59 protein-coding genes, 3 tRNA genes, 3 rRNA genes and 1 riboswitch (1 of these 66 running past the window's edge) are annotated in these 56,450 nt (G+C 41.8%); of the genes, 41 read left to right on the top strand and 24 right to left on the bottom strand.

From position 1 onward, the window contains the following. On the top strand, positions 1–851 hold the 3' portion of the coding sequence (locus PVK79_RS23220) for an efflux RND transporter periplasmic adaptor subunit (RefSeq protein ID WP_257325024.1). 211 nt of this gene lie to the left of the window's left edge; only the last 851 of its 1,062 coding nucleotides appear in the window; its start codon lies beyond the left edge, outside the window; the stop codon is at positions 849–851. Here PVK79_RS23220 and PVK79_RS23215 read toward each other — a convergent pair. Continuing rightward, entirely contained in the window at positions 844–1,521 is a 678-nt protein-coding gene (locus PVK79_RS23215; RefSeq protein ID WP_145241949.1) for a nitroreductase family protein, read from the bottom strand. The two genes, PVK79_RS23220 and PVK79_RS23215, sit on opposite strands and share 8 nt — an antisense overlap. Before the next feature lie 432 nt (positions 1,522–1,953). After that, positions 1,954–2,328 (bottom strand): DUF5329 domain-containing protein, encoded by a 375-nt coding sequence (locus tag PVK79_RS23210; RefSeq protein ID WP_257325021.1) that lies wholly within the window; start codon positions 2,326–2,328, stop codon positions 1,954–1,956. A gap of 259 nt (positions 2,329–2,587) precedes the next feature. Here PVK79_RS23210 and PVK79_RS23205 point away from each other — a divergent pair, with 259 nt between their 5' ends. Further along, positions 2,588–3,481, top strand: a complete 894-nt coding sequence (locus tag PVK79_RS23205) for an aldo/keto reductase (RefSeq protein WP_257325020.1) — start codon at positions 2,588–2,590, stop codon at positions 3,479–3,481. Between the two features lie 134 nt (positions 3,482–3,615). Here PVK79_RS23205 and PVK79_RS23200 read toward each other — a convergent pair whose 3' ends face one another. From PVK79_RS23200 to PVK79_RS23190, 3 genes are all read right to left on the bottom strand, one after another. Further along, positions 3,616–4,293 carry a TorF family putative porin gene (locus PVK79_RS23200; RefSeq protein WP_145241933.1) on the bottom strand — a complete coding sequence of 226 codons (678 nt, stop codon included), beginning with the start codon at positions 4,291–4,293 and terminating at the stop codon, positions 3,616–3,618. 289 nt (positions 4,294–4,582) lie between these two features. Further along, entirely contained in the window at positions 4,583–5,746 is a 1,164-nt protein-coding gene (locus PVK79_RS23195; RefSeq protein ID WP_145241931.1) for a hypothetical protein, read from the bottom strand. A 157-nt stretch (positions 5,747–5,903) separates the two neighbouring features. Then, a complete protein-coding gene (locus PVK79_RS23190; RefSeq protein WP_257326414.1) occupies positions 5,904–6,095 on the bottom strand; it encodes a helix-turn-helix transcriptional regulator in 192 nt (63 codons plus the stop codon). A gap of 142 nt (positions 6,096–6,237) precedes the next feature. On the opposite strand from PVK79_RS23190, the gene PVK79_RS23185 reads away from it, so the two are divergent. The 23 genes from PVK79_RS23185 (at position 6,238) to tnpB (ending at position 23,943) form a co-directional block, all read left to right on the top strand. Continuing rightward, positions 6,238–8,178, top strand: a complete 1,941-nt coding sequence (locus PVK79_RS23185) for an AsmA family protein (RefSeq protein ID WP_257325019.1) — start codon at positions 6,238–6,240, stop codon at positions 8,176–8,178. Between the two features lie 277 nt (positions 8,179–8,455). Further along, complete coding sequence (gene rplN / locus PVK79_RS23180; protein ID WP_011329449.1) at positions 8,456–8,824, top strand: 50S ribosomal protein L14; 369 nt, start codon at positions 8,456–8,458, stop codon at positions 8,822–8,824. 10 nt (positions 8,825–8,834) lie between these two features. Then, positions 8,835–9,149, top strand: a complete 315-nt coding sequence (rplX, locus tag PVK79_RS23175) for a 50S ribosomal protein L24 (protein ID WP_016710194.1) — start codon at positions 8,835–8,837, stop codon at positions 9,147–9,149. Positions 9,150–9,165: 16 nt separating this feature from the next. Then, a complete protein-coding gene (gene rplE / locus PVK79_RS23170) occupies positions 9,166–9,705 on the top strand; it encodes a 50S ribosomal protein L5 (RefSeq protein WP_016710195.1) in 540 nt (179 codons plus the stop codon). Positions 9,706–9,715: 10 nt separating this feature from the next. Then, entirely contained in the window at positions 9,716–10,021 is a 306-nt protein-coding gene (gene rpsN / locus PVK79_RS23165; RefSeq protein ID WP_058562128.1) for a 30S ribosomal protein S14, read from the top strand. A gap of 21 nt (positions 10,022–10,042) precedes the next feature. Then, positions 10,043–10,435 (top strand): 30S ribosomal protein S8, encoded by a 393-nt coding sequence (rpsH, locus tag PVK79_RS23160; protein WP_145241923.1) that lies wholly within the window; start codon positions 10,043–10,045, stop codon positions 10,433–10,435. A gap of 13 nt (positions 10,436–10,448) precedes the next feature. After that, positions 10,449–10,982, top strand: coding sequence for a 50S ribosomal protein L6 (gene rplF, locus PVK79_RS23155; protein ID WP_145241920.1), 534 nt, complete (start codon positions 10,449–10,451; stop codon positions 10,980–10,982). A gap of 9 nt (positions 10,983–10,991) precedes the next feature. After that, positions 10,992–11,342, top strand: coding sequence for a 50S ribosomal protein L18 (gene rplR, locus PVK79_RS23150; RefSeq protein WP_008115388.1), 351 nt, complete (start codon positions 10,992–10,994; stop codon positions 11,340–11,342). A 9-nt stretch (positions 11,343–11,351) separates the two neighbouring features. Next, entirely contained in the window at positions 11,352–11,858 is a 507-nt protein-coding gene (gene rpsE, locus PVK79_RS23145; RefSeq protein ID WP_002959485.1) for a 30S ribosomal protein S5, read from the top strand. 3 nt (positions 11,859–11,861) lie between these two features. Beyond that, positions 11,862–12,044, top strand: coding sequence for a 50S ribosomal protein L30 (rpmD, locus tag PVK79_RS23140; RefSeq protein ID WP_016710201.1), 183 nt, complete (start codon positions 11,862–11,864; stop codon positions 12,042–12,044). A 5-nt stretch (positions 12,045–12,049) separates the two neighbouring features. Then, positions 12,050–12,484, top strand: a complete 435-nt coding sequence (gene rplO / locus PVK79_RS23135; protein WP_064668467.1) for a 50S ribosomal protein L15 — start codon at positions 12,050–12,052, stop codon at positions 12,482–12,484. Positions 12,485–12,494: 10 nt separating this feature from the next. Continuing rightward, positions 12,495–13,823 carry a preprotein translocase subunit SecY gene (gene secY / locus PVK79_RS23130; protein ID WP_145241918.1) on the top strand — a complete coding sequence of 443 codons (1,329 nt, stop codon included), beginning with the start codon at positions 12,495–12,497 and terminating at the stop codon, positions 13,821–13,823. Between the two features lie 22 nt (positions 13,824–13,845). Further along, positions 13,846–13,959: a 50S ribosomal protein L36 gene (gene rpmJ, locus PVK79_RS23125; RefSeq protein ID WP_002959476.1), complete on the top strand. Its 114-nt coding sequence runs from the start codon at positions 13,846–13,848 to the stop codon at positions 13,957–13,959. Between the two features lie 125 nt (positions 13,960–14,084). Next, on the top strand, positions 14,085–14,441 hold the full coding sequence (gene rpsM / locus PVK79_RS23120; protein ID WP_145241916.1) for a 30S ribosomal protein S13: 357 nt from the start codon (positions 14,085–14,087) through the stop codon (positions 14,439–14,441). A gap of 12 nt (positions 14,442–14,453) precedes the next feature. Next, positions 14,454–14,840: a 30S ribosomal protein S11 gene (gene rpsK / locus PVK79_RS23115; RefSeq protein WP_002959471.1), complete on the top strand. Its 387-nt coding sequence runs from the start codon at positions 14,454–14,456 to the stop codon at positions 14,838–14,840. Positions 14,841–14,861: 21 nt separating this feature from the next. Then, positions 14,862–15,482, top strand: a complete 621-nt coding sequence (gene rpsD / locus PVK79_RS23110; protein WP_016710205.1) for a 30S ribosomal protein S4 — start codon at positions 14,862–14,864, stop codon at positions 15,480–15,482. Between the two features lie 24 nt (positions 15,483–15,506). Then, positions 15,507–16,493 (top strand): DNA-directed RNA polymerase subunit alpha, encoded by a 987-nt coding sequence (locus PVK79_RS23105; protein ID WP_145241913.1) that lies wholly within the window; start codon positions 15,507–15,509, stop codon positions 16,491–16,493. A gap of 39 nt (positions 16,494–16,532) precedes the next feature. Beyond that, entirely contained in the window at positions 16,533–16,934 is a 402-nt protein-coding gene (rplQ, locus tag PVK79_RS23100; RefSeq protein WP_016710207.1) for a 50S ribosomal protein L17, read from the top strand. Positions 16,935–17,939: 1,005 nt separating this feature from the next. After that, a 16S ribosomal RNA gene (locus tag PVK79_RS23095) occupies positions 17,940–19,481 on the top strand. A 296-nt stretch (positions 19,482–19,777) separates the two neighbouring features. Further along, positions 19,778–22,664 (top strand): 23S ribosomal RNA (locus PVK79_RS23090). A gap of 197 nt (positions 22,665–22,861) precedes the next feature. Beyond that, positions 22,862–22,976: ribosomal RNA gene (rrf, locus tag PVK79_RS23085) — 5S ribosomal RNA — on the top strand. Together the 16S, 23S and 5S rRNA genes form the textbook arrangement of a ribosomal RNA operon. 323 nt (positions 22,977–23,299) lie before the next feature. Continuing rightward, entirely contained in the window at positions 23,300–23,596 is a 297-nt protein-coding gene (tnpA, locus tag PVK79_RS23080) for an IS66 family insertion sequence element accessory protein TnpA (RefSeq protein ID WP_182762792.1), read from the top strand. Next, positions 23,596–23,943 carry an IS66 family insertion sequence element accessory protein TnpB gene (gene tnpB / locus PVK79_RS23075; RefSeq protein WP_182740947.1) on the top strand — a complete coding sequence of 116 codons (348 nt, stop codon included), beginning with the start codon at positions 23,596–23,598 and terminating at the stop codon, positions 23,941–23,943. Before tnpA ends, tnpB begins: the two co-directional genes overlap by 1 nt. 172 nt (positions 23,944–24,115) lie before the next feature. On the opposite strand, the gene PVK79_RS23070 is transcribed toward tnpB, so the two are convergent. Beyond that, positions 24,116–25,275, bottom strand: a protein-coding gene (locus PVK79_RS23070; RefSeq protein WP_257324972.1) for an IS3 family transposase whose coding sequence is annotated in 2 segments (ribosomal slippage) — positions 24,116–25,002 and positions 25,002–25,275 — 1,161 coding nt in all. Because the reading frame shifts where the segments join, the coding sequence is not laid out codon by codon here. Positions 25,276–25,328: 53 nt separating this feature from the next. Then, a complete protein-coding gene (locus PVK79_RS23065; protein WP_274803996.1) occupies positions 25,329–25,736 on the bottom strand; it encodes a helix-turn-helix domain-containing protein in 408 nt (135 codons plus the stop codon). Between the two features lie 78 nt (positions 25,737–25,814). Here PVK79_RS23065 and PVK79_RS23060 point away from each other — a divergent pair. Further along, a protein-coding gene (locus tag PVK79_RS23060; protein ID WP_425607870.1) for an IS630 family transposase occupies positions 25,815–26,835 on the top strand; the annotation gives its coding sequence in 2 pieces (ribosomal slippage) (positions 25,815–26,261 and positions 26,263–26,835; 1,020 coding nt in all). A 235-nt stretch (positions 26,836–27,070) separates the two neighbouring features. On the opposite strand, the gene PVK79_RS23055 is transcribed toward PVK79_RS23060, so the two are convergent. The 4 genes from PVK79_RS23055 to uvrD all read right to left on the bottom strand — a co-directional run bounded on the left by PVK79_RS23055 (position 27,071) and on the right by uvrD (position 33,300). Next, positions 27,071–27,919, bottom strand: coding sequence for a chemotaxis protein (locus PVK79_RS23055; RefSeq protein ID WP_145242578.1), 849 nt, complete (start codon positions 27,917–27,919; stop codon positions 27,071–27,073). Between the two features lie 66 nt (positions 27,920–27,985). Further along, positions 27,986–28,990 (bottom strand): ABC transporter substrate-binding protein, encoded by a 1,005-nt coding sequence (locus tag PVK79_RS23050; protein ID WP_257324969.1) that lies wholly within the window; start codon positions 28,988–28,990, stop codon positions 27,986–27,988. Positions 28,991–29,063: 73 nt separating this feature from the next. After that, positions 29,064–31,157: a tRNA(Met) cytidine acetyltransferase TmcA domain-containing protein gene (locus PVK79_RS23045; protein WP_257324968.1), complete on the bottom strand. Its 2,094-nt coding sequence runs from the start codon at positions 31,155–31,157 to the stop codon at positions 29,064–29,066. Next, positions 31,135–33,300: a DNA helicase II gene (gene uvrD, locus PVK79_RS23040; RefSeq protein WP_145242582.1), complete on the bottom strand. Its 2,166-nt coding sequence runs from the start codon at positions 33,298–33,300 to the stop codon at positions 31,135–31,137. Before uvrD ends, PVK79_RS23045 begins: the two co-directional genes overlap by 23 nt. 327 nt (positions 33,301–33,627) lie before the next feature. Between uvrD and PVK79_RS23035 the strand changes: the two genes are divergently transcribed. After that, positions 33,628–33,852 (top strand): hypothetical protein, encoded by a 225-nt coding sequence (locus tag PVK79_RS23035; protein ID WP_145242571.1) that lies wholly within the window; start codon positions 33,628–33,630, stop codon positions 33,850–33,852. Between the two features lie 111 nt (positions 33,853–33,963). Further along, positions 33,964–34,332: a YacL family protein gene (locus PVK79_RS23030; protein ID WP_145242569.1), complete on the top strand. Its 369-nt coding sequence runs from the start codon at positions 33,964–33,966 to the stop codon at positions 34,330–34,332. Between the two features lie 30 nt (positions 34,333–34,362). On the opposite strand, the gene PVK79_RS23025 is transcribed toward PVK79_RS23030, so the two are convergent. Next, a complete protein-coding gene (locus PVK79_RS23025; protein WP_182760397.1) occupies positions 34,363–34,992 on the bottom strand; it encodes a peroxiredoxin-like family protein in 630 nt (209 codons plus the stop codon). A 383-nt stretch (positions 34,993–35,375) separates the two neighbouring features. Between PVK79_RS23025 and PVK79_RS23020 the strand changes: the two genes are divergently transcribed. After that, positions 35,376–35,999, top strand: a complete 624-nt coding sequence (locus PVK79_RS23020; protein ID WP_257324966.1) for a dUTP diphosphatase — start codon at positions 35,376–35,378, stop codon at positions 35,997–35,999. On the opposite strand, the gene yrfG is transcribed toward PVK79_RS23020, so the two are convergent. Beyond that, the gene (yrfG, locus tag PVK79_RS23015) at positions 35,996–36,646 is read right to left on the bottom strand and encodes a GMP/IMP nucleotidase (protein ID WP_145242565.1); all 651 of its coding nucleotides are present in this window, start codon (positions 36,644–36,646) and stop codon (positions 35,996–35,998) included. The two genes, PVK79_RS23020 and yrfG, sit on opposite strands and share 4 nt — an antisense overlap. Before the next feature lie 61 nt (positions 36,647–36,707). Here yrfG and nudE point away from each other — a divergent pair, with 61 nt between their 5' ends. From nudE to PVK79_RS22990, 5 genes are all read left to right on the top strand, one after another. Then, positions 36,708–37,280, top strand: a complete 573-nt coding sequence (gene nudE / locus PVK79_RS23010) for an ADP compounds hydrolase NudE (RefSeq protein ID WP_179959231.1) — start codon at positions 36,708–36,710, stop codon at positions 37,278–37,280. Then, the gene (cysQ, locus tag PVK79_RS23005; protein ID WP_145242561.1) at positions 37,273–38,070 is read left to right on the top strand and encodes a 3'(2'),5'-bisphosphate nucleotidase CysQ; all 798 of its coding nucleotides are present in this window, start codon (positions 37,273–37,275) and stop codon (positions 38,068–38,070) included. Before nudE ends, cysQ begins: the two co-directional genes overlap by 8 nt. 142 nt (positions 38,071–38,212) lie before the next feature. After that, positions 38,213–38,289: transfer RNA gene (locus PVK79_RS23000), tRNA-Met, on the top strand. Between the two features lie 78 nt (positions 38,290–38,367). Then, positions 38,368–38,444 (top strand) — tRNA-Met (locus PVK79_RS22995). A gap of 60 nt (positions 38,445–38,504) precedes the next feature. Next, positions 38,505–38,581, top strand: a tRNA-Met gene (locus PVK79_RS22990). A gap of 240 nt (positions 38,582–38,821) precedes the next feature. Here the strand turns inward: PVK79_RS22990 and PVK79_RS22985 are convergent. From PVK79_RS22985 to PVK79_RS22975, 3 genes are all read right to left on the bottom strand, one after another. Then, positions 38,822–39,981 (bottom strand): IS3 family transposase gene (locus PVK79_RS22985; protein WP_257324959.1). Its coding sequence is split into 2 segments (ribosomal slippage): positions 38,822–39,708 and positions 39,708–39,981, totalling 1,161 coding nucleotides; the frame shifts between segments, so codons are not numbered across the junction. 61 nt (positions 39,982–40,042) lie between these two features. After that, entirely contained in the window at positions 40,043–40,246 is a 204-nt protein-coding gene (locus PVK79_RS22980; RefSeq protein ID WP_274803995.1) for a winged helix-turn-helix domain-containing protein, read from the bottom strand. A 624-nt stretch (positions 40,247–40,870) separates the two neighbouring features. Then, positions 40,871–41,599 (bottom strand): CBM9 family sugar-binding protein, encoded by a 729-nt coding sequence (locus tag PVK79_RS22975; protein WP_182732346.1) that lies wholly within the window; start codon positions 41,597–41,599, stop codon positions 40,871–40,873. Positions 41,600–41,793: 194 nt separating this feature from the next. Here PVK79_RS22975 and PVK79_RS22970 point away from each other — a divergent pair, with 194 nt between their 5' ends. Beyond that, positions 41,794–42,069, top strand: a complete 276-nt coding sequence (locus PVK79_RS22970) for a hypothetical protein (RefSeq protein WP_257324957.1) — start codon at positions 41,794–41,796, stop codon at positions 42,067–42,069. On the opposite strand, the gene PVK79_RS22965 is transcribed toward PVK79_RS22970, so the two are convergent. Together PVK79_RS22965 and PVK79_RS22960 are read right to left on the bottom strand one after the other, a co-directional pair. Continuing rightward, the gene (locus PVK79_RS22965) at positions 42,064–43,155 is read right to left on the bottom strand and encodes an MBL fold metallo-hydrolase (RefSeq protein ID WP_182735689.1); all 1,092 of its coding nucleotides are present in this window, start codon (positions 43,153–43,155) and stop codon (positions 42,064–42,066) included. The two genes, PVK79_RS22970 and PVK79_RS22965, sit on opposite strands and share 6 nt — an antisense overlap. A gap of 178 nt (positions 43,156–43,333) precedes the next feature. Further along, positions 43,334–43,990, bottom strand: a complete 657-nt coding sequence (locus PVK79_RS22960) for a DUF2959 domain-containing protein (protein WP_145237960.1) — start codon at positions 43,988–43,990, stop codon at positions 43,334–43,336. 88 nt (positions 43,991–44,078) lie between these two features. Here PVK79_RS22960 and PVK79_RS22955 point away from each other — a divergent pair, with 88 nt between their 5' ends. Genes PVK79_RS22955 through dtd form a run of 3 tightly spaced genes read left to right on the top strand, consistent with a single transcriptional unit; the run spans position 44,079 to position 46,383 of the window. Then, the gene (locus PVK79_RS22955) at positions 44,079–44,972 is read left to right on the top strand and encodes a virulence factor BrkB family protein (RefSeq protein ID WP_182735690.1); all 894 of its coding nucleotides are present in this window, start codon (positions 44,079–44,081) and stop codon (positions 44,970–44,972) included. A gap of 32 nt (positions 44,973–45,004) precedes the next feature. Then, positions 45,005–45,958 carry an alpha/beta fold hydrolase gene (locus PVK79_RS22950; RefSeq protein WP_182735691.1) on the top strand — a complete coding sequence of 318 codons (954 nt, stop codon included), beginning with the start codon at positions 45,005–45,007 and terminating at the stop codon, positions 45,956–45,958. Then, positions 45,946–46,383: a D-aminoacyl-tRNA deacylase gene (gene dtd / locus PVK79_RS22945; RefSeq protein WP_182732350.1), complete on the top strand. Its 438-nt coding sequence runs from the start codon at positions 45,946–45,948 to the stop codon at positions 46,381–46,383. The genes PVK79_RS22950 and dtd overlap by 13 nt, the downstream gene beginning before the upstream one ends. A 13-nt stretch (positions 46,384–46,396) precedes the next feature. Here the strand turns inward: dtd and PVK79_RS22940 are convergent, their stop codons facing one another. After that, positions 46,397–47,086 carry a spermidine synthase gene (locus tag PVK79_RS22940; protein WP_182732351.1) on the bottom strand — a complete coding sequence of 230 codons (690 nt, stop codon included), beginning with the start codon at positions 47,084–47,086 and terminating at the stop codon, positions 46,397–46,399. Positions 47,087–47,303: 217 nt separating this feature from the next. On the opposite strand from PVK79_RS22940, the gene PVK79_RS22935 reads away from it, so the two are divergent. Continuing rightward, entirely contained in the window at positions 47,304–48,197 is an 894-nt protein-coding gene (locus PVK79_RS22935) for a bifunctional GNAT family N-acetyltransferase/hotdog fold thioesterase (RefSeq protein ID WP_182732352.1), read from the top strand. A 54-nt stretch (positions 48,198–48,251) separates the two neighbouring features. Here PVK79_RS22935 and PVK79_RS22930 read toward each other — a convergent pair whose 3' ends face one another. The 5 genes from PVK79_RS22930 to dapA form a co-directional block, all read right to left on the bottom strand. After that, positions 48,252–49,292 (bottom strand): phospholipase A, encoded by a 1,041-nt coding sequence (locus tag PVK79_RS22930; protein WP_182778665.1) that lies wholly within the window; start codon positions 49,290–49,292, stop codon positions 48,252–48,254. 290 nt (positions 49,293–49,582) lie between these two features. Further along, complete coding sequence (locus PVK79_RS22925) at positions 49,583–50,704, bottom strand: succinylglutamate desuccinylase/aspartoacylase family protein (protein ID WP_257324950.1); 1,122 nt, start codon at positions 50,702–50,704, stop codon at positions 49,583–49,585. 5 nt (positions 50,705–50,709) lie between these two features. Next, on the bottom strand, positions 50,710–51,915 hold the full coding sequence (locus PVK79_RS22920) for a PLP-dependent decarboxylase (protein WP_182732355.1): 1,206 nt from the start codon (positions 51,913–51,915) through the stop codon (positions 50,710–50,712). Continuing rightward, the gene (locus PVK79_RS22915) at positions 51,915–52,655 is read right to left on the bottom strand and encodes a 2,3,4,5-tetrahydropyridine-2,6-dicarboxylate N-succinyltransferase (protein WP_257324946.1); all 741 of its coding nucleotides are present in this window, start codon (positions 52,653–52,655) and stop codon (positions 51,915–51,917) included. Before PVK79_RS22915 ends, PVK79_RS22920 begins: the two co-directional genes overlap by 1 nt. 15 nt (positions 52,656–52,670) lie before the next feature. Further along, positions 52,671–53,555, bottom strand: coding sequence for a 4-hydroxy-tetrahydrodipicolinate synthase (dapA, locus tag PVK79_RS22910; RefSeq protein ID WP_145237988.1), 885 nt, complete (start codon positions 53,553–53,555; stop codon positions 52,671–52,673). A gap of 132 nt (positions 53,556–53,687) precedes the next feature. Further along, positions 53,688–53,881, bottom strand: a riboswitch (Lysine riboswitch). A 190-nt stretch (positions 53,882–54,071) separates the two neighbouring features. Here dapA and PVK79_RS22905 point away from each other — a divergent pair. Together PVK79_RS22905 and PVK79_RS22900 are read left to right on the top strand one after the other, a co-directional pair. After that, complete coding sequence (locus PVK79_RS22905; protein ID WP_257324944.1) at positions 54,072–54,773, top strand: DNA-3-methyladenine glycosylase I; 702 nt, start codon at positions 54,072–54,074, stop codon at positions 54,771–54,773. Positions 54,774–54,781: 8 nt separating this feature from the next. Further along, positions 54,782–56,197, top strand: coding sequence for a protein adenylyltransferase SelO (locus PVK79_RS22900; RefSeq protein WP_257324942.1), 1,416 nt, complete (start codon positions 54,782–54,784; stop codon positions 56,195–56,197). Positions 56,198–56,450 lie beyond the last annotated feature (253 nt).

The following is a 56,450-nucleotide window of genomic DNA, read 5'->3' as shown; positions in this document are numbered from 1 at the left end:
ACACGCAAATTTCGTCACGAGTGATGGCACAAGTGGAACGTTTAAATGTACGTGCTGGTGATAGTGTTGTGCAAGGCGATGTTCTCATTACTTTGCAGCAAGACGATTTTAAAGCGCAATTGGCACAAAGTGATGCGCAAATAAAAGCCATTCAAGCGTCACTTACACAAGCTGATAAACAGCTTAAGCGCGTAACTGACTTATATTCACAAGGGTTGGTATCGGTTAGTGATAATGATGAGGCAAAAGCGAAATTTGATAACTTAACCGCAAGCTTAGCTGTTGCCAAGCAACAGCAAACCCAAGCACAAGTCGCACTTGAATTTACCCGTATAAAAGCGCCCATTTCTGGAGTTGTTGTAGAGCGGTTAGTTGAACCAGGTGATACCGCAGTGCCTGGTTCACCTTTATTGGCACTTTATAATCCACAACAATTACAGCTTGAATTTAATGTGCGAGAACGTCAGGCAATTAGCCTCACACTGGGTCAAAGCTTAACGGTCAGTTTGCCTTCACTTAATATAACCGCTGTTGCGGTGGTGAGTGAAATTGTTCCGATTGCCGATAGTGCTGCACGTAGTATGTTAATTCGTTTAGAGTTGCCAACACAATCAAACTTGATGCCTGGTTTATATGCACAGCTTCACTTGCCACTGGATACCGAGCAAGGAATTTTAATTGAGCCAAGTTGGGTGCATGAGTACGGTCAATTAGCCATGGTATATGTTATTAACGAGCAAAAGATTGAGCGCCGCTTTGTTCGTTTAGGGGAGGTGATTAATGCTAAACAGCATATTATCGCCGGGCTTAACGCCGGCGACACATTAGCGGTGGATTTTAAACCTAAATGAAGGTCGCAACTTCATCGAGTGATTTTTTCACCAAGGCATGATTAGGAACAGTAGCATCATCACTTGGGTAACCGGCAATGAGCAGCATATAGGGGCGTTCGTTGTCTTTGTCGCGGCCACAAATGTCGGTTAAAAAGCTCATTGGTTTAGGTGTGTGAGTTAGTGTTGCAAGCCCTGCGCGATGTAATGCTTGAATTAAAAAGCCGGTGGCAATACCGACTGACTCATGCACATAGTAGTTGGTGTTTTTATCATCAGTATTTAAGCCGCCTTTCTTTTGGCTGAATACGGCAATTAGCCAAGGTGCATGCTCTAAATAAGGTTTGCTGGCATCAGTGCCTAATGGCTTTAGAGCATCTAACCACTCTTCACCAGCGCGGCCTTCATAAAATGAGCGTTCTAATTTCTCGGCTGCTTCACGAATTTGCTTTTTCACATCACTACTATTAATTGCTACAAAATGCCACGGTTGGTGGTTTGCACCACTTGGTGCTGTAGCTGCGGCTTTAATGCAGGTTTGAATAATATCTTTTGGCACCGGTCGGTCGCTAAAACTACGAATTGTATGACGACGCTGGCTTGTCGTTAAAAACTCATTAGCGCGTTCAAGCATCTGTTCATGTGGATATTCAATAAAGTCTGTAAGTGGTTGGTGGTCATGTTGCTGCATGGCTTTTCGCTTCTTATTAAATGTTGATAACTATTTTTATACCCAGTAGCGAGATTAGGTGCAAGTAATATCTACTTTACAGTTATGTTATTTCCTAAAATAATGATTATTAATTGCACGTTGTGTTCACAGATTGTTCAGCTATATTTTCATACAGTATAGTTCGAAATTAAGAATGCATGGGTAGCTAAAAACAAAGCAACATTATTACAAGCACATGCTTTGAATACTCAGCCGAGCATACCGGCAGTCATTATTTAGACATTCAAAAATCATTAGTGCAGGCAGATTTTGTCGATAACTTAGTTATATAAAGTTATCGCTAGTGCAAACTGATGATGAAAATAACTACCGCAGTATTAAATACAGCTTTGAGTTAGTGTTACTTCAGAATTTAAGTTCACCTCTCCTAAGAGTGAAACCAAGCCGCACTTATTGCGGCTTTTCTGTGGTTCTAAAATGAGCTAACTCGTTTGCAAGCCATTTTTTACTGATTATTTTTGTACCATCTTTGAGAATTACGGTATAAGGTTTGCCACTCCATGAGCTTTTACTGGCAAGATTTTCAATAAACTCATCAGCAGTTTTAGCGTAGCGTTTGCCTTTGTGGTATTTCATAGCAAGATGATCAGCGGCTTCGGTGCTGGTGTGTTGATCACCGTTACGAATGAAAGTCGCGTTGCTTTGCGCGATAAAGCTGAGCAAATGAGTGACTTCTTGTTCAGTGGTTGCTGCAAAGCTCAACTGACTAACCGTGAGTAAAAGGCAAGCCATCAGCCTGTATATAGTGTGGGTTAAGTCTTTCATCTGTAGCCTCATTTAATCCAAAAAATTTATTACGTTACCTGTGCCATCAAAAAAAGGTAAAGCTCTGAATAAAACTGATGTGCTAATGCATGTGCTGGTATAACTTTCAGCTATTAATACCTTATTTATTATGTAGAATAATACATCAATAAGGTCAATTAAATTATCATGACTTATTAATTATCTGATAGGGATACTGTTTTGGTACTTGCATTGAACTTGCCGGGACAATATTTTTTACAAAAATAAAGGTGGAATTATGAACAGCTCAGATCGCGCTATTGACGAACTAGTACTTGGGTTTTGGCGATTATTAGATTGGCAAATTACTCCACAACAGTGTTTAACTTTTCTCGAGCAAGCAATTGAAGCTGGCGTAAGGCACACCGATCACGCTGACATTTACGGTGGATATGGCTGTGAAGCAGAGTTTGGTAAAACCTTGGCTTTAAAGCCAAGTATTCGAGATGAGATTAGAATTATTACCAAGTGTGGTATTAAACCTGCTTTTGCAAGCTTAGGATTAGCAGGCCAAGCTAATCATTACGATTCGAGTGCCGCACATATTATTAGCTCAGCACAGCAATCGTTAAAGCATTTTAATACCGATAGATTAGATGCATTACTTATTCATCGCCCTGATTATTTGATGAATGCAGACGAAGTAGCTGAGGCATTCACTACTCTTAAGCAAAATGGTGATGTACTCGATTTTGGTGTATCAAACTTTACGCCATCACAACTAAGTTTATTGCAGTCGCGTCTTGATTTTGAATTGGTGACCAATCAAATTGAATTTTCACCGTATGAAATGCAAGCACTTGATGATGGTAGTTTAGACCAATGTCAGTTACTTGATATTAAACCTATGTGTTGGTCACCTTTGGCTGGCGGTCGCATTTTTGCAGAAAATGATGAAAAAGCGATTCGCCTGCGTCATGTACTCGAACAAGTCGGCAGCGAAATTGGTGCAAGTTCTATTGATCAAGTGGTTTACGGGTGGTTATTAATGCACCCAAGTTCCCCATCAGTGGTACTGGGCACTGGCAACATTGAGCGTGTTAAATCGGCTGTTGCTGCTAAGCAGTTAAAACTCAGTCGCGAACAATGGTATCGTATTTGGCAAGGTTCAACAGGGCACAGTGTGCCATAGGAGTTGTAAGTTTTAAGCAGTCTGAGTTTAGGGTAAGTATTGACATAAAATCTGAACTTAGTCGCTTTTACCGCTTACCAAGATCGAGAAAGGGCCTTACGGCCCTTAGTGTTGCAGCAAGTAACACATTCTTTTTATAGGCTAAAGTCCATTGAAAAAGCAACGTAAGCCTTAATATCACTGTCATCCATATCGGTATCAGATAGACCAAAAGTGAAGCCATCTTTAGAGATAGATACGCCGTAGTCGATGATGTCGTCATCACCAATAAAGTCGCCTGAGTAATGGCCTAAGTGTAAGGCCATTTCAGTGCCATTAGTACCAACTGCGAAACCGTAATCTGCAGTCAGGTATAACGAATCACCAAAGTCTGTGCCATCACCGCTTGCGGCTGAAGTTGCAAGAACTGATGCGCCAAAGCTAAAGCCACCCATACTGATGCTACCGTAAATTTCAGAAAAATCAGCGTCTGCGCCAGAAGCTGCATCAGGGTAAGCGTAATAGATGTAGCCAACGTCGTAGCTCATATTTTCATTAATATCGCCACCAAAACCAGCATAGAGATCAAGCTCGTAGGTCATTTCATCGGCCCAGCTTGCATTTGAAGCCCAAGTACCAGCATAAAAACCTGATTCGTTGGCATAATCAATACCACCTGAAATTGCAGCATCACCACCGGTTTGTTCTTGACCACGCCATAAGTAGTTTGAAGTTGCTGCGGCATTGGCTGTTACTTCTGCATATGCTGCTGTAGATGTTGCACCCATGAGTACAAGTGTGCTGATCGCAATTGCTGATTTTAGTTTTAACATGTTTGGTATCCTGTTGTTATGCTGATTTTTTGGCTCGCAATTATTAATTAGATTGCAGTCTATAATTGCGGATCCTATTTTTAGTTGTCTACCAGGATAATTGCACTGCTTGTGCCAAGTTAAATGAAAAGCAATAATTTATATTTAAATTACTTTATAAACAACGGTATAAATATTTATAGTGAAAGGAGGAGATTGTTTTTTACGAAGCTTGCGCACTTTATTGGTGCGTAAAAAAACCCGCATGCACAACTCAGTTGCAGCGGGTTTTTGTATTTTTTACTGTGGTTTAACCAAAAATAGTACGCATTAGGCTGATTGTTTCGTTCACGCCACGGCCTTTTTGTACTTCGCTGATAATTGAATCACGCTTTGCGCGAATATGCTCAGGCATATCGTCAGCAGCAAGTGCGCGATCTACAAGTATTTCAGCAGACTCTTTACCACGACGCACTTTTCTAGTGCCAGTGGTTGTTGTACGCTTTGGCTTGCTCAATAACTTGATGTAGTTAGAGTTTTCAGGCGTGTTTTTGTCCGCGTGATAGAAAAAGCACGGAATTAACGCTTTGATTGCAACAAGTTGTTGATCCAGCTCGCTGTCACCACTTGCCATTTTAAACCAAGACATACCATGAACTGCTTGAACAATATCCTGCCAATAACGCGCAAAGTCACGATTATTTAATTTAGTAATAGCCAATGCTGAACAAAGTGCATCTAAACGGGTGTTATTAATTGGTGTAAAAACATCTGGGCGGCGCATTGCTAATAGACGAGTTGCCGGTGCAAGCGTTGGCTTTTCATTGCTATCAGTAAAGGCTTTTAAATATTTGACCACAAATTCTTGGTAATCAGCTTCAGTTACTTCACCTTCTAAAGGTATATGTGCTAATGCTTCATCAAATAATGCCGGCAGGTCGGCAAGCATTTGATGAAAAGCTTTGGCGCTTTTAGTAGAGCTAAACCATTCGACATCAAAATTATAACTACTTGGATCCAGTGCAGAAGTATGTTTACCACTAAATGCTAATAAATCTTCAGGGATCATCTCTTTCAGTGATTGCTCGCGAATACCAGCTATATAGTTGGCAAGGCGTAACTGTTCATCAAGGGCTAGCACATCTTTATGTTGCTCTATAAATACACTAACTACAGGCCAAGGTGCTACGCGTAATGTTTTCAATTGTAAGAAGCTAATTGCTGAAACTAATAAGTCATTAAGCTTTTTTAAAATTGGTAATTGATTGGTTTCGAGTAAATCATGATTAATACGGTCACGGCTAGCATTAAGTAGTTCATAGCACCAACCTAAGAAGTCTTCAGGATGATTTTCTATTTTCACCGCCATCAGGTTTAAGCTGATTTCAGAAGCCTGCTTTAGAATATTTTGATAAATATGGCCTTCTTGTTCGCCTAATGCCATTTGTGAAGGTGAAATGAGCAATTTTTTCATGCCTGATGGTACTCCGGTTAAATACATTTTTCAGTTGTTTAATTTTAGCGCAAAACGTCTTAAAACAACAGGGCTGTGCATCATACCGAAGAATACAGGGGATGCAATCTTGATAAGTTAAATCTGCACAAGATTGCATTTAAAGGGTTTAATCTGCTTATTCAAGTGAAAATAACTGCTCCACAGTAGTTTCAAACTGCCGAGCTATCTTCAATGTAATGATCACTGAAGGTATAAAACGTGATGTTTCGACCGTGCTGATTGTTTTGCGTGAAACGGCGCTAGCATCGGCTAGCTCTTGCTGTGAAAGCCCGGCGGCTTTGCGAAATTCAGCTATATGGTTTTGCAGCTAAAGGTATCAAAATGTTTCAGTAACAATTCATATATTCACTGTAGAATGCAGGAAATTGCATTTTTCTTCGTTGCACAATGATTTTAATGCTAACTCCCGCTATGATAAGAACATTATTTGCACATTTGAAAGGACCATCATGAAGACCTTATTTAAAGTTATTGGTGTCATATTATTATTGCTTGTTGCTTTAATTATTGCTGCACCGTTTTTAATTCCAACCGATGCCATTTTTAATAAAGTCTCTGAGCAGGTTGAGCAAACCACAGGGCGTACTTTAACTATTAAAGGCGATAAAACATTATCCGTTTTTCCTTCTTTGAAGCTTGAACTTGAAGATGTGCATTTTGCCAATATGAAAACTGGCTCACGTGCAGACATGGCAAGCATGCAGCAACTTGCAGTTCATATTCCTTGGTTTTCGCTATTTGGTGGTGAACTTAAACTAGAAAAGTTTGTGATCAATGAACCCAATATTCTGCTTGAAACAGATAAAAATGGTAAAGCTAACTGGCAGTTATTTGATGCAGTAGCTGCGAAACCTGAGCAGCAAAATCAAGCAGGTGAGGCAGTCAAACTACCTGAAAACTTTGATATTCAATTAGGTGAAGTGGCTATATATGGTGGGTCGTTTACTTATTTAGATGGTCAAACGGGAGCTAAACAGCAAATTAGCGATTTAGAATTGGCTATCTTACTGCCTTCACTGCATAAATCACTCGAAGTCAAAGGTGGGATCACTTATATGCAAGAGCGCTTTGAGCTTGATGTAACAGTTGATAACCCAGCTAAAGCAATAGAAGGTGATACATTTAATGTGACAACTGATGTCACTTCAAAGTTAGTTGATGTTGAGTTTAAAGGCTTAATAGCCGGTCAAGGTAAAGATATTCAAGGTCAATTAGCGCTCAGTGGTGATTCAGTCAAAGACATTGCTAAATGGCAGGGAGTCGAGCTGAACGCGAAAAAAAGCGCCTTTAATGCATTTAGTGTTAGCGGCAAAATGCGTATGCAAGGTGATAAGTTCAACCTAGCTGAATTAGTCGCCACTCTTGATGCATTAGAGATCAAAGGAAAAAGCGAGCTTAATTTAGGCAAGCGTTTAGCCGTTAATGCTGACATCGATTTAGGTATGCTGGACTTAAATCCTTACTTACCTGAGGTGGTAGCGCCAGCAGATAAACCAGAACCTAAAAGTGACGAGCCAGCCAAACCAATTGTATGGGATGACACAAAAATGGATTTAAGTGGCTTAAATGCCTTAGATGCGAATGTGGTGATCCGTTCAAGTGGCTTAAAAGCAAATGAAATCAAACTTGGTGCTAATCAATTCACTGTAAACCTTAACAAAGGCGTAGCAAAAATCAGCCTAGATAAGTTTGCCGCCTACGAAGGTAATGGTAAAGGCACAGTAACGGTTAATGCGAAACAAGCTCCTTACAAAATCAGCACCAACTTCTCGTTAGATAAAATAGATGCACAACCATTGCTAACAGATGCCGCAGGCTTTGATAAGCTAATGGGCAAAGGCTCACTCAATTGGGACTTAGCAACATCAGGTCAGAGCCAAAAAGACTTTATGAGTGCCCTACAGGGTAAACTAGCATTTGAATTTGCCGATGGTGCAGTAAAAGGCGCCAACATTGCTGAAATGGTTCGCAAAGGCAAAGAGCTAATTAAGGGTAACTTTGGTGCAATATCACAAGGACTAGATACTGGCTTTGATAATTCCCAGCAAACCGATTTCTCTGCGCTAACGGGTAGCTTTAACTTTACCAATGGCGTAGGTAAAAACACAGATCTGAGTTTGTTAAGTCCATTAGTACGTATTAGTGGTGAAGGGGATGTTAATCTACCTGCAACGACAGTTAACTACCGCTTAGTGACAGGCATAGTCGATTCACTCGAAGGACAGGGTACCCAAGATGACAGTACCGGCTTTAAAATTCCAGTGCGAATCAAAGGACCATTTCATGATGTTGGCATCAGCTTAGATGTAAGCAAAGCGGCAGAAGATGAAGTAAAAGAAAAAGCGAAAGATAAAATTAAAGATAAGTTAAAAGGTTTGTTTGGCAAATAATGCCGATTTTATTCGGTGATAAAACAATCAGGGCATAAAATTGCCCTGATTGTTTTATAATCAATGCTAAAATAGCAAAATATGTTTCATCGACAAAACAACCATCCTCGTTATTCTAAATTAATTAAAAAATAACCTACCACTACCCCCGCAATGCTGATACAATTGCCCGCCCTTGGGAGACAACTAGATTGTTTTTTGAGTGGTTTTTAACCTAAATGTCTTGATTTTAAACAAATTTAAGACAGTTGTAATAACTACACCGGAGGTCATTAACATGATCCAAATGCAAACTCAGCTGGAAGTTGCTGATAACAGCGGCGCTCGCAAAGTGCAGTGTATTAAAGTCTTAGGCGGTTCGCACCGTCGTTATGCAGCGATTGGTGACATCATTAAAGTTTCTGTTAAAGAAGCGATTCCTCGCGGTAAAGTGAAGAAAGGTGATGTTAAAAACGCGGTAGTTGTGCGTACTAAGAAAGGCGTTCGTCGTCCAGATGGTTCTTTGATCCGTTTTGACAGCAATGCGGCTGTTATCTTAAATGATAACTTGCAGCCAATTGGTACACGTATTTTCGGCCCTGTGACTCGCGAACTTCGTAATGATAAGTTCATGAAAATCGTTTCACTAGCCCCAGAAGTACTGTAAGGAGTCAATCATGGCAGCAAAAATCCGTCGTGATGACGAAGTAATCGTTCTAGCAGGTAAAGACAAAGGTAAGCGCGGCAAAGTGCTTTCAGTTGTTACCGAGTCTGGTCGAGTATTTGTCGAAGGCATTAACTTAATCAAGAAGCACCAAAAGCCGGTTCCACAATTGAACCAGCCAGGTGGTATTGTTGAGAAAGAAGCGTCTATTGACGTATCAAACGTTGCGATCTTCAACTCGGAAACGAGTAAAGCAGATCGTGTAGGTTTCAAGATTGAAGATGGTAAGAAATTACGTATCTTTAAATCTACTGGTAAAACTATCTAATAGTTGGAGTAGAATGATGGCGAAACTGCATGAAGTATATAAAGACAAAGTAGTTGCTGAACTTCAAGAGAAGTTTGGTTTCAGCTCTGTCATGCAAGTCCCTCAGATCGAAAAGATCACATTGAATATGGGCGTGGGCGAAGCCCTAGCTGACAAGAAAATTCTAGACAACGCTGTTGCGGATCTAGAAGCAATCGCTGGTCAGAAGCCACTCATTACTAAAGCACGCAAATCTGTTGCTGGCTTTAAAGTACGTGAAGGCTACCCAATTGGTTGTAAAGTAACCCTACGCGGCGAGCGTATGTGGGACTTTTTTGAGCGTTTGGTTTCAATCGCTATCCCACGTATCCGTGACTTCCGTGGTGTAAGTGCTAAGTCTTTTGATGGACGTGGTAACTACAGCATGGGCGTACGTGAACAAATCATCTTCCCAGAAATTGATTATGATAAAGTAGACCGCGTACGCGGTATGGATATCACAATCACTACATCTGCGAAAACAGATGAGGAAGGCCGTGCGTTGTTAGAAGCGTTTAACTTCCCATTCAAGAAATAAGGGTAGGGTTATGGCAAAGAATTCTATGAAAGCGCGCGAAGCAAAGCGCACGAAATTAGTTGCTCAGTTCGCTGAAAAGCGCGCAGCACTAAAAGCTATCATCAGTGATGTGAAAACATCTGACGATGATCGTTGGGACGCGGTACTTAAGCTACAAGCTTTACCACGTGATTCTAGCCCTGCACGTCAACGTAATCGTTGTAACATTACGGGCCGCCCACATGGTTACCTTCGCAAATTCGGCATGAGCCGTATTAAAGTTCGCGAAGCAGCTATGCGCGGTGAAATTCCTGGCCTTAAAAAGGCTAGCTGGTAATAGAATCACGGGAGTAAGACTATGAGCTTGCAAGATCCTATCGCGGATTTGTTTACACGAATTCGTAACGGTCAGTCAGCGAAAAAAGTATCTGTAACGATGCCTAATTCAAAGCTGAAAGTAGCATTAGCTAAAGTATTAAAAGATGAAGGTTATATCGTTGATTTCACAATCAGCGGTGATGTTAAACCTGAGCTTTCTATCGAGTTGAAATACTTCGAAGGCAAAGCTGTTATTGAAAATATCCAGCGTGTTAGCCGCCCTGGTTTACGTATCTATAAGAGACGTGACGAATTACCAAAGGTAATGGGTGGTCTAGGTATCGCTATCGTATCAACTTCTAAAGGCCTAATGACAGACCGCGCCGCACGTAGTGCTGGTGTTGGTGGTGAAATCATTGGTTTTGTAGCTTAATCGGAGGGGAACTATGTCTCGCATAGCAAAGGCACCAATTAATGTTCCTGCCGGTGTAGAAGTTACATTAAAAGGCCAGGACATCACAGTTAAAGGCAAAAACGGCGAATTAACGCGTACTATCAACTCTGCAGTTGAAGTACAACTTAACGACAACGTTATTACAACTTTACCTCGTGAAGGCGTAGCCAATGCATGGGCACAAGCAGGTACTGCTCGCGCTCTAATCAACAATATGATTGTTGGTACGCATGAAGGTTACGAGAAGAAACTTCAGTTAGTAGGCGTTGGTTACCGTGCTGCAGCTAAGGGTAAAACATTAGATTTAACTCTTGGTTTCTCACACCCAGTTAATTTCGCAGTTCCTGAAGGAATTACGATTGAAACTCCAAGCCAAACAGAAGTTCTAGTTAAGGGCGTAGATAAGCAGTTAGTTGGTCAAACAGCTGCTAACATTCGTGCATACCGTAAACCTGAGCCTTATAAAGGTAAAGGTGTTCGTTATTCAGATGAGAATGTACGCCGTAAAGAGGCTAAGAAGAAGTAAGGTAAGACGATGGATAAAAAAACAGCTCGTCTACGTCGTGCTAAACGCACTCGTAGAAATTATATTGAACAAGGCACAACGCGTCTTGTTATCCACCGCACGCCACGTCACATTTACGCTCAAGTTGTAAACGCTGAGGGTAATGTACTGGCTGCTGCTTCTACTGTTGAGAAAGCTATTAGCGAAACAGTTAAAGGCACAGGCAACGTTGCAGCTGCGCAAGCAGTTGGTAAAGCGGTTGCTGAACGTGCGGCTGACAAAGGCATCGAAAAGATTGCTTTTGATCGCAGTGGCTTTAAATATCACGGCCGTGTGAAGGCGCTAGCAGATGCTGCGCGTGAAGCCGGTTTGCAATTCTAGGAGTAGACAATGGCTAACGTAGAAGCAAAGCAACAACAGCCTGATCTAGCTGAAAAGCTAATCGCGGTGAACCGTGTGTCTAAAGTAGTTAAAGGTGGTCGTATCTTTAGCTTCACTGCACTAACTGTAGTTGGTGACGGCGCAGGTAAAGTAGGTTTCGGTTATGGTAAAGCACGTGAAGTTCCAGCTGCTATTCAAAAAGCAATGGAAAAAGCACGTCGTAACATGATCAACGTAGACCTAAATGGCAACACATTACAGCATCCTGTTAAAGGACGTCATGCTGGCTCTCTTGTGTTTATGAAACCAGCATCTGAAGGTACTGGTATCATCGCAGGTGGTGCTATGCGTGCAGTACTAGAAGTTACTGGTGTGCAGAACGTACTTTCTAAATGTTACGGTTCTACTAACCCGATCAACGTTGTACGTGCAACGATCTCAGCTCTTGAGAATATGAATTCTCCTCAGTCGATCGCTGCAAAACGTGGTCTTCGAGTAGACGAGATTCTGGGGTAAACCATGGCTAATAAAACTGTAAAAGTAACACAAGTAAAGAGCTCTATCGGTCGTTTACCGAAACATAAAGCTACATTACGCGGTCTTGGTTTACGTCGTATCAATCACACTGTTGAGTTAGAAGACACAGCATGTGTACGTGGTATGATCAACCAAGTTTCATACATGGTTAAGGTTGAGGGGTAATTCGAATGCATTTGAATACACTTTCTCCTGCTGCAGGTTCTAAATCTGCTGGTAAACGTGTTGGTCGTGGTATCGGTTCTGGTCTAGGTAAGACTGGTGGCCGTGGTCACAAAGGTCAAAAGTCACGTTCTGGCGGTAAAGTACGCGTTGGTTTTGAAGGCGGTCAAATGCCTATGCAACGTCGTCTACCTAAGTTTGGTTTCACTTCTCGCAAATCTTTAGTATCTGCAGAAATAAACCTATACGAGATCGCTAAAGTTGAAGGCGATGTGGTAGACCTAGGTACGCTACAGGCAGCTGGTCTAGTTAAAAAGAACGTTCTGTTCGTTAAAGTTGTTAAATCTGGCGAAGTTTCACGCGCTGTTACCGTTAAAGGCCTTAAAGCCTCTAAAGGTGCTCGCGAAGCTATCGAAGCCGCCGGAGGCAAGGTAGAAGACTAAGGAAGTACTAATGGCTAAACCAGGTCAAGATACACAAAGTGCACAAAGTGGGCTTTCGGAATTGAAACGTCGATTACTATTCGTATTGGGCGCTATCATTATTTACCGTCTAGGTTCATTTGTGCCAATCCCTGGGATTGACGCCGCTGTACTTGCCGATTTCTTCGAGCAACAAAAGGGCACCATTGTTGAAATGTTCAACATGTTCAGCGGTGGTGCGCTTGAGCGCGCTTCGGTGTTAGCACTGGGTATAATGCCTTACATCACAGCTTCAATTATTACGCAACTATTAACGCATATGTATCCTCCGTTTATAGAGCTTAAGAAAGAAGGTGAACAAGGTCGTAAGAAAATTAGCCAGTACACACGCTACGGCACGCTCTTGCTTGCTACTATCCAATCGATCGGTATTGCCACAAGCTTACCGGGTATGATGGACGGGTTAGTTGTTAACCCAGGTCTCGGTTTCTACTTCACCGCAGTGGTGAGTTTAGTAACTGGTACTATGTTCCTGATGTGGTTGGGCGAGCAAATAACTGAACGTGGTATCGGTAACGGTATCTCAGTTCTAATATTTGTTGGTATTGTAGCTAACCTGCCGTCTGCTATTGGTTCGACAGCCGAAATGGCGCGCCAAGGTGATTTACATGTTTTAGCACTGTTATTGATTGCGGTAATCGTATTCGCTGTTACTTATCTTGTAGTGTTCTTTGAACGTGGACAACGTCGTATCGTCGTTAACTACGCAAAGCGCCAACAAGGTCGTCAAGTATTTGCTGCCCAAAGCACGCATTTACCACTAAAAGTAAACATGGCGGGTGTTATTCCACCAATCTTTGCTAGCAGTATAATTCTGTTCCCTGGTACTATTGCCAGCTGGTTCGGCCAGGGGGAAGGTCCTGTCGCTGATGTGCTACAAGCGATTGCTACAACGTTGACTCCAGGTCAGCCTTTGTATGCAATAGTTTTAGCTGCGGCTATTATCTTCTTCTGCTTTTTCTACACAGCGTTGGTTTTTAACCCACGTGAAACAGCAGATAACCTGAAAAAATCTGGCGCATTTATCCCAGGTATTCGTCCAGGCGAGCAGACATCGAAATACATTGATAAAGTGATGACACGCCTGACATTGGCAGGTGCTTTGTATATAACCTTTATCTGTCTGGTGCCCGAATTCATGACCATGGCATGGCAAACGCCATTCTACTTCGGCGGTACATCAATTTTGATTATCGTTGTTGTGATCATGGACTTTATGGCACAAGTACAGACTCATATGATGTCTCATCAATATGATTCTGTGCTGAAAAAAGCGAACCTTAAAGGCTACGGTCGATAAGGTCAGTTTACGGAGTTGAGCAATGAAAGTACGTGCTTCCGTTAAGAAAATATGCCGTAACTGTAAAGTTATTAAACGTGCCGGTGTTGTACGTGTAATTTGCAGTGAGCCTAAGCATAAGCAAAGGCAAGGTTAATTTATAAGTCGTGCAGGCTGAGGTTTCTCGGCCTGTGTTTTCAGTTGTGATTTGGTCTTCGTTTGAGTATCCTTACGGGCTCTTCAAACAGATGATAACCGAATTCAAATATAGGAGATGTGTTAGTGGCCCGTATCGCTGGCATTAACGTCCCTGATCATAAACATGCAGTTATTGGTTTAACAGCTATTTATGGCATAGGTAAGACTCGCTCTAAGGCTATCTTAGTAGCGACTGGTATCGCCGAAACCACAAAAATCGGTGAACTTTCAGACGAAACACTTGACGTATTGCGTGAAGCAGTTGGCAAGTACACTGTAGAAGGTGATCTTCGTCGTGAAGTTACTTTGAATATCAAGCGCCTTATGGACCTTGGTTGTTACCGTGGCCTACGTCACCGTCGCTCTTTACCACTACGTGGTCAAAGAACAAAGACTAACGCGCGTACCCGTAAGGGTCCTCGTAAGCCTATTAAGCGATAAGGGGATAGTATTATGGCTAAGACACCAATTCGTCGTAAAAAGGTTAAAAAGCAAGTTGCTGATGGTATGGCTCATGTTCATGCTTCTTTCAACAACACTATTGTTACAATTACCGACCGTCAAGGTAATGCACTATCATGGGCTACTGCCGGTGGTTCAGGTTTCCGTGGTTCACGTAAATCTACACCATTCGCTGCTCAGGTTGCTGCAGAGCGTGCAGGTACTGCTGCTCAAGAATACGGTTTAAAAAATCTAGAAGTTTTCATCAAAGGTCCAGGTCCAGGTCGTGAATCTGCTGTACGTGCTTTGAATGCTGCTGGTTACCGTATCACCAACATTACTGACGTGACGCCAATACCACACAATGGTTGTCGTCCACCGAAGAAACGTCGCGTTTAACAATAGGTTAGGAGAAATAACATGGCAAGATATTTGGGCCCTAAGCTCAAGCTGAGTCGTCGTGAAGGTACTGACCTGTTCCTTAAGAGCGGCGTAAGAGCTATCGACTCTAAGTGTAAACTTGAGACTGCACCTGGTCAGCACGGCGCTCGTAAAGGTCGCTTATCTGATTACGGTTTACAATTACGTGAAAAGCAAAAAGTACGTCGTATCTACGGTGTATTAGAAAAGCAATTCCGTAACTACTACAAAGAAGCTGCTCGCCTTAAGGGCAACACAGGTGAAAACTTGTTACAGCTTTTAGAGCAACGTTTAGACAATGTTGTATACCGCATGGGTTTTGCAAGCACACGTGCTGAAGCACGTCAGTTAGTAAGCCACAAAGCGGTTTTAGTTAATGGTCGTGTAGTGAACATTCCTTCATTCGTAATTACTCCAGAAGATGTAGTAGTTATCCGTGAAAAGTCTAAGACACAAGCTCGTATCATCGCTGCTCTAGAACTAGCCGAGCAACGTGAAAAACCGACTTGGGTTGAAGTTGACGGTAAGAAAATGGAAGGTAATTTCAAACGCCTACCAGAGCGTTCAGACCTGTCTGCGGACATCAATGAACAACTAATCGTCGAACTTTACTCTAAGTAAAGTTAAGAGTTAAGAGAGGATAAAATGCAGGGTTCTGTTACAGAATTTCTAAAACCAAGGTTAGTCGATATCGACGCTATTAACCCAACTCGTTCTAAAGTAGTTTTAGAGCCATTAGAGCGTGGCTTCGGTCATACTCTTGGGAATGCCTTACGCCGTATACTTCTTTCGTCAATGCCAGGATGTGCAGTAACCGAAGTTGAAATCGACGGTGTGTTGCACGAATACAGCGCGAAAGAAGGCGTACAAGAAGACATCATTGAAATTCTGTTAAATCTTAAAGGTCTAGCAGTTACTTTGGAAGGTAAAGATGAAGTTTTTCTTACCCTGACTAAGTCTGGTGTAGGCCCTGTGACTGCGGCTGATATTCAGCACGACGGCGATGTAACCATTGCCAACCCAGATCATATTATTTGTCATTTAACGGCAGATAATAGTGCGATCAGCATGCGAATTCGTGTTGAACGTGGTCGTGGGTATGTGCCGGCATCTAGCCGTTTATCCTCTGATGACGATGAGCGTCCAATTGGTAGATTGTTGCTTGATGCATCATTTAGCCCAGTTGAACGTATTGCGTACTCGGTTGAATCAGCACGTGTTGAACAACGTACAGACTTAGACAAGTTAATCATTGATATGGAAACAAACGGCACTATAGATCCAGAAGAAGCGATCCGCCGTGCGTCGACTATCTTAGCTGAGCAGCTAGAAGCATTCGTAGACTTACGTGATGTTACTGAGCCAGAAGAGAAAGAAGAGAAGCCAGAATTCGATCCTATTCTACTTCGTCCAGTTGATGATCTTGAACTAACAGTGCGTTCAGCAAACTGTTTGAAAGCCGAGCAAATTCAATATATCGGTGATTTAGTTCAGCGCACAGAAGTCGAGCTTCTTAAAACGCCTAACTTAGGCAAGAAGTCTCTGACTGAAATTAAAGACGTGCTAGCTTCACGTGGTCTATCTCTAGGTATGCGCCTAGAAAATTGGCCACCTGCAAGCCTAGCTGAATAATCTAAATCACTATATTAGTTTAGTTAGAAGGATAGGGTCATGCGCCATCGTAAGAGTGGTCGTCAATTAAACCGTAACAGCAGCCATCGTAAAGCGATGTTCAGCAATATGGCAGGTTCTTTGGTGAAACATGAAATCATCAAAACTACTTTGCCAAAAGCGAAAGAGTTACGTCGTGTAATTGAACCTTTAATCACACTGGCTAAGACTGACAGTGTAGCAAATCGCCGTTTAGCGTTTGCTCGCACGCGTGATAAAGAAGTAGTTGGTAAGTTGTTCAGTGAAATCGGTCCTCGCAATACAGACCGTCCAGGTGGTTACACTCGTATTATTAAGTGTGGCTTCCGTGCTGGTGACAATGCACCAATGGCTTATATTGAACTAGTAGGTCGCACATCTGCGAACGAAGAAGTTCAAGAAGACGCGCAGTCTGCTGAGTAAGTCTTAAAGACACCAAAAAGCCGAGCATAAGCTCGGCTTTTTAATATCTAAAATTTGGCAAAAAATAATATCGCTATCAGTATCCCTGTATATAGTGCAAGATCTCAACTATACCATTATCAAACCAACATCTTTGTAAGCCACTAAGCGTCACTAGAATCTACTTCCCTTAATAACCATTTGTTATTCAACTAGCTTGTTAATTTAAATTTCATGGTCGGTAATAACATTTATAGCTTTGAAAGTTATCTTGCTACTGAATATGTAGCTGTATAAATCTATAGAGTCTACTTTTATCTATGATTTAAATGCGTGATAACTGCGACTGTCAGTGTTTGACCCTCATAAGTTATTAACAATATACATAGGTAAAGATTATAAACTTAGGTCATTTGATCAAAATATTGATCATTTCAGTAGTGGATCGTTTTTTCGATTAAAGATTGAATCTGGGTTTCTTCATTTAACTTACACTTATATAGTTAAAAACAGTCTAGTTTAGTGTTGTTTTTGAGCGTTTAGCTTAAATACTCAGCGAACAGTGTTTTATTTTAAGTTTTCTTCAAAAAAAGGTTGATCTGTTTTTGGATCTCCCTATAATGCGACCCCACTGAGACGGGAAACGCCAACGCATAGCGAGGCACGAACAACTCAGAGAGTTAAATAAAACTTCGGTTTTAAATATTCGCAAGAAAATTTAAAACTAAGTGTTGACTCGAAAAATAAAGGATGTATTATACGCATCCCTAGCGACAATGTCGCGACGTTCTTTAACAATATAAAGCAATCATCTGTGTGGGCACTCGTACAGATTGAGTTCTAACAGCCAAGCTTAGTTCGCTAAGCAATGCAAAAAATTTAGAGTCTCAATTGAAACTGAGTGACCAAAAGCAATAACTTACTTAGGTTTTACTTAAGAAAAGAATTGCAGCACAGTCAATTCGTTTTTGGTAACAAAAACAAATAATTCAGAATTCATTGAGCTGTCGAAAGACAAAAAACTTTTAATTGAAGAGTTTGATCATGGCTCAGATTGAACGCTGGCGGCAGGCCTAACACATGCAAGTCGAGCGGTAACAGAAAGTAGCTTGCTACTTTGCTGACGAGCGGCGGACGGGTGAGTAATGCTTGGGAATATGCCTTTTGGTGGGGGACAACAGTTGGAAACGACTGCTAATACCGCATAATGTCTACGGACCAAAGTGGGGGACCTTCGGGCCTCACGCCAAAAGATTAGCCCAAGTGGGATTAGCTAGTTGGTAAGGTAATGGCTTACCAAGGCAACGATCCCTAGCTGGTTTGAGAGGATGATCAGCCACACTGGGACTGAGACACGGCCCAGACTCCTACGGGAGGCAGCAGTGGGGAATATTGCACAATGGGCGCAAGCCTGATGCAGCCATGCCGCGTGTGTGAAGAAGGCCTTCGGGTTGTAAAGCACTTTCAGTAAGGAGGAAAGGGTAGTCTTTAATAGAGGCTATCTGTGACGTTACTTACAGAAGAAGCACCGGCTAACTCCGTGCCAGCAGCCGCGGTAATACGGAGGGTGCGAGCGTTAATCGGAATTACTGGGCGTAAAGCGTACGCAGGCGGTTTGTTAAGCGAGATGTGAAAGCCCCGGGCTCAACCTGGGAACTGCATTTCGAACTGGCAAACTAGAGTGTGATAGAGGGTGGTAGAATTTCAGGTGTAGCGGTGAAATGCGTAGAGATCTGAAGGAATACCGATGGCGAAGGCAGCCACCTGGGTCAACACTGACGCTCATGTACGAAAGCGTGGGGAGCAAACAGGATTAGATACCCTGGTAGTCCACGCCGTAAACGATGTCTACTAGAAGCTCGGAACCTCGGTTCTGTTTTTCAAAGCTAACGCATTAAGTAGACCGCCTGGGGAGTACGGCCGCAAGGTTAAAACTCAAATGAATTGACGGGGGCCCGCACAAGCGGTGGAGCATGTGGTTTAATTCGATGCAACGCGAAGAACCTTACCTACACTTGACATACAGAGAACTTACTAGAGATAGTTTGGTGCCTTCGGGAACTCTGATACAGGTGCTGCATGGCTGTCGTCAGCTCGTGTTGTGAGATGTTGGGTTAAGTCCCGCAACGAGCGCAACCCCTATCCTTAGTTGCTAGCAGGTAATGCTGAGAACTCTAAGGAGACTGCCGGTGATAAACCGGAGGAAGGTGGGGACGACGTCAAGTCATCATGGCCCTTACGTGTAGGGCTACACACGTGCTACAATGGCGCATACAGAGTGCTGCGAACTCGCGAGAGTAAGCGAATCACTTAAAGTGCGTCGTAGTCCGGATTGGAGTCTGCAACTCGACTCCATGAAGTCGGAATCGCTAGTAATCGCGTATCAGAATGACGCGGTGAATACGTTCCCGGGCCTTGTACACACCGCCCGTCACACCATGGGAGTGGGTTGCTCCAGAAGTAGATAGTCTAACCCTCGGGAGGACGTTTACCACGGAGTGATTCATGACTGGGGTGAAGTCGTAACAAGGTAGCCCTAGGGGAACCTGGGGCTGGATCACCTCCTTATACGATTTAGAACTTATTTGTTCGTAGTGTCCACACAGATGATTGTTAATTAGTGCGTATCCCTTTGGGATAACTAATTAATATGCTCTTTAAAAATTTGGAAAAGCTGATAATAAAATTCGTATGAATACAGTGTATTTGTACAGAGTTTTCAAAAGTAAAAAAGAATGATAGCAGTATCATTCAGTGCCATTTAATGAACGTTTACGTTTGTTGATTGGTATCTACTTTAGTATTCAATATTAACTTCTGGCGAAGTTAAACTGTCACGAAACAAAGACCCGTTTGGGTTGTATGGTTAAGTGACTAAGCGTACACGGTGGATGCCTTGGCAGTTGGAGGCGATGAAGGACGTATTAACTTGCGATAAGCCTAGTCAAGCTAGTAAAAAGCACTTGAGACTAGGATTTCCGAATGGGGAAACCCACCTGCTTGCAGGTATCGTTAACTGAATACATAGGTTAACGAGGCGAACGCGGAGAACTGAAACATCTAAGTACCCGTAGGAAAAGAAATCAACCGAGATTCCGAAAGTAGCGGCGAGCGAAATCGGAACAGCCCTTAAGCTTAATTGGTGTTAATGGAAGGCTCTGGAAAGTGCCACGATACAGGGTGATAGTCCCGTACATGAAAACGCATTTTAAGTGAAATCGAGTAGGTCGGAGCACGTGAAACTTTGACTGAATATAGGTGGACCATCATCTAAGGCTAAATACTCCCAACTGACCGATAGTGAACCAGTACCGTGAGGGAAAGGCGAAAAGAACCCCTGTGAGGGGAGTGAAATAGAACCTGAAACCGTGTACGTACAAGCAGTAGGAGCCCACTTGTTGGGTGACTGCGTACCTTTTGTATAATGGGTCAGCGACTTATATTTTGTAGCGAGGTTAACCGATTAGGGTAGCCGTAGGGAAACCGAGTCTTAACTGGGCGAATAGTTGCAAGGTATAGACCCGAAACCCGGTGATCTAGCCATGGGCAGGTTGAAGGTTGAGTAACATCAACTGGAGGACCGAACCCACTAACGTTGAAAAGTTAGGGGATGACCTGTGGTTAGGAGTGAAAGGCTAATCAAACCGGGAGATAGCTGGTTCTCCCCGAAATCTATTTAGGTAGAGCCTCGGACGAATACTTACGGGGGTAGAGCACTGTTAAGGCTAGGGGGTCATCCCGACTTACCAACCCTTTGCAAACTCCGAATACCGTAAAGTAATATCCGGGAGACACACGGCGGGTGCTAACGTCCGTCGTGAAGAGGGAAACAACCCAGACCGCCAGCTAAGGTCCCAAAGTCATAGTTAAGTGGGAAACGATGTGGAAAGGCCCAGACAGCCAGGAGGTTGGCTTAGAAGCAGCCATCCTTTAAAGAAAGCGTAATAGCTCACTGGTCGAGTCGGTCTGCGCGGAAGATGTAACGGGGCTAAACTATGCACCGAAGCTGCGGATTCAGAATTTATTCTGAGTGGTAGGGGAGCGTTCTGTAAGCGGTTGAAGGTGTACCGGGAGGTATGCTGGACGTATCAGAAGTGCGAATGCTGACATGAGTAACGATAATGCGGGTGAAAAACCCGCACGCCGGAAGACCAAGGGTTCCTATCCCATGTTAATCAGGGTAGGGTAAGTCGACCCCTAAGGCGAGGCCGAAAGGCGTAGTCGATGGGAAACGGATTAATATTTCCGTACTTGGTATAATTGCGATGGGGGGACGGAGCAGGCTAAGCAAGCATGGCGATGGTAGTCCATGTGAAAGTGTGTAGGCTAGCGACTTAGGTAAATCCGGGTTGCTGTTAGGCTGAGACACGAGACGAGTCACTAAGGTGATGAAGTTGCTGATGCCATACTTCCAGGAAAAGCCTCTAAGCTTCAGATTATACCGAATCGTACCCCAAACCGACACAGGTGGTCAGGTAGAGAATACTAAGGCGCTTGAGAGAACTCGGGTGAAGGAACTAGGCAAAATCGTACCGTAACTTCGGGAGAAGGTACGCTCCGATTGGTGATGAGACTTGCTCTCTAAGCTGATTGGAGCCGCAGTGACCAGGTGGCTGGGACTGTTTATTAAAAACACAGCACTGTGCAAAATCGCAAGATGACGTATACGGTGTGACACCTGCCCGGTGCCGGAAGGTTAATTGATGGGGTTATCTTCGGAGAAGCTCTTGATCGAAGCCCCGGTAAACGGCGGCCGTAACTATAACGGTCCTAAGGTAGCGAAATTCCTTGTCGGGTAAGTTCCGACCTGCACGAATGGTGTAACCATGGCCACGCTGTCTCCACCCGAGACTCAGTGAAATTGAAATCGCAGTGAAGATGCTGTGTACCCGCGGCTAGACGGAAAGACCCCGTGAACCTTTACTACAGCTTGGCACTGAACATTGAACCTACATGTGTAGGATAGGTGGGAGACTTAGAAGCAGAGACGCTAGTTTTTGTGGAGTCAACCTTGAAATACCACCCTTGTAGTTTTGATGTTCTAACGTTGGCCCCTGAATCGGGGTTACGGACAGTGCCTGGTGGGTAGTTTGACTGGGGCGGTCTCCTCCCAAAGAGTAACGGAGGAGCACGAAGGTTGGCTAAGTACGGTCGGACATCGTACGGTTAGTGTAATGGTAGAAGCCAGCTTAACTGCGAGACAGACACGTCGAGCAGGTACGAAAGTAGGTCATAGTGATCCGGTGGTTCTGAATGGAAGGGCCATCGCTCAACGGATAAAAGGTACTCCGGGGATAACAGGCTGATACCGCCCAAGAGTTCATATCGACGGCGGTGTTTGGCACCTCGATGTCGGCTCATCACATCCTGGGGCTGAAGTCGGTCCCAAGGGTATGGCTGTTCGCCATTTAAAGTGGTACGCGAGCTGGGTTTAGAACGTCGTGAGACAGTTCGGTCCCTATCTGCCGTGGGCGTTTGAGAATTGAGAGGGGTTGCTCCTAGTACGAGAGGACCGGAGTGAACGAACCGCTGGTGTTCGGGTTGTCATGCCAATGGCATTGCCCGGTAGCTACGTTCGGAACTGATAAGCGCTGAAAGCATCTAAGCGCGAAGCAGGCCTCGAGATGAGTTCTCACTAGACTTTTAAAGTCTCTGAAGGGCCGTTGAAGACTACAACGTTGATAGGCAAGATGTGGAAGCATAGTGATATGTTAAGCTAACTTGTACTAATTACCCGTGAGGCTTAACCATACAACGCCAAACGCGTTTTATGTGATAGTTGATAGCGCAAGAAGTTAATAGACTAAAGTAGATTTACTGAAAACTTTATTATCAGAATTCCAAATTTATGAGGTGACTCTTAGCGCGTAGCGTTAAAGTTGAGGCACCTTGCGCAAAGGAAATGTAAGCACTACGTGCTTTGTCATTACTCCTTTGCACCCTATTTGCTTGGTAACAATAGCGTTTTGGACCCACCTGACCCCATGCCGAACTCAGTAGTGAAACGAAACAGCGCCGATGATAGTGTAGCATTTGCTATGTGAAAGTAGGACATTGCCAGGCGCCAAATAAGAGAAAGCCCGATTAGCAATAGTCGGGCTTTTTTACGTCTGGAATAAAGTAAAAAATAAAGGTGCGAGGTGAAAGGTAATAGGTTAAAGGAAAAGAATAAGAGCCTAAAGCCTACTCTATACACTTGCTATGTGATACCAATCTGCCAAATTATGTGATCTAATTAGCACACTGATACTTATCTACTTTTACTAAATTGAACTTAGAAAAATCCAAGCAACTTTTAGCTTTATCGTAAGCGTCTAGCAAAGTGCACCTGCCAGTAACTCGTCAAACCGATTAAACTATTTCTGAATTTCAATTAGGAGATAGCCATGAGAAAAATGCGTAGCCTTGAGCAGTGGCGCAACATTATCGAAGAACAACAAGCCAGCGATTTAACTATTACTGAGTTTTGCCAGCAACATGCCTTATCAAAAACAAGCTTTTATGCGGCACGAAGTAAGCTTACTGCTGCATCTGGTAGTTTTGTTCGCGCAAAAGTCACTAAACACGTTGATCCCACTGAACAGCAACAGCCGATCATTCTTGCTATCGGTAACGTGAAAGTCAGCTTGCCATCCACAATGCCTGCCACTTATCTGAGTCAACTGTTACGCGAGCTTGCCTAATGAAAATGTTCGTTGAACCTGCACATATTTACCTCTATCGCGATGCCGTGGATTTTCGAAAATCCATTGATGGTCTGGTCGCAATCGTTGAGGGTGAGCTTGAACGTGATGCCTATACTGGCGCTTTATTTTTATTTTGCAACAAAGCGAAGGATAAACTCAAGCTGGTTTACTGGGATAAAACGGGGTTTGCTTTGTGGTACAAGCGATTAGAAAAGCAAAAGTTCAAATGGCCAAACAAAGCCAGTCTGCAAGAATTTGAGCTCAGTCCAGAGCAACTGAATTGGTTGTTGTCGGGATATGATGTGCTTGGTCATGAAGAGTTGCGGTATAAATCGATGATCTAATCGATCATATTGGCAGTAAATGATCGTTGCCACACCGTCTGTTTTATCTTTGCGTCAAGCAAGAAAACACCGTCAAATTCTGTTAAATTGCGAACATGAAAATTGATGCACACTCACTTCCTGACGACCCTGAACAACTCAAGTGTAATGGTCAACAAATTCTGTAGAGATTCTAAGCGGCATTTTTTAATTCATTATATTTCTGATGTGGCGTCATATAATTAAGCGTAGAATGCCTACGTTTGTAATTGTAAAACTGAATATAACTGTCCACCTCACTTATAACTGAATGATGATTTATAAATGACAGGCGATTCAGTCGCTCTGTTTTTAAACTTCTAAAAAATCGCTCCATTACTGCATTATCCCAACAATTACCTCGACGACTCATACTTTGTGTTATAGTTAGTTGTGATAACCGAGCTCTAAACGAGGCCGCAGAATACTGACACCCTTGATCGGAATGAAACATCAGTTGATTAAAAACCGGCTGTTGACGCTTAATAGCATTATTCAATGCTGCTATAGCCAATTCAGCATTTGGGCTTGTTGATAAGGCATACCCTACAACTTCCCTCGTTGATAAATCTAACACACAGGCCAAGTAACTCCACCCTTGGTGATTCCTAATATAGGTAATATCACCGACCCAATGCGTGTTATGTGAATCAGGGTTAAACTCTCGTTTTAAGAGGTTCTGTGCGTACTTATGTTCATCACCTGAATTAGGGTAGTAATGTTTTTTCTTCGGCCTGATGGCTTTTATATTCAACTTTTTCATCAGTGCCGCTGTTTTATATATTCCAATCGTATGATTTAACGCATTCAATTCAACGTGCACTCTGCGTCTACCATACGTATAACCGGAATCGTCAGCGATAGATTCAATTAACGCCAGCAGTGCCTGCTCTGACTTATTTGGCGTGACTGGCGCATAGTAATAACTACTTGTACTGACTTCTAAAGCACGACACAACTCAGATACCGTATAGCTTGGGGTCGCTTTCTTCAACGCTTTAATTACTTTAAATTTTGATTGTCGCGAATGAAGAAAGCGGTGGCTTTTTTTAATATATCATTATCCCTTAAAGCGCGCTGTAGCTGCTTCTCTAGCAATTGAATACGTTGCTGCTCAGGTGTTAGTGCTTGTACATTTCCCGGGCTCTTACCATCTAGCTCAGATAGATATTGTTGCTTCCAACGTGATACTGCTGACTTTCCTGCGCCAGACATCTCTTCAATTTGCTTATTGGTATAACCTTCTTCTACCATTAATTTGGCATATTCAAGTTTTTGTTGTGCACTGAGTGTTACTTTTGATTTTCTGGTCATAGTGATACCTTTTTGGTTTAGCTCATTTTACGCTATAAACCTCTCCAGTTTCATTAGACCATTACATGCAGTGGTGATTTCCCACCTCGCATTTGGCCCCAATCAACTTGCATTTGTTTGCCCGCTTCTGTTTCAAAGCGAATAATGGGTTGGGGTTCAACGCTACCTCGATATTGATACAAGTACTGGCGTAGTAACGATATTTCTCCGGTATAGCCTTGCTCTTTAATTTCTCTGAGTAAAACAACGGCTGATAAATGTATTGGAGCGGCTTTAGCTAATCGAGAATGTAAATACGGTTTAAATGCCTCTAATTTTGAAATACCCGTTTTACGAGTAGCATAATGCGGCTCGTCAAAGTCACCTTGAAGGTATTTTTTAACGGTGTTGCGCGATATGCCCAATTGTTTAGCGATGGCTCGTTGAGACATGCCTTGCATGGCTAAGACTTTTATTTTCATGAACTCTTCTTTTGAAATCATGGTGCTTATCCAAAAGCACCAGTGTTAAGTTAACTGGATCAGATTTCAATTGTTGAAGTGGATCATTTTTGCATTGCTGGTAACAGTAAAGAGCCTAATGCGAGAAAGCGAATACGCCTGCTTGCTGTTTCATTATTCTTTGAGGGTGAAAACAGAACGAATATTGCTAAGCGGCTAAATACAGCGCGCGGCAGTGTCAATAAATGGGTTTCAAACTACCTTAATAATGGCGTTACTGGCTTGAACAACAAACCGATTAAAGGTCGTCCAGCTAAATTAACCTTACAACAACTAAACACACTGTCAGATTATGTAAAACAGTCAGCAAGTTCTTCAGAAGGCGGCAGACTAATGGGGGAAGATATTGCTCAGTATATTTATGACCAGTTCAACATAAGATATCACACCGATCATATTTACAAACTGCTCAAGAAGCGTGGGTTTAGCTGGATCACAAGCCGTTCTAAGCACCCAAAGCAGTCAAAAGAAAGCCAAGAGGCTTTTAAAAAAGTTCCAAGTGGAAACGATCCTTCACACCCCAGGACATCTCCCTTTAGAGCGCATTGATGTTTGGTTTCAAGATGAAGCACGGTTTGGACAACAGAATCAAACAACACGCTTATGGGCTGAAACAGGCACGAGACCCCGTGCAATAAAACAACAGCAGTTTGAGTATGGATACTTATTTGGTGCAGTCTGCCCAAGTAATGGTAAAACAGAAGCGCTGATCAGCCCTATCGTCAATAAAGAGGTCATGACGCAACACATGGAATTAATATCAAAAGCCACGGAGGCAGGACGTCATGCGGTCGTGATCGTTGATGGCGCTGGTTGGCATACTATTGATACGGTACAACCATTCAATAATGTCACGCTAATAAAACTTCCGCCTTACTCCCCGGAGTTAAATCCAATAGAGCAAGTATGGAGTTGGATACGGCAACACTGTCTATCTAATCGTGTGTTTAGTGGTTATGAAGAAATAGTCGAACAGGTTTCGCAAGCGTGGAATAAATTCATTTCTGTTCCTGATACGGTTAAAAGCATATGCTCTAGAGACTGGATAAAATTGACTTAATCTTTATGCAGATTGGTATGACTTTTTACCGCCGTGGGCACTACGACATCCTACAGCGCAGCACACCATGGCTTCAAATTGAGAAAGCCCGACTAGTAATAGTCGGGCTTTTTTACGTCTGTAGGAAAGCTAATGGCTTCGAGCCGTCAGTGTTAACCTTTGACATGTGTGCGCCATTTTTAATCTTGAGAAACTAGCGCCCTTTAAAAGGAACTGCTATCTAGAAAATGCACTTCTAAAACAACCCATATTCTGCTGTTTCTTCAGCATGTTGATGCATTAAGTGATCAGGTCTAAAGATTGCACTTGGGTCTATGAGTACGCTATGTTTATGCTCAAGTTTTATTAATCCTCGCATCATATTTTTGGTCTGCGGGTCAATGTCAAAACCTACATCTGTTAGCTTATCTAAAGGCTTGATATCTTCTTTTTTATAACTGATATTATCCTCGACTTTATCAACAAGTAGTCCTATATGTGGGTTTCTACCATCTTTAGTTGTGAAAATGATGATTGGTTTATAATCTAAAATAATTTGTTCTTTGGCTGATTCGAACAGTCTAATTAATTGCATAAAATTGCTGTTTCGCTCAATATTTAGGTCAATAAGAGCTTGCTTTGGATTGCCTTTTTTTACTAGTTCAATTAGCTTATTAGCACGACTATACAAGCGTGCATGAGGGATCTTAAATCGTTCTATAATTGCTTTAAGATCTTCATTTTCGGTTTTAAAGCTGCTGTACCATTTTGCAAAGTTAGATTGCTGAATGTCAGTGTTGTGGTTAAAAGGTTGATTTTGGTTAATGCTATTTTCAAGTGCGAAAAACCATTCGTGTTGTTTTTGTTCCCACTCACTAAATAAATTCACTAATGATAAGTTGGTATCTTGTGTTGATTGTTTGTTGAGAATAATACCTAGATCAAATATTGGAGTGGGGGTTTCCATATAGTCTTTAACACCAATAAAACTTTTATTGTCGTTAGGTAATGAGGTTAAATTATCTTCAAAGCGTTCAGTTAAAAGTATGTCGAGAATTTTTAATGAAATTGTTTTCTGGCCTACTCTAAAATTAATTAAGTCCATAGTGTCCTCACCTCCTAAATATATAGCTTAATAATAGAACATTATTTAGAAAGCGCAGCTATTTTGTTAAAACACAGAGCGATAGACAGTATGCTTATTCTTATCAGTTTTATTGACGAATAACGCGTTTATTTGTTTATCTTCACTAAAAATAATATTTAGGCGCTGCATTAAACAATTATGTTGCAGTGGTTGCGGGCAGCGTTGTGCTGCGGCGCTAAACACCATTGCATTGAGATAGCCTTCAAAGTGCAGACGACTAGGTGTGCTAACTTGCGCTGCAGCCATATCTTTGAAGAATTCAGTGCACCAATAAGCGTTACATTTATTAGGGTTAGGAATTACTTCGGTCGCCATAAGTTTACTGGGGTATTTTAGGCGAGCAAATAAGTCATTGCTTGAGGCAAAAGATATACTGGTGTAGTCAGGCATAAACTGTTGTTCATATGCGCTATTTATAAATTCAGATAATGGTTTGTATGTGCCGACTAAGCAAATGGCAGTAGCACCGCTGGCTTTTAGTGCTTTGAGAGCATCCTTAATATCATTACTATTTCGTTGATAGCGAGCGACTTTAACTGGCTTTAGATTGTGTTTGGCGAGCGATTCTCGCAATCCAGATTCTACTACAAGACCAAATTCATCTGCTTGAATTAAAAACCCAATACGTGTGTGATTGTTTTCTTCGACTAGGTATTTTATTTGCTCGTCAGCTTCATCATCGTAGCTAGCTCTTATGTTGAATACATTAATTGTTGGCTGATAATGCAAAAATTTAGCGCCGCTGTAAGGCATTAAATATGGAATTTGCAGTTGTTCAAGGATTGGTAAAACAGCAAAGCTTGTTGGAGTTCCCATTGCACCGAATAGCGCATCTACTTTGTCTTGATAAATAAAGCGACGAGTATTACTTACTGCGCGTTTTGGTTCATAACCATCGTCGGCGACTATTAATTCTACGTGTGCTCCGTTGATACCTCCGTTTTTATTTAGCTTGTTAAAATAGATATTACTACCTAGGTAAAGTTGTTCACCAATTTGTTTGGCAGGTCCTGTTAACGCGGTAGACATGCCTAATTTTATCGCTGGCTTGTTCTCGGCATAGGCGAAATTGCTATGTGAAAATGAAAAGAAGAAAAGAACGCTAAGGTAATTTTTTAAGTAAGTATTGTTCATACCAATTAGTAACAGCCTGTTTGAATAGTTTATCGAGTGATTTTTTACCACGGATCTGTAAAACTATTTGTGCCTTTTGTGATGACCAGTTTTGTAATATTAGTCTAATAAAAAGACATTTGGTATTTTCATCGCAATTAGATAAGCTGCTTGGTGTGCACCAAAGTGTCCGCCACAATAAAGGTTTGATGGTAAAAATTTTGTAATCTGTTGTTAGTAATGCAGCTAGACGTGTATCTTGGATGTTATCAGCGTTATGTTGAGCACAGTCACGCAGTACTTGTTCGACTAATTGTTGATCTAACTGATTGAAATGATCAAGTAGTTGCAATGCAAAGTCTGATTGAAAATCAGTTTTCAGATTTTTAATTAGCGAGCTGCGATCAGTTAAACTTTTAGCCACAAGAGCTGCATGTTCTGCAGTCGCTTTATCTTGCATAAAGCCTAGTTTAACTAAACTAAACCCCGCCATTTGCCAAAACTTGAGTAGGCTCGCATTAGCGCCAAAACTGGCTCCAAACCAGTGACAGCTTGATGCTAGTTGCTGTTCACAATGAGCAATAAGTTGTGAACCAATACATTTACTATGCTGTGATGGAGCTACAGCAATGCGCACAACACGAGCACACAACCTTGTTAGTACGTCAGCATTAGCACTTAACTGTGCTAATGTTTGCGCCATCAAATGCCCCTGTGGGCGACGTTGACCACTAACAACCTGTTGACTCAAGTCTGCGGTTAAACCGCCTTCAATCGCAATTAGGCATACTGCAATAATAACGCCTTGTTGCTGACATACAAAGATGCGTTGCTCTGTCGCGTCGAGTAAGTGGCGCAAGTCATTCACGCTAGTTTGATAATGCGCTAATGCTAATAGCCCAATGACTTGACGCAGTAGTGCTTCATTTTCAGCAAGGTGTTGGGGAGTCAGTTCAGAATAGAGCAGAGCGCTGGTGTCTAGCGTAATATCTTGATAATCGGCGTCAAGTGCTAACAAATTACAAATATGCTGTTCTAGCGGATCATTCGCTGCGAAGCGAATTGGTTGCTCTAGAGTAACACTATGCATATTTTTATAATGTTGCTCTAGGTAACGTTTGAATTTTAAAGTATACCCGCGGCCATTCCCTTCATAACCTACCATAGTGCTGGCAAATATAATGCGGGGATAATGCGTGAGCATTTTAATTAATAATGGTACTGGGATCGCAGCAGCTTCATCAACCAACAATACATCACAGTCAGGTAGTTCATTTAGTAATTGATCGGGTGCAATATAATGCAAGTTGGCGAGTTGTTTATCCCGAGTTTGATAGCTTAATCCTCGTGCTGCGGCAAAGTGTTTAAAACAGCTGTGTAGGGCGTTAAACTGCTGTGCACAAATGAGTATTTTTTTATCGTTAAGTGTTGCAGCAGCAAGCCCTAAAGCCGCCGATTTTCCGCGGCCACGATCTGCGCTGATCAATAAAGGGCGATTGGCTCTACCGTTGGCAGTTCTAATGATTTGCTCGATGCAAAATTGCTGTTCAGTTAGGTTTATTTTACCTGCTAGCTGGCTTGTTTCTGGTAACGTTTGCCAGCCTGATTGTTGGCTGAGGTGCAGATACAAATTACTCTGGAGTAAGCGTGCAAAGCGTTGGTTAAAATAACTCTGCTGTTGTTGTTGAGCAAATGATTGAAAGGCGGTCAGTGCTGGGTCACACCAATAGTGTAAATCATCAAGTTCTGGCAACAATACAATAAATAAACCGCCAGCCTGAACAGTGCCACTAAGAGCAGCAAATTTGTCTGGCACTAAGCCACTAAAACCGTCATAAATAACATGCTGAAATTCTTGGCCAAGAATTTGATGAGTATGTTCAGGCCAGCTACTGTCAGTGAGTTCGCCACTAGTTGATAATACCTTAACAAGCGGATGGCAAAGTTGCTTGAGTAACTCATTAGCCTGTTGATAACACCAGTTTTGTTCGCCAGTAATGAGTAGCAATTGCCTATGTTTAGCATAGGCAATTTGCGGTAGGATATTACTTATTAACGAGTTAAATGGCTTGTAGTCGTGCATAAACAGTTACTAACCACTTACTACCAAAGTCATCAAAATTCACTTGTACGCGAGATTGAGCGCCACTGCCTTCGTAATTAATAACCGTTCCCATACCAAATTTTGCATGTAATACGTGTTGTCCTAAGCTAAAGCCACTTTCTTCAAATACGGCATGACTTACTGATGAGCTAAATCGTCCTGCTGCGGGTGGTCGCGATACTTGAGTTTTAATACGAATTTCTTCAATACAATCTTCAGGCATTTCACGTAAAAAGCGTGATGGACTGTGGTACTTTTCTTGACCATAAAGACGGCGGCTCTCGGCATGGCTAATATAGAGTTTTTCCATGGCGCGAGTCATGCCGACATAACAAAGACGACGCTCTTCTTCTAACCGACCTGATTCTTCATTACTTTGTTGAGATGGGAACATGCCTTCTTCAACACCAACCATAAATACGAGTGGAAACTCTAAGCCTTTCGCTGAGTGCAACGTCATCATTTGCACTGCATCTTCATGTTCTTCAGCTTGACCATCACCGGATTCCAGTGAGGTATAAGCCAAGAATCCTTGCAGTGGTGAGCTAAACTCTTCATCTTCCGGGAGTTCGTATTGGCCACAGGCGCTGATCAGCTCTTCTAAGTTTTCTACCCGGGCGCGGCCCTTTTCGCCTTTTTCTGCTTGATACATCGCCATTAAACCAGATGTTTGAATAGCGTATTTCGCTTGCTCTTCTAAAGTGAGATCACCAATTTTATCTTCAATATGTTCTACCAGTTCAACAAACTTAGTAACAACCGTCGCCGCACGTCCTGATAAATGTTGTTGTTCTACGATGGCTTTGGCGGCGTACCATAATGGCAATGATTCGCTACGCGCACAATCGCGAATATGGCTTAAGGTTTTATCGCCAATGCCACGAGCAGGAGTGTTAATCACTCGCTCAAATGCAGCATCATCCTGACGATTACCTACGAGCCGTAAATATGCCAGCGCATCTTTAATTTCTTGACGTTCAAAGAAGCGCATACCGCCGTAAATGCGGTACTTCAAGCCTTCTTGTAACATCGCTTCTTCAAGTACCCGCGATTGCGCGTTACTACGATATAAAATCGCCGCATCTTGTAGGGCATTACCAGCGTTTAACCAGCTGCGTAATTTGCTGCTTACAAAGCGCGCTTCGTCTAATTCGTTAAAAGCGGCATAAACAGAAATAGGTTCACCATCATTGCCATCAGTCCAGAGGCTTTTACCCATTCGGTCTGAGTTATTTTGAATAAGTGCATTAGACGCTTTTAGAATCGTGGCAGTAGAGCGATAGTTTTGTTCAAGGCGAATAGTTTCGGCTTTAAAATCGGTCAAAAAGCGCTTAATGTTTTCAATTTTAGCACCACGCCAACCGTAAATACTTTGGTCATCATCACCTACGATCATGATGCTGTTGGTATCGCCGGCTAATAATTTAAGCCATGCATATTGAATGGTGTTGGTATCTTGAAACTCGTCTACTAGCATATGGGCAAAACGTTGCTGGTAGTGACGTAGTAAGGTTGGATTATTTTTTAGTACTTCAAAACTACGTAATAAGATTTCGGCAAAATCAACTAATCCGGCTCGATCACATGCTTCTTGATAAGCGGTGTAAACTTTAAGCATCATTTGTTCGTTGATGTCGTAAGCTTGGATATCTTTGGGGCGCAGACCTTCATCTTTCTTGGCGCTGATATACCAGCCAAACTGTTTTGCAGGCCATTTTTTGTCATCAATATTCATGGCTTTTAATAAGCGTTTGATCATTCTAAGTTGATCATCAGAGTCTAAAATTTGAAACGCTTCTGGTAAGTTTGCTTCGCGATGGTGGGCACGCAATATACGGTGTGATAAGCCATGGAAAGTACCAATCCACATACCACCTACTGGTGCTTGAAGGGCTTGTTCAACGCGCGTGCGCATTTCTTTAGCTGCTTTATTGGTAAAGGTTACTGCAAAAATACTATAAGCGGAGGCTTGCTCAACCTGCATTAACCATGCGATACGATGAACGAGTACTCGAGTTTTCCCAGAGCCTGCGCCAGCAAGCACCAGCATATTTTGGAGTGGGGCTGCAACTGCATCCCGTTGTTTATCATTTAAACCGTCGAGTAATTCTGAAACGTCCATCATCACGCCTTTTCAATCAATATTAAAAGCAGTATAACAGGTGTTTTTGTTAGGCTAAATAAAATACTGTTTTTATAACCAGTTAATTTAATACATAGTCTAAAGGCTTTAAAAACTTAATGATTCATTTATAGTCATTTTTTAGCTAAGCTAGATCAATGGTGTGAAGTGATATCGCCAATTTGACTTATATTTAGTAAAAATCACGATTTTAGCTAGTTCTTCGTATTACCGTTGATTTTAACATATTGATTTTTAATAACTAAATAATTGGCATGAAGAATGTAAGTAGATAAGAATAAAATTAAATTAATAATTGAGGTTAACATGGCAGAGCAAGGTTCAGGCGGTAATGTTATCGCAGCGATTTGTAATATATTTTTCCCAGGTTTAGGGCAGTTAGTTCAAGGCCGGATTATGGCGGCAATTGGTTTCTTCCTAGCGTGGGTTATTAGTGGCGCGCTTATTTATGTTGCGATTGGTTTTATATTACTGCCGATCGTCTATATTTGGGCAATCATTGATGCCGCGCGGTTTAGATCTTATCGGTAGCTGTATCACTTCAAAGAATAGCGCTTTTTAGCGCTATTTTTGTCACTGGCTTTATTTATTCAGCACTGACTAGGGTATAATCCCGATCATTAGTTGTATTTAGGTAAAGTTATGGAATACCAATTTATACGCGATCCAATAAGTGGCCTGCGGATTAAAATTAGCAGTGAACATGCGGTTATTGGCCGTTGGTTAAATGAAGAGATCGGCAAAGACAAAATTGCTATGGTACAAGCTTTAATAGCCTCAGTATCAAGTAGTTTTGAGCCGTTAACGCTACAGGGTCAAGAAATTGATTTGATCTTAAATAAAGATGAAGCCATTTTTGAAGCCCATGCCTTGCACCAAGACTCTGAAGATTTATTTGCTTATCAAGATGATGAGCTTATGCTCGAGGAAAATGGTTTAAGTAGTGGCTGTGGTTTTGAAGATTTTGTTGATCTGATTAATTCATGGCAAGAATTTACTACAGGTAGGTAAGCAGAGGGTTAAAGCCCCCTGCTAATTACGCTATTGCTCAGATACAGATTTTACTGCAGCCAATAGTAAGCTTTCAGTTAAGCGAACTTTATAATTAGGGTTCGCATATTGAAAATGCACTAAACCTTGTTTATCAATAACAAAGACTGCCGGTACAGGTAAGGCTACCTTCGCTTTACCTTCAAGAGAAACAAAATTTACCCCTAGTTTATTACGATAAATAGTCGCGGTTTTATCATCAAGGTAAAATGCTAAACCAAGCGCTTGGCTTAGCAATAGGCTATCGTCAGAAAGTAACTGATAGTTTGGTGAATCTATTTTAGTTTCAGCCAATTTTTCTGGGCTATCGGGTGAAGCCGCGATAATTTGTGCGTCTAACTCAGTCAGTTCTGCTTCAATTTTTTGCACATTCGCTAATTGCTTAGAGCAATATGGGCACCAACCACCACGGTATACGATAAGCACCGTTGTTTTTTCAGCAAAACGTTCAGCTAAAACAACATTTTTACCGGTTTTATCTTTCAGTGTGATTGCTGGCACTGTTAAGCCGGGCAACAGCGGACTAACTTTTTCAGCCTGATTTGCAATATTTGTGGCTGTTGCAGCAGTCACTGATGCAGTAACTGCGATTGAACAAGCGAGTAGGATTGCTTTTAACATGTAAGTCTCTAATAATTTTTAAACGCGTTACATATAAGATAGGCGAAGTGGAGAAATAATTTCATTAGATCTCAGTTAATACCCAAATCAGCTCAAGATGCGAGTTTCAGTTGGAATTACAAGCGATTTAGGCAAGGCATTGATTGCAAGGAATAGTGGTTCTATTGTTAAAATCAATAACGCAGTATAAATCGCTTTTAAACCAACCCGTTGGGCGTTTCACAGGCACTTACTCTCATCGTTGTTGCTTCTTAAAAGGGACTGCCATTGTTGCAAAGTAACGCCTTGATATTAAGCTCCTGTGAAACGCTGAATTCTGCATCTTGAGGTGGTTTGGGTATACCTGTATTATTACAGCAATTAAAATAGTAACTGGAAGAGATATGTCTGCCAATTTAAATAAACTAGTGGTGATGCTAGAAATGCAAAATGCCATGAACACCAAAGTTCATGATCAATGGTTTAGCCAAGGCTTTGAATGGTATCGCGCTATTTGGGTTGAATGCGCTGAAATGCTTGATCATTACGGTTGGAAATGGTGGAAAAAGCAAACTCCAGATACCGAGCAAGTTATTTTAGAATTGGTTGATATTTTTCACTTCGGTTTATCGTTACGCATTGATGGTGAGACCAGTTATTTAGATCTTGCTAAGCAGTTGGAACAACAGTTAAGTGCACCGCAACAAGCTGATGATTTCAAACAAACGTTAGAAATTCTCGCCGCGTCAGCCGTCGCTGAGAAAACCTTTAACGCCGCAGCCTTCGCTGGATGTATGGCGCAAATAGGTATGGATATTGATGATTTATATCGAGGCTATGTAGGTAAAAATACGCTTAATTTTTTCCGCCAAGATAATGGTTATAAAGATGGTAGCTACATTAAAGAATGGCATGGCAAAGAAGATAACGAGCATTTAGTTGAGGTCGTTAAAAGCCTGAATACGGAACATGCTGATTTTGCAAAGCTTGTATATCAAGGCTTAGAGGCTCGCTACCCTAAAAATTAAGGCAGCATGTCACGAAAATCAGTGACGCTCAAATAGTCACTGATTTCATTGTGCGGTTGTTTACTATCTGGGTTTGCAACCGCCAATAAATGGCCAATACCATATTCTTTTGCGGCGTTTAGTACCGCTAAACTGTCGTCAACGAACAGCGTACGCTGCTTATCAAAACCTAAATCGAGTTGTACTTGCTGCCATAAGCTTTGCTGCTCTTTACTCACACCATATTGATGAGTCGACACCACACCATCTAAATAGTTATCAATATTGGTTTTTTCAAACTTGAGCATGACACTTTCCGGGTGTGCGTTGGTAAGTAAAATCAACTCTTTACCCGCTTTTCGCAACGATGTTAAAAATGCAGGTACATCCTCACGCATTTTAATGAGGTGCTGATGCTGATATTTTAGCTCCATAATAGGTAAATTAAGTTGTTGTTCCCAGTAATCTAAGCAATACCATTGGATTTGACCGCTAACGGCTTGATAGCGTTTTAATATATCCGCTTGGGCTTGTGCCAAACTAATATTCTTTGCGATAGCGAGTTGCTCAGGGATCACTGTCAGCCAAAAGTGATTATCAAAATGGAGATCGAGCAAAGTGCCATCCATATCTAGCAGCACAGTATCGATTTTTGACCAATTTAACATAGGAATTTCATCTTATAGGGTTTATTATTGAACTAACTGCCATGATAGCAAATTAATGCCAATGACACAGAAAAAGCACCCAACACCACCACAAATTCTTCGCACCGAAGTTGTTGCTAAAAGCCGATTATTTACGGTGGAATCACTTGAATTAAAATTTTCAAATGACGAACAGCGTCAATACGAACGGATCCGCGGCGGTGGCCGAGGGGCTGTAATGATAGTGCCATTAACAGCTGATAATGAATTACTGTTAGTACGAGAATATTGTGCTGGCACTAATGATTATCAACTAGGCTTCCCAAAAGGCTTAATTGATCCTGGTGAAACACCAGAACAAGCAGCAAACCGAGAATTAAAAGAAGAAGTTGGCTTTGGTGCTGAGCAACTTCAGCCACTTAAAGTGGTTTCAATGGCACCCAGTTACTTTAATGCGACTATGCACATATTGTTTGCGCAACAACTTTATCCGCAAACTTTAGTTGGGGACGAGCCAGAACCATTAGTGGTTGTTAAGTGGCCATTAACCGATTGGCAGTCATTATTACAACAATCAGACTTCACCGAAGCACGAAGCGTTGCAGCTTTGCTATTATTAACTAAGCATTTAGAATCAGGAGCTGCGAATGATTGAATTACTTGAGCCATGTATTGAGCTTGCGCAAAGCGCTGGTGCTGCGATTATGGCTATTTACAAGAAAGATGATATTGGCCAGCAAGAAAAGTCAGATCACACACCTGTCACTAAAGCCGATTTAGCCGCTAACGATGTGTTAGTTGCTGGATTAAAAGCACTAGCGCCAGATATTCCTATTATGTCAGAAGAAACACCAATCCCTGCTTTAGCGGATAGGCAAGATTGGCAGCGCTATTGGTTACTCGATCCAATGGACGGTACCGGTGAGTTTATTTTAGAAAGCGGCGACTTTGCGGTAAATATCGCTTTGATTGAAAACAATCGCCCAGTGCTTGGGGTGATTTATTGGCCAGCGAAAGAGACAACTTACTTTGCCAGTTATCAAAATGGTGCATTTAAGCGTGTCGATGGCGTAGAGCAGCAGATCAATGTTGCCACTCCAGATAACTTAACTTTGGCTGTTAGTCGTCGTCAAAAAATTGAAGCTGTTAGTCAATACTTGAACGCGCAGTTTACAACAGTTGCTGTAGGTTCATGCTCTTTAAAAGCATGTATTGTTGCTGAGGGTAAAGCTGACTGTTTTTTACGGATAGGGCCAACAGGTGAGTGGGATACGGGAGCATCGCAAATAATTGTTGAAGAAGCAGGTGGCTGTATTACTGATGCTGAATTTAATCCATTAACCTACAATCAGCGTGAGAGTACAGAGAACCCTGACTTTATAGTGATGGGTCACCCTGATTGGGAGTGGCAAAAAATGATCAGTCCACACCAAAGAGCGCTTTAATTACTCTATTTGTTTGCTTTTTGTTCGGTTGAACAGCTTTAAGCAGTTTAACTGTTGCATTATAATATGATTCCTATACTATAGCGCTCTCTTCGAAACAGGCTCGCAAATAACGCGAAACCGTTGAAAAAGAAATTACAGGCGCGGGATGGAGCAGCCTGGTAGCTCGTCGGGCTCATAACCCGAAGGTCGTCGGTTCAAATCCGGCTCCCGCAACCAATTCTTTTTAAGAAGCGGTTACTGTAAACTCTAGGTGAGAGTTAAAAATCACTAGTCGATAGACTTAAAATATACAGGCGCGGGATGGAGCAGCCTGGTAGCTCGTCGGGCTCATAACCCGAAGGTCGTCGGTTCAAATCCGGCTCCCGCAACCAATTTTTATTGGAAGCCAAGTTGTCATGTATAGCAACTATAAATAAATCTGCAATTTCAGGCGCGGGATGGAGCAGCCTGGTAGCTCGTCGGGCTCATAACCCGAAGGTCGTCGGTTCAAATCCGGCTCCCGCAACCACTGAAATCAAGTAATAATGAATCGACACTCTTAATGAGTGTTTTTTTATGTCTAAAATTCAGTGAAGATCTTGATGTTGCTATATAATACCAATCTGCATAAAGATTAAGTCAATTTTATCCAGTCTCTAGAGCATATGCTTTTAACCGTATCAGGAACGGAAATGAATTTATTCCACGCTTGCGAAACCTGTTCGACTATTTCTTCATAATGTAATGGTCAACAAATTCTGTAGAGATTCTAAGCGGCATTTTTTAATTCATTATATTTCTGATGTGGCGTCATATAATTAAGCGTAGAATGCCTACGTTTGTAATTGTAAAACTGAATATAATTGTCCACCTCACTTATAACTGAATGATGATTTATAAATGACAGGCGATTCAGTCGCTCTGTTTTTAAACTTCTAAAAAATCGCTCCATTACTGCATTATCCCAACAATTACCTCGACGACTCATACTTTGCGTTATAGTTAGTTGTGATAACCGAGCTCTAAACGAGGCCGCAGAATACTGACACCCCTGATCGGAATGAAACATCAGTTGATTAAGAACCGGCTGTTGACGCTTAATAGCATTATTCAATGCTGCTATAGCCAATTCAGCATTTGGGCTTGTTGATAAGGCATACCCTACAACTTCCCTCGTTGATAAATCTAACACACAGGCCAAGTAACTCCACCCTTGGTGATTCCTAATATAGGTAATATCACCGACCCAATGCGTGTTATGTGAATCAGGGTTAAACTCTCGTTTTAAGAGGTTCTGTGCGTACTTATGTTTATCACCTGAATTAGGGTAGTAATGTTTTTTCTTCGGCCTGATGGCTTTTATATTCAACTTTTTCATCAGTGCCGCTGTTTTATATATTCCAATCGTATGATTTAACGCATTCAATTCAACGTGCACTCTGCGTCTACCATACGTATAACCGGAATCGTCAGCGATAGATTCAATTAACGCCAGCAGTGCCTGCTCTGACTTATTTGGCGTGACGGGCGCATAATAATAACTACTTGTACTGACTTCTAAAGCACGACACAACTCAGATACCGTATAACTTGGGGTCGCTTTCTTCAACGCTTTAATTACTTTAAATTTTGATTGTCGCGAATGAAGAAAGCGGTGGCTTTTTTTAATATATCATTATCCCTTAAAGCGCGCTGTAGCTGCTTCTCTAGCACTTGAATACGTTGCTGTTCAGGTGTGAGTGCTTGTACATTTCCCGGGCTCTTACCATCTAGCTCAGATAGATATTGTTGCTTCCAACGTGATACTGCTGACTTTCCTGCGCCAGACATCTCTTCAATTTGCTTATTGGTATAACCTTCTTCTACCATTAATTTGGCATATTCAAGTTTTTGTTGTGCACTGAGTGTTACTTTTGATTTTCTGGTCATAGTGATACCTTTTTGGTTTAGCTCATTTTACGCTATAAACCTCTCCAGTTTCATTAGACCATTACACACGCTTCTTGAGCAGTTTGTAAATATGATCGGTGTGATACCTTACATTGAACTGGTCATAAATATACTGAGCAATATCTTCCCCCATTAGTCTGCCTGCTTCTGAAGAACTTGCTGACTGTTTTACATAATCTGACAGTGTGTTTAGTTGTTGTAAGGTTAATTTAGCTGGACGACCTTTAATCGGTTTGTTGTTCAAGCCAGTAACGCCATTATTAAGGTAGTTTGAAACCCATTTATTGACACTGCCGCGCGCTGTATTTAGGCGCTTAGCAATATTCGTTCTGTTTTAACCCTCAAAGAATAATGAAACAGCAAGCAGGCGTATGCGCTTTCTTGCATTAGGCTCTTTACGTGATAAAGCTAAAAGTTGCTTGGATTTTTCTAAGTTCAATTTAGTAAAAGTAGATAAGTATCAGTGTGCTAATTAGATCACATAATTTGGCAGATTGGTATTAGAGGTGCTAGGATCTAGGTTAAAAGCGTTCTCATCACCAAGAGGGTGCACACAAACAGTAAAGTTTAATCAAATCCAGCAATCGTTGCTGTTGATATTATGTTTATTATGAAATGATTCATTAGGTAGTCGCTAGATTTCAAAAAATCTTGCAACATAATCTATCTCTGGGAATAATCTTTTTCCTCTAAAAGCGCAGCGCCTCTTATCCTCTTTGTGAATAATTCACTTAAAGATTTTTTGCACAAAGAGAAGTGAATGAGGAAAGGGTGAAACAACAGATAATGCAAAGCTCCTGCGTTTATTGGGAGTGTATTTTTGGTTGGGTTTCGCTTCGCTCACTCCAACCTGCGCGGCTAACTTCCATCACTTTTTCGGTAATAACGTAACCTTTCCAAATACGCTGGCGTCGATATAGCCTAGGTTGCGGCTGCCATTTACGGGTTGTACTTCATGCGAACCCATAAAGTGCTCACGAATTTTACTGCCGTCGTTATCGCAGTAGGCGAGCATAAAGCCGATTACTTGCTTTGCCGTTAACTTAAGCGGGGTGTTTGGCACACCTTCTTGGAAATCATTCGGGTAGAGCTTAATGGCTACTTCCCATGTGATGTTATATGGGGCGGTACTGTTTCGTTGCCAGTGGCTGATTAAATGATCTGTGTATAAATGGGGTTTTTTATCAGCTCCGAAATCGGCAGCTTGGTTATCAAGACCAATGTGATAGGCAAACGCAGTATGATTGAACTGATGGTTACCGCCAGATGCGTCGCTATCAATAAACACTTCTAAGGCATCATCGTCCCAGTACTTATCGGTAGGATCTGGATGGGTATCAATTAGTACATCATCCACAATATCGGCTTGTAAATACAGGTAGTTTTCATCCCAAAGTAACTTGTAGCGGCCTTTAAAGTCTTTATCTGAGTCAGGCAAGGTGCCATCCATAAGAAAAGGCATAGGCTGCCATTTTGCTTGGTCCCATGCGCTTTCAGATACACCGTCAATAGTAATTGGTGTTGCTGTATGCTCTACATCGATAGCCATAGCGGCGTTGCTCATTAATAGGCCTAAGGTAAGCGCGGCTGTTTTCATCTAATTCTCAAAGTTTCTTATTTTGTTTGTGGTTCAATAGTGACTGAAACAAAAATTGAAAACAACAGACAGAATGTTCAGGTATAAAATTAGTGATAGTAATGGATCGTAAGTGAATACAGTTTTTTACATTTTCTCGCTCAGTTAACAGGTAAAGTAATGGCACTACTAGAATTAATATAAAAGGAATAATTGTGGCTAACGTATTGTTGTTGATTGTGGCTATGTTGTTATCTGGCTGTACTTCGTCGCAAGTAATGAGCTCGGGTTGTGACTTTGTTGTTGGTAGTGCACAAAGTCAGCAACGGCAAGTGCAGAACCACTCGCTTGATAGTTCAGATACACATCAAACAGCGAATATCATTAATGGTTTGTTTAGTATGTTACTTGGGCCAATAAATCGCTCTCTCGGTGATGATGAATGTAAGGCGGAAGAGCAATCGTATCAGTACCCAAGTGTCGTTTTATAGTGCGACACTTTGCCCTTCATTTAAAATATACAGCGGGATTTGTGACTTCATTTCATCATACATATGCAATAAGCGCAGCAATGCAGAATGGCTGCTGTGATCGCCCATCTTCCAACTTGAGTTGCCATAGCCCCAAGGTATCATAACTTTACAGTTAAGCTCCTGTGCGGCTGTTAAGGCATCCTCAGGAGTAGTATGTACATAACGATACCAGTTGCCATTCTCTTCGTGGTAGTACGAGGCGATTGGCATTAAGCACACATCGATAGCGCCATATTTTTTCTGTATATCGTTAAAGTGTTTTGAATAGCCTGTGTCGCCTGCAAAAAATAAAGTGCTGCCATTTTGCTCAAGTAACCAGCCATTCCATAAATCTTTATCGTTATCTTCGTAAATAAAGGGCACTAACACACGACTGCTAAAATGATGCGCAGGTAGCGCATGAATGGTTAAATCATCAATTTTAGTTTTTGCATACCACGCCATTTCGCTAATATTAAAACCACCGGTAGGAAAGTTATCTGCCATACCAAGTGGTGTTAAGTAGCGAGGTTTATTACCTATGCTTTCAATGTCTGCTTTATTGAAGTGATCGTAATGGATATGAGAATAAATTACTGCGTCTAGATTGTTAAGTTCGCTTTCGCTAAGCCAATCGCCAGGTTTACGATAAAACCCAGATGCCAGCCGAAAAGCTAAATCAACAGGGGAGTCAAATTGCTCTTTTACTGGGTCAAATACAACTTGCTGGCCGTTAGGAGTGTTGATCATAAACCCGGCGTGACCGAGCCAGCGTACTGTGTAGCCGGTATTTAGTTGTGGTGCTAGTTGCGCGCCTTGATAGAGGCAGTTTTCACCCGGAGTTTCACATACCAAGTTAGCATTACTTGGGTAACAATCGCTTTCGCAGCTAATCGGATAGTTTTTTTTCCCTGGATAGAGGTTGTGGTAGCGCCCAGCCTGCTCACCCTCTTGATGAAGTGGCACAACAGTATCAGCGCCTGCAATTCTTTGCACATTATTGGCAGTGCTACACGCAGCTAATAAACTTGATGCGATAATTAAACTAGCTGCACGTATTTTCATTGTTTAATGTTTTTATAATTTTAATTAGGTAAAAGTGTAGCAAAAATAGCAGATGAAATAACACTTAAAAAGTAACAAGATATAACAACAAAAAAGCCTACATAAATGTAGGCTTTGATTACTCTGCGACTAGCAAACTAGCGCTCTTGATAAGTGACAGGCAAACTCACAGGCTGATTTAGCCTGCTTTACTCATTTGCTCAATAAATTTATTTGAATCAGCAATCGACTTGTTCATGTCATCCATTAACACTTTTATATCGCGCTTAAGATTAGTGAATTCACCTTGAATGGCTGATACAGCTTGTGCATTAAGGTTATGCTTCAAGTATAAAACATTGTCATGCAGTGATGACAGTACCGGCTCCATCTTGCTTTCAGCATTACGCATAGAGCGTAACAGTTTATCAAAGTCACGTTTGGTTGCGGTGAGCTTTTTATTACTTTCACGTTTAAGTGAAGCGTTAGAATATTGTTCTAATTCATCGCTCCATTCTTCAAACAATGCTTCAGCTACATCTTCAACTTTGTTGATGTTATTTGTAACGTCATTAGCAGCCGCAAGGCTAGATTCGTAGTCATCATTGAGTTGGTCATAGGCTGCTTGTACATCTCCACCATCAAAGTTAATCAATGTTGTTAAACGTTCAAGTGCAGATTGGAATTCCTCTTGAGACTCTTCTTGAGACTCTTTAGTTGCTTCTACGCGGTCCACTAAAATGTCACGCTTATGCACACCAACTGATTCCATAGCCGAGTAATATGCAGATTGGCAGCCAGATAAAGCCAATGATAAGGCCAATATTGGTGCGCTGAGTAAAGTCAGTTTTTTCATCGAGATCCCTTTTTAAATCCGTTAGTGCTGTAAATTATGTGGTGGATTGCTATGATAATCAAAACTATTTTAGCAGAAAGTTAACTTTATGAATGAAAAGGTCGCACATTATAAACAGCAGTTGAGGGTACTTATACGTCAGCAGCCAACGTGGTGGATGCAGTATATTAATCGCTGCATTGACGACCAAATTACTGTAAATGCTGGTTATTTAGCCTATGTAACCTTACTTTCATTGGTTCCTTTAATTGCAGTTGGCGTGGCTATTTTCTCGGCTTTTCCTGGCTTTGAAGATACCCGTATTGCTATTGAAAACTTTTTATTTACTAACTTTGTGCCTACCTCATCAGATGTAATTAAAGAGCATATAACGTCTTTTGCAGGTAATGCGAATCAAATGACTGCTGTAGGTATTGGTTTTCTTGCAGCGATAGCATTGCTACTGATCCGTAATGTTGATGCGACGCTGAATCGAATTTGGCGGATTAAAACCAAGCGACCAATGATGATTTCTTTCGCGGTATATTGGATGGTGTTGAGTTTAGGGCCATTGTTATTAGGCGCAAGTATTGGGGTTACTTCATATATTGTGTCGTTAGTATCATTTGCCGATCAGGGGATTCCGGGCTTTAGTGGCTTTTTATTAAAATTACTGCCTTATTTAATTTCTATGGCTGGCTTTATTATGCTCTATACTTTAGTGCCTAATACTCGCGTATCTTTTAAAGCTGCAGTACCAGGTGCTTTATTTGCAGCCTTGTTGTTTGAATTAACTAAAAAAGGTTTTGCGCTTTATATCAGTCACTTTCCTTCATACGAAGTGATTTATGGTGCGGTGGCAACTATTCCAATTTTATTTGTGTGGGTGTATTTGTCGTGGGTGGTTGTGTTACTCGGTGCAGAGTTTACAGTATGTATTGGCCCTAAAAATATCGAAGGTACATCTGATATTATCCTTGATGAGGGCGATGCTAATAAGTAATTCACTGCATCGCTGATAGGAGAGTCGGCATTATGCAGTTATATCCAAATATTACCCCATACCATGATTTTCATTTGAGTGTGGGAAGTGGGCACCAAATTCATGTACAAGAGTACGGTGATCCAGCTGGCCTGCCGGTGGTAATTTGCCATGGCGGGCCCGGCGTGGGTTTGCATGCTGATAATTGCCGTTTCTTTGATCCTACCCGTTATCGTATTATTTTATATAGCCAACGCGGCTGCGGGCAATCAACTCCTCATCTAACAAGCGCTAATACAACCTCAGAACTGGTCGCTGACCTTGATTATTTACGCACTTACTTAGGACTAGAAAAGTGGGTGTTAAGCGGTGGTTCGTGGGGAGCAACTCTGTGTTTGCTGTATGCCATTGAACACACTCAACATGTACATGGGTTAATTTTACGAGGCACGTTTTTGGCTACTTCAGCCGATTTTCAGTGGCTATATAGTCGTCATGGTGCTGCTGCACATTTTTATCCTGAATTATATGCGCGTTTTTCTCAGGATTTACCTGATGTTGCCAGCATTTTTGCGTTTTATCGGCGGCAATTAAATGATGATAATCAAATTAATGCAAATCACTTTGCTAAATTATGGTGCCAATGGGAAAACGTATTAAGCCATGGTAAACAGCAACATCAATGGGGGTTAAGTTCACCACAGTTGGGGCTTAATATGGCGCGTTTAATGGTCCATTACTTTACTGCTCAGTGTTTTATTACTGATAACTTCATTGGTGAACACTATAAAAAAATTAGTAAAATTCCTACTTGGTTTATTCATGGCAGGCATGATTTAGTGTGTCGTTTTAATGCCGTACAGCATTTAGCTGAGCAACTCAACGCACAGTTACTTATTTTAGATGGTGTTGGGCATGGTGTTGATAGTAATGTATATTTAGCGGCAGTGCGGCGTGCAGCCGATCTTATGTGTATCAAATTATCGAGGAATAGATGCAAGGATTAATTCAGCGCGTAAAACACGCAAAAGTTGAAGTGGATGGTCAGGTAATTGGTCAAATTGAGCAGGGGCTTTTATTGTTGCTTGGGGTTGAAAAGCATGATGATCAACAAAGCACTGATAAGCTGCTACATAAAGTTAGTAATTACCGCGTATTTAGCGATGAAAACGACAAAATGAATTTAAGCCTGCAAGATATTCAAGGTGAGTTATTGGTGGTATCGCAATTTACTCTGGCGGCAGATACTAAAAAAGGCATGCGCCCAAGCTTTTCATCAGCAGCCACACCTGCACAGGCTAATGAGCTATACGAATACTTTGTTAGCCAAGCTCGAGTTATGGGTTTAAGCGTAGCAACAGGACAATTTGCTGCGGATATGCAAGTAAGTTTATGTAATGATGGGCCGGTGACATTTAATTTAACAGTGTAGTTAAGGCTAGCAGTTATTTTCTGATCACCACGATGTTGTTGGCATAACCTGGAATTTTTTCGATGCTAGGTATTTTACCAAAAGTGGTGATCAGTAAATGTTCTAACTGCTTTAATTGTGAATCATGCTGAGATAAAAAATTAATAAACAAATAGCCATTTTTAGTTAAAGCACAGCGCAGTTTTTCGTAAAAGCGGTGTTTGTATAAAAATAACGGCGCATCTAATTGGCTAAATAGGTCAAGAATGATCCAATCGTATTGTGGGCCATGCTCTAATACAGCTTCAGCATCAAAACAGCGTAAATTCGATGCATGCTCACCACCAAAAAAACGCTTATAGCAATGAATGATATTCGGATTTTTCTCTACAGAGAGTAGCTGACTATCAGGGTAGGTGTGTTGTAAGTAATTGCGGATAGCACCGCCACCTAAGCCCAGTTCAAGTACGGCGTTTGGCGCTGAGAGTGGTTGCCATAATTGCGCTAAATATTGTAAATGTGGAAACAGCAAATGGCTTGGGCTGCTTTTCTCGACCACTGACTGTAGTGTTTCGTTGATCAATAACCAACGTAACTGCTTATGTTGGCGTACCTGAATGCAATCGGCGCCATATTTGTGCCAATAGAGTAGTTGCCCGATACGGTGACAATCTTCGATAAAGCTGTGCTTTACTGCCCCGTTGTCTTCAAAAAAATGTTCCATAGTTACATCAGCATAGACGAGTCAATCTAAAGTGCCAATATGTCTATCAAGTTTTACAGGTAAAGCAGTTATTTTGCGTTGCTCACCAAAGTCGTATTCCAAGTTTTTATCAGATGGAGTATGGTAGTTTGCAAATAATAACTGACCGCATTTTTAGTTAGATAAACGCATCTTGAATTAACAAGCGTTTGCGGCCTTGGTAGCAACAGGAGTGATTATGTTTCAGGTGACAACACCACAAAGTAGCGAAGATTGGCAAGCGTATTATCAATTACGTTGGCAAGTATTGCGCGCACCTTGGAATGAACCGCGTGGTTCTGAGCAGGATGATTTAGAGCAAGATGCTGAGCATCGCTTTATTAAAAATAAAGAGGGGGCAGTGTTAGGTGTTGCACGACTGCATTTTAATAATCAACAACAAGCGCAAGTCCGTTATATGGCGGTTGCACAAGGTAACCGTAATCAACACATCGGTAGTCGTTTATTGCATGAGCTTGAGAAAATAGCCTGGACTCAAGACGCCGATGAGTTAGTTTTATTCGCTCGTGAACGGGCATTAGAATTTTATAAGCGCCATGGTTATGAATTAAAAGAAAAGGCTCACTTAGCTTACGATGATGTACAGCACTGGAAAATGGTGAAACAAAAACCGTCTGAGCCAGGCTGGTTCCGTCATCCTAATTGGACCCAAATTCTGCAAAATACATGGCGCGAATCTATTCCGATCAGCGATGCTATGGGCATTAAAGTTGAAAGTTACACTGATTGGCAATTTACCACCAGTGCAGATCTAAATGCGAACTTAAACTTGCATAACACTATGTTTGCTGGCTCTATTTATAGTTTAGCGACGTTAACCGGCTGGGGCGCAACTTATTTAGCACTCAAAGAAGCCGGGTTTGAAGGTAATATAGTGTTAGCCGATGCTAATATTAAATATTTAAAACCGCTTAATAACGACCCTCGTGGCAGCGTTGATTTAAGCGGTTGTAAAGGTAAATTAGCCGAGTTAGAGTCAGAAGGCAAAGCGAGCTATGTAGTGCCAGTGGAAATCTACGATGGTGAGTTACTGGTTGCTGAGTTTGAAGGTACATTTAAAATTATTAAGTAGTTAGAATTCAGAGCAAACAAAAAATAAGGCCAAGCAATTGCTTGGCCTTAACTTTTATAGTAAATCAGTTAACAATATACCCACACCAATACGTTCTATATCTGCGTTATAATCTATTAAGCTTTCACCGTAACCGTTAAAGTATTGGGCATAGCCTCGTAGTCGGCCCCATAACGGAAATGACCAATCCAGTTGAATTGCACCGCGGTTATCTGAATTTAAATTATTGCGGGTCATAAAGCTAAATTCATGATCATCTAGTCTATACGCGCCAGAAAATTCAAAGTAACCCATGTATTTATAGATATCTGGGTTATCGTCGCCTTTAGCCTGCATAGGATCTTCTTTTCTATCTTCTGGGATGCGGTACCAAGGTTTAAAACTAAATACAAAGCCATCATTTTCCCAAACGAAATTGGCATAAATACGATTCCAAGAACGAGAGTGAGGCTGGCTACGGCCATTCGATTGATGCACGAAACCAACCGCAATCGCCATTTCATCTCCCCAAAGAACATGCTCGGGGTCTAGATAATTAACCCAAAAGATCTCGGGTTCGTAATTAGTTTCACGAAATGGTGATGAAATATCGTCGTTATAAAACTGCCAAAATGATTGCAGTGTAAAACCAAAGTAAACAGCTTGGTCTTTATCTGCAAAATCATTGTATAATGGTACTTTGATTGATAACTGATATTTTATTTCTAAGTTATCAAGTGTTTCGCCTTCGTTGTTTTCTGATAGGTCATTAAGATTGTCAAAAGGTCTGGCATTTGGGTTGGATACATACGACAGCGGTAATATATAATTACGTTTATGTGGAGTGATCACATTTCGGTTTTTTTCACTGACCTGTTCACGGGCTTTGCGTTTATCTAGTACGGTGATCTGCTTACTTTCATCGAGAGAACTACATTTTTCACGTAATTGCGCTAGTGTCATTTCGGCTTTGCCGCCAATGGCTTCATTTAAAATACATTGCTTTACTAGCTCAAGATCATTGTCTTGTTCATTTGTTTTTTCAGCTTGTTCTGATTGTGCAAATGCGGTGTATGAAAGCAGTGTCGTCAGTAGGAACCCGTAGCGCCAAGTCATTATTCTTCCTTTGATAAAGCCAAATAGAGAGTAGCTGTTGTATGTTATTAGTAAATGATAATGGAGTGATTTTCAGTGCAAGAAAATAGCTGAAAATAGATTTTCATTATATTTTATTCAGTGCAGACTTTAACTGAATATCAGTGAATTGTTACTGAACTTAGTTGATTGTGGCGCTTTTTGCCCATAAATACAAAGAAAAAGCGGCCGAAGCCGCTTGTTCAATGCACTTTTTCCAATTGGATAGTCGTGCTCTCACGCAATGAGAAGGGTTGAGCTTGATATAAAAATTAAAGCTCAAATACGTTAGTAAAGAATTTATATAGTTCGGTGCCTTGGTTTACGCTTGCTGAAGCAAAATGCAAAATCGCGATGGCGTCACAATCAAGTGTTAGGGTTTGTAATGGTTGCTCTGCGAGGTAGCGCTCCATTCGCAATACTCTAGCAATCGGCTCGCCAGCTTTGATATGGCCGCCAAGTGGCGCTATATACTCAACCATGCCGCCCATAGGTGCATAGTAAGCAAGGTAATCATTTAAATCACAGCCGTAGCGCTTCATTACTTTTGGCTGATAGGGGGCATCAACGAATACCTGCTTATTATTTAGGTAACTTAAAATACTATTAGCATCATCAAGGGCCGCAGTTAAATCGATTTTTTCTTGGCTGCCGAGTTCGACCGTAAAAGCTTCAACTTGAACATTAAATTCACGCCCTTGTTGAGCTAATGCCTCGGTTAATTGCCACCATGGGCAAAAACTTGCTTCATCCATTGCTCCTGCAAAATCATTAGGGATGATTAATACATGAGGAATATTAAAGTAGTTGGCACTGGCCTTGGCATAATCTGGGCAATATAAATGCTGACTCGAAATGGGGCCTGTGTGTAAGTCGAGCACGATATCAGCTTGGTGTGCCAACTTTTGCAAGTTAAGTGCAATGCGTTTGCCTGTAGTTAGGCGATAAGCTGGACCGCTTAGTTGTTGGTCTACTTCATCAATCAGTGCGGCTTTAAACTCACTTTTTAAGGTTTGCTCATCGGCATCACTATATTGCTCAGCAAATTGGCTCGCGAGCTTACTATTGCAGTGATACATGCGGTTCCAGTTGGTGCCGGTGATTGGATCAAAACGACCAAGGGTGAATTCGCCCGATTTTTGATTGCAACCAATTGGGTTCGCGTAAGGCACCAGGGTGATATCGCCTTTGAGTTCAAGATGCTTAAGCTGCTCAAGTAATTGGTAAATAACCGCATTGCCTTGTACTTCTGCACCGTGCATATTAGCTTGCACATACACACTTGGCCCAGTGCCATCGCCTTTTAAACGATAGACAGGAATTGTGAGCGGTAGGCCGTTGGCAACTTCACCAACTACTATGTTTTCTTGGCTTATAGCTTTAGTCGTACTCATCTCAATTACCTTAAGTAGTAGCTGGCATCTTCAGCTGTGCGAATACAGTTAAGCTCGCCATTTTGTAATGTGTATTCAGCGGCTAGCTCATGACATAAAAAATACGGCATACTTTCGGTAAAGCCGTACGCGCCACATTGGCTAAACACCAGCCAGTCTTGCTCATTTAAATCACTAGGTAATTGGTGTTCACCTAAGCAATCAAGTGCTGTACATAATGGCCCATATAAGCTCATAGTTTGGTATGCAGCAGTTGAGTCTCGTAATAATCGTGCCGGGAAATCTTGGCTGGTGACTGCAGGGCGCAATAAATGATTAATACCGCCGCTTAAGATCACTTGTTGTTGGGCATAGTTAAGTTTTCGCTCAACGACAGGTGTTGCGTAATGACCGCATTCGCCCACAGCATAACGGCCAAGCTCCATCCAGAGTTCTTGTACGCCTGCGGCATTCTTAATGTCAGCTAATGCATCAATGAGCGCATCCCAACTTAAGGTTGGTGCATCAAGAGTGTAAGGAATACCTAAACCACCGCCTAAGTCGAGTACTTTTAAGTGAATACCTAAGTCGTTGGCAAGCTTTGTTAGCGGTGCAATCATTTGTGACCAAAGTTCAGCTAGCTTGTCGCTGCTGAGCATGTTGCCCCATTGAAAAATATGCAGGCCATCAAAGCTAAGCGCTGGGTAGTCGCTAGTATTTAGCGCTTGCCATTCATCGCAACCTAAACCAAATGGAGTAAGGCTATCGCCACCAAGTGGGTTTTTTTCTCCTTCAGGCCAGCGTAATTGCACTCGCAGTAATACCTGTAACTGGCAGTTTTGTAAGCTTGCTTGCTCGTTAAGCCAGCGTACTTGATTAAGGCTTTCGGCAACAAAGGTACGTACGCCGCGCGCAATAAAGTGTTTAATTTGTTTTGGGCTTTTGGCAGGCCCTGTATTGAGCACGCGCTCGCTGTTAATACCTTGTGCCAGAACTTGCTCAAGTTCGCCTTTACTTGCTACATCAAAGTTAAAACCCACGTTATCTAAGCTTTGAATGACTTTAGATAATGGATTAGCTTTTACGGCATACCACAGTTTTACCTCAGTTTGCGCCACTAATCGCGTTAAGTGTGCGTTTAATGTATCAAGGTCGTAAATAAAAAATGGTGTATCAAGCGTAGTTGATAGCTCATCAATGGCGGTTTTAACTGGCGTGCTCAAAAAGCTCATTAACGTAAAACCTCTTCAAGCAGCAATGATGCATCACTTTGTTCATCACGGTATTTTACAATTAATGCACACGACATACTTAATCCTTGCTCGCGGGCCCAAGTATTAGAAGCTGGACGAGAGCCTGGAATAACAATCGCGTATTCAGGAATAGGCTCGCCTTTAGCCAGCTGGCGCTCATTAACACAGTCATAAACTGGAATAGTTGCTGATAAGCGTACACCTGGTGCGAGCACCGCGCCTTTTTTCACTACTACGCCTTCAACAATCACGCAACCTGCACCGATGAATGCATCGTCTTCTACCACCACCGGGCTTGCACCAATAGGTTCAAGTACACCGCCTAGTTGTACTGCAGCGCTTAAATGTACATTTTTACCTACTTGCGCACACGACCCCACTAACGCGTGGCTATCAACCATAGTGCCTTCATCGATAAACGCACCAATGTTTACATATGCTGGTGGCATAATAATCGTGCCCTTAGCAACGTGTGCGCCACGGCGAACGCTTGAGCCACCAGGTACCATACGCACTCCAGCATCGGCTGCAAAACCTTGTGGTGCTAAATTGTGTTTATCAACAAAGCCACCTAGAAATTCGGTATTAGTGCCATTTTTAAACGCTTCTAAAATACCTTGTTTTACTGCAACGTTAGCATGCCATTGGCCGTTGTCGTCTTGTGTTGCTGCGCGCACTGCGCCCGATTCTAAATTATTTAGTAGTTCTAACCAGCTCATTATAAAAACCTGTATTTAATGCCAAGATAAAATGGTGTTGTTTGCGTTGTTAATACAATCAGTTTGCGTTAACTCAAGATGCGTCAAAGGTGGACGTAAGTACGGGCTGTTAATTCGCCCTTGTAAATGCATCAATACTTTGACGGGGATAGGGTTTGCGACAGCAAACAAGCTTTGAATGGCTTGTGACCAGTCGGCAAATAAATTGGGGTGTTGACCGCTGAGACTTCGTTTTACAAACTCATGGGTTTGCACAGGCCATGCATTAGCAGCCACAGAGACTAAACCTTTTGCGCCAGCCTGGGCAAAGTAAGGCATCAGTGCATCGTCACCGCTAAAAATAGCTAAATTAGGTGCGACTTTTCTAAAACCTTCAAATTTAGCAATGTCGCCACTGGCTTCTTTGAGTGCCCACAAGTTTTTATGGTCTTTCAAGTTGCTAATTACGGCCGATGGAATATCAACAGCACTGCGCCCTGGTACGTTATAAAGCATGCAAGGATGTTTACTGGTATTAAGTAAGCTTTCAAACCAATGTGTTTGGCCTACTACGCCGGGCTTAGCGTATAGGGGAGTGCCCAGTAAATAGCTATGAATGGGTAACTGATTACAGTATTCAACCCAGGCAATTTGTTGCTTTAGGTTTATACCGCCTACTGCAACCATCAGTGGTACTGTTGGCGTTAATTGGCACACGTGTTCAACAATCGCTTGTTGCTCTTTGAGTGTTAGTGCGAGGCCTTCGCCAGTGCTACCAAGTAATAAAATACCATTGTTAGCCACTTGCTGCTGTGCAACTAACTGATCAAGAGTGGCATAGTCGACTTCACCAGCGTCAGTAAATGGCGTGACGAGTGCCGTCCACAAAGGGTAGTCATTTAAATTGAAGTTATTGATCATCTCTCACGAACTTATAAGTGATTCGAGGAGTTAATAAGCTTTTATGATTGGAGCCACATTAACGTCGTTCGAACGAATAATTCGAAGAGCGAATGGGCTTAATATAATAGGGCGCTATGGCCTTATTACGCTAAGACCAGAAGCTCTCCACCAAATATTTTAACAGCCAAGCTGTTATTGGTGACAGTCGCTGGGATTCAACCCAGTCGCCCGAAGTAAAACTTCACAAAAAGTGTTACTTCTCGGCGTTAATTCCCCTCACGTATGATCACTGGAGTGTGTGCTCCTCACATACGTTACCTGAATAACGCACCTCTTCTAGCCCATGGTGTAAGTTTTATCGTTTAAAACTCACACCTTTAATAGGGGTAATGCGAAAGATTAAAGCATTTTAGCCGTCTAGGTGTCAAGGCTGGATATTTTTAAGTTTATTTTTAGCTGCAATGTGCTCCTGACATTTTTTTACAACGTAAATAGCGTTACAGTAAGCGTAATAACAAGCAGTGGTAGTGAGTAATGGAAAAATTTCAAGATATATATCAACGAGCGGCACAGCGAAAAGGTAGCGAAGTAATGTTACAGCAATTACTTGTTGCCCCTCAAAATGCAAAGCAATTAACTGCTTTACCTGATGATGCATGGCTTGAAGAGTTTACCCGCAAAATTTTTCAAAGTGGTTTTTATTGGTCAGTGATCAACAATAAATGGCCAGGTTTTCGGGAAGTATTTTGGGATTTTAGTGTGGCTAAATTATTAATGATGCCGCCAGATATGCTTGAGCAAAAAGCCACCGATGAGCGAATCGTTCGTAACTTTAAAAAAGTGCAAACGATCCCAGAAAATGCGTATATGATCCATGAAGTGGCAAGTGAACATGGCAGTTTTAGTCAGTTTATTGCAGATTGGCCGAGCGACGATATTATTGGTTTGTGGGGGTATTTAAAAAAGCATGGGGCGCGTTTAGGTGGTAACACTGGCCCTTATGCATTGCGAACCTTAGGGAAAGACACTTTTTTATTATCGCGTGATGTAGAAAGTTATCTCCGTGCTCACAAAATAATTGATGGCGGTTTACAAACTAAAAAGTCACTTACCAGCGCTCAACATTTTTTTAATGAACTGCAGCAACAAAGCGGATTAAGCCTACAAGAGCTCAGTTTGTTAGTTGCATACAGCGTGGGCGATAATCGCGTTGGCATACAAACAACCCAAGCCTAAGGAATACTATGAAATTAGTTGCTCGTTACACCCAGATTGCTGATGATTTTGCTGTGGCGGATCAGCCAAGTGCTGTTATTGCTCCAAACTTACTGCTGTGGAACGATACGTTAGCTAGGCAGCTTAATATTGAGGTTGCCACATCAGAACGTGCGGTAATTTTTTCTGGTAATCTTAATAACAGCGATGTTGCTGCTGTGGCATTAGGTTACTCAGGGCATCAATTTGGACATTTTTCACCGCGTTTAGGTGATGGGCGAGCACATTTATTAGGGGCTGTCACTGATCAGCAGCAACAGCTTTGGGACATTCAACTCAAAGGTTCTGGTGCTACGCCATTTTCACGTGGAGGTGATGGCCGTTGCGCAATCGGTCCTGCGGTACGTGAATATATAATGAGTGAGGCAATGCACGGGCTTGGCATACCGACGACACGTTGTTTGGCAGTTGTTGCCAGTGGTGAAACAGTTTACCGTCAACCACCACAACAAGGAGCCATTGTTACCCGCGTTGCTAGTAGTCATATACGTGTCGGTTCGTTTCAGTATTTAGCTGCGCAAGGTGATGTTGCTGGTTTAAAAAATTTAGCTGATTTAGCTATTGAGCGTCATTATCCTGAGATAAATTCTACGGGCTCTGCGCGTTATTTGGCATTTTTAAGTGCGGTGATTGAAAAGCAAGTTAGCCTGATTGTTAGCTGGATGCGCGTTGGTTTTATTCATGGAGTAATGAATACTGATAATACGCTCGTCAGTGGTGAGACCATCGATTATGGCCCTTGTGCAATGATGAATCAGTTTGATTTTGATACTGTATTTAGTTCTATTGATCGCCAAGGCCGCTATGCTTTTGGCAATCAACCTAATATTGCTAATTGGAATTGTGCACGTTTAGCTGAAAGTTTAATTCCTTTAATTAGCGATGACGAAGAGCAGGCTGTTGAGCTACTAAGCCCATTAATAAATGGTTTTGCTGAGCAGTTTCATCAAGCTTTTACACAGATGTGGGCGAAAAAGTTGGGCTTTGATGGTCATCAAGATGGTGATGCTGAATTAGTATCCGAGTTATTAACTTTACTGAAAACTCATCAGCTTGATTACACCAATACTTTTGACTCCTTAACAGAATCACTGCAAGGTCAGACTGCTATTCCGAGTGACTTGGCTGGTTGGTCTATTAAGTGGTTAGCCAGAACAAATACGCAAAGCTATCAGCTGATGCGCCAAGCCAACCCACGCTTGATCCCGCGTAATCATATCGTTGAAAGCATAATACAGCAGTATGAAAGTACTGGTGAAAGCAGCATGTTAGATGAATATTTAACGGCCTTGAGGTCGCCTTACCAATTGTTGGCAAGCCCTGCATTTTGGTACTCACCGCCTGTCGATATGGACACTAATTACCAAACATTTTGTGGTACATAATAATAGCATCAATTATTGTTATTTGTCGCTGTTCGTAAATTGAACGGATACGAACGAATTGATGCTACTTATTCATCCAGATCTTTAGTTAAAAACTGTTATTTATTAAGAATTATAAGAAATAAATATGCTTAGCTACTTGTTGATTTAAAATTAACCAATATAATGCATCCATTAACTTCAGCATTTAAATTTTTAAAGCCAAATATATTGGAAACGTTGTTTCTGAAATAGTAGTGATAGCAATTACAAT

Source organism: Pseudoalteromonas rhizosphaerae (genome assembly GCF_028885455.1).
In the GTDB taxonomy this organism is placed as follows: domain Bacteria; phylum Pseudomonadota; class Gammaproteobacteria; order Enterobacterales; family Alteromonadaceae; genus Pseudoalteromonas; species Pseudoalteromonas rhizosphaerae.
This window is presented reverse-complemented; position numbering and strand designations above follow the sequence as displayed.

Coding starts and splice junctions, on each gene's coding strand:
- PVK79_RS22965 (WP_182735689.1), bottom strand. CDS start 43,155: ATGAAAATACGTGCAGCTAGTTTAATTATCGCATCAAGTTTATTAGCT.
- nudE (WP_179959231.1), top strand. CDS start 36,708: ATGACACAGAAAAAGCACCCAACACCACCACAAATTCTTCGCACCGAA.
- PVK79_RS22900 (WP_257324942.1), top strand. CDS start 54,782: ATGAAATTAGTTGCTCGTTACACCCAGATTGCTGATGATTTTGCTGTG.
- rplR (WP_008115388.1), top strand. CDS start 10,992: ATGGATAAAAAAACAGCTCGTCTACGTCGTGCTAAACGCACTCGTAGA.
- rpsE (WP_002959485.1), top strand. CDS start 11,352: ATGGCTAACGTAGAAGCAAAGCAACAACAGCCTGATCTAGCTGAAAAG.
- rpsN (WP_058562128.1), top strand. CDS start 9,716: ATGGCAAAGAATTCTATGAAAGCGCGCGAAGCAAAGCGCACGAAATTA.
- PVK79_RS22935 (WP_182732352.1), top strand. CDS start 47,304: ATGTTTCAGGTGACAACACCACAAAGTAGCGAAGATTGGCAAGCGTAT.
- yrfG (WP_145242565.1), bottom strand. CDS start 36,646: ATGTTAAATTGGTCAAAAATCGATACTGTGCTGCTAGATATGGATGGC.
- rplE (WP_016710195.1), top strand. CDS start 9,166: ATGGCGAAACTGCATGAAGTATATAAAGACAAAGTAGTTGCTGAACTT.
- PVK79_RS22920 (WP_182732355.1), bottom strand. CDS start 51,915: ATGAGCTTTTTGAGCACGCCAGTTAAAACCGCCATTGATGAGCTATCA.
- PVK79_RS23065 (WP_274803996.1), bottom strand. CDS start 25,736: ATGAAAATAAAAGTCTTAGCCATGCAAGGCATGTCTCAACGAGCCATC.
- PVK79_RS23030 (WP_145242569.1), top strand. CDS start 33,964: ATGGAATACCAATTTATACGCGATCCAATAAGTGGCCTGCGGATTAAA.
- PVK79_RS22940 (WP_182732351.1), bottom strand. CDS start 47,086: ATGGAACATTTTTTTGAAGACAACGGGGCAGTAAAGCACAGCTTTATC.
- rpmJ (WP_002959476.1), top strand. CDS start 13,846: ATGAAAGTACGTGCTTCCGTTAAGAAAATATGCCGTAACTGTAAAGTT.
- PVK79_RS23035 (WP_145242571.1), top strand. CDS start 33,628: ATGGCAGAGCAAGGTTCAGGCGGTAATGTTATCGCAGCGATTTGTAAT.
- rpsH (WP_145241923.1), top strand. CDS start 10,043: ATGAGCTTGCAAGATCCTATCGCGGATTTGTTTACACGAATTCGTAAC.
- secY (WP_145241918.1), top strand. CDS start 12,495: ATGGCTAAACCAGGTCAAGATACACAAAGTGCACAAAGTGGGCTTTCG.
- PVK79_RS23020 (WP_257324966.1), top strand. CDS start 35,376: ATGTCTGCCAATTTAAATAAACTAGTGGTGATGCTAGAAATGCAAAAT.
- PVK79_RS23210 (WP_257325021.1), bottom strand. CDS start 2,328: ATGAAAGACTTAACCCACACTATATACAGGCTGATGGCTTGCCTTTTA.
- PVK79_RS23185 (WP_257325019.1), top strand. CDS start 6,238: ATGAAGACCTTATTTAAAGTTATTGGTGTCATATTATTATTGCTTGTT.
- PVK79_RS23105 (WP_145241913.1), top strand. CDS start 15,507: ATGCAGGGTTCTGTTACAGAATTTCTAAAACCAAGGTTAGTCGATATC.
- PVK79_RS23205 (WP_257325020.1), top strand. CDS start 2,588: ATGAACAGCTCAGATCGCGCTATTGACGAACTAGTACTTGGGTTTTGG.
- PVK79_RS22950 (WP_182735691.1), top strand. CDS start 45,005: ATGCAGTTATATCCAAATATTACCCCATACCATGATTTTCATTTGAGT.
- PVK79_RS23050 (WP_257324969.1), bottom strand. CDS start 28,990: ATGTCTACCGCGTTAACAGGACCTGCCAAACAAATTGGTGAACAACTT.
- tnpB (WP_182740947.1), top strand. CDS start 23,596: ATGAAAATGTTCGTTGAACCTGCACATATTTACCTCTATCGCGATGCC.
- cysQ (WP_145242561.1), top strand. CDS start 37,273: ATGATTGAATTACTTGAGCCATGTATTGAGCTTGCGCAAAGCGCTGGT.
- PVK79_RS22905 (WP_257324944.1), top strand. CDS start 54,072: ATGGAAAAATTTCAAGATATATATCAACGAGCGGCACAGCGAAAAGGT.
- PVK79_RS23215 (WP_145241949.1), bottom strand. CDS start 1,521: ATGCAGCAACATGACCACCAACCACTTACAGACTTTATTGAATATCCA.
- rplO (WP_064668467.1), top strand. CDS start 12,050: ATGCATTTGAATACACTTTCTCCTGCTGCAGGTTCTAAATCTGCTGGT.
- PVK79_RS22925 (WP_257324950.1), bottom strand. CDS start 50,704: ATGAGTACGACTAAAGCTATAAGCCAAGAAAACATAGTAGTTGGTGAA.
- rpmD (WP_016710201.1), top strand. CDS start 11,862: ATGGCTAATAAAACTGTAAAAGTAACACAAGTAAAGAGCTCTATCGGT.
- rpsD (WP_016710205.1), top strand. CDS start 14,862: ATGGCAAGATATTTGGGCCCTAAGCTCAAGCTGAGTCGTCGTGAAGGT.
- PVK79_RS22930 (WP_182778665.1), bottom strand. CDS start 49,292: ATGACTTGGCGCTACGGGTTCCTACTGACGACACTGCTTTCATACACC.
- PVK79_RS23045 (WP_257324968.1), bottom strand. CDS start 31,157: ATGCACGACTACAAGCCATTTAACTCGTTAATAAGTAATATCCTACCG.
- uvrD (WP_145242582.1), bottom strand. CDS start 33,300: ATGGACGTTTCAGAATTACTCGACGGTTTAAATGATAAACAACGGGAT.
- rplQ (WP_016710207.1), top strand. CDS start 16,533: ATGCGCCATCGTAAGAGTGGTCGTCAATTAAACCGTAACAGCAGCCAT.
- dapA (WP_145237988.1), bottom strand. CDS start 53,555: ATGATCAATAACTTCAATTTAAATGACTACCCTTTGTGGACGGCACTC.
- PVK79_RS22960 (WP_145237960.1), bottom strand. CDS start 43,990: ATGAAAAAACTGACTTTACTCAGCGCACCAATATTGGCCTTATCATTG.
- tnpA (WP_182762792.1), top strand. CDS start 23,300: ATGAGAAAAATGCGTAGCCTTGAGCAGTGGCGCAACATTATCGAAGAA.
- rplF (WP_145241920.1), top strand. CDS start 10,449: ATGTCTCGCATAGCAAAGGCACCAATTAATGTTCCTGCCGGTGTAGAA.
- PVK79_RS22955 (WP_182735690.1), top strand. CDS start 44,079: ATGAATGAAAAGGTCGCACATTATAAACAGCAGTTGAGGGTACTTATA.
- rplX (WP_016710194.1), top strand. CDS start 8,835: ATGGCAGCAAAAATCCGTCGTGATGACGAAGTAATCGTTCTAGCAGGT.
- PVK79_RS23025 (WP_182760397.1), bottom strand. CDS start 34,992: ATGTTAAAAGCAATCCTACTCGCTTGTTCAATCGCAGTTACTGCATCA.
- PVK79_RS22915 (WP_257324946.1), bottom strand. CDS start 52,655: ATGAGCTGGTTAGAACTACTAAATAATTTAGAATCGGGCGCAGTGCGC.
- PVK79_RS23055 (WP_145242578.1), bottom strand. CDS start 27,919: ATGGACTTAATTAATTTTAGAGTAGGCCAGAAAACAATTTCATTAAAA.
- rplN (WP_011329449.1), top strand. CDS start 8,456: ATGATCCAAATGCAAACTCAGCTGGAAGTTGCTGATAACAGCGGCGCT.
- PVK79_RS22975 (WP_182732346.1), bottom strand. CDS start 41,599: ATGAAAACAGCCGCGCTTACCTTAGGCCTATTAATGAGCAACGCCGCT.
- dtd (WP_182732350.1), top strand. CDS start 45,946: ATGCAAGGATTAATTCAGCGCGTAAAACACGCAAAAGTTGAAGTGGAT.
- rpsK (WP_002959471.1), top strand. CDS start 14,454: ATGGCTAAGACACCAATTCGTCGTAAAAAGGTTAAAAAGCAAGTTGCT.
- PVK79_RS23200 (WP_145241933.1), bottom strand. CDS start 4,293: ATGTTAAAACTAAAATCAGCAATTGCGATCAGCACACTTGTACTCATG.
- PVK79_RS23195 (WP_145241931.1), bottom strand. CDS start 5,746: ATGAAAAAATTGCTCATTTCACCTTCACAAATGGCATTAGGCGAACAA.